Source organism: Halomicrobium sp. HM KBTZ05, assembly GCF_041530035.1.
In the GTDB taxonomy this organism is placed as follows: domain Archaea; phylum Halobacteriota; class Halobacteria; order Halobacteriales; family Haloarculaceae; genus Halomicrobium.
This window is the reverse complement of record NZ_CP168057.1, coordinates 2545629-2601558: the sequence shown is the minus strand read 5'-3', so window position 1 is coordinate 2601558 and position 55930 is coordinate 2545629. Positions and strand designations below refer to the sequence as shown.

Genomic DNA, 55930 nt, shown 5'->3' with positions numbered 1-55930 from the left:
ACCGAAGAGTGATCAGATCGATCACGATGGCCCTATTGTGTTGTTCGTCGGGCGACTGGTTGACGGTAAGCGACCCGGGGATGCGGTTCAGGCGGTGTCCCGATTGTCGGACGACCGAAACGCGAAACTCTACGTAATCGGGGACGGACCGCTTCGAGAGGAACTGGGGAAGAATGCCGAGGATGTTGAGTTTCTCGGACACGTGCCTTACAGCGAGATGCCGAAGATCTATCGGTCAGGTGACGTGCTGTTGTTACCGAGTCGGGCTGAAGGATTACCTCGGACCGTGCTCGAGGCGTATTCGTCAGGATTGCCCGTTGTGTCGAGTCACTTAGAGCAGACTGCCTCGGTTGTTCGAGAGGGGGGAGAGACAGTCCCTGTCGGGGATATCGAAAGATACACTGCCGCACTAGAACGGGTTCTCGAAAACAAGGACGCGCTTGGCCATCAAGGTCGCCGTACCGTTGTCGACCGTTTTCGGTGGCAGAGAACTGTCGAGCAGACAACGGAGCATCTGTCGAATATCATATAATATTTCTTCTTCGCAGTCGATTGTGCCACCGGGCGAAGACGTAGACGGACCAGAGAAACTTCCCGTGTTCCTGTCGTTCCGTTTTGTGCTCTTCGAACCGGTCCATAACGGCGTCGGTGTCGACGAGATCTGTGTTGAGGTCTGACATGGCTTGAACGAACTCGTCTGCGAGTTCGTGCTTGAACCACTTGCCGATCGGCATATCGAAGCCTTGCTTGCCCCGCTCCAAGATCGGATCCGGGAGTACATCGTCGAAGGCTCGCTTGAGGATACGCTTTTGCTCACGTGGTGTTATCTTGTAATCTGTCGGGAGCGACATCGCGTACTCGACGACACCGGTATCGAGGAACGGTACCCTGACTTCGAGCGAGTTGTACATACTGGCACGGTCGGTTTTGTGGAGAATTTGGTTTGGCAGTCCGAAGTGTGTATCGACAGCTTGCATTCTGGACATACTGTCCTGTCTCTCTTTCGGAAGATATGAAGTCGCGATTTCGTGTTGCTGCCTGAAGAGTTCACGGCCGGAATCGGAGGGATTCAACTCCCCCAAGCTACTGAGTGCGTTCTCCTCGGCGATCCGTGCCCACTCGAAGTGGCGAGCAGGAGTTTCCGGGATACTCCCCCGAGTAAACTTCTGAACTTTGCGAACAAACTCTCCTCGTACACTGCCTCGGGAGGCGTTGAGTCTTCCAATCACGGGTTCGAGGACTGACCGACGGACGATCGGTGGGAGCTGTCGGTAATAGCGGGAGTAGTATTCGCCCCGGTAGCGGCTGTACCCGGCAAAGAGTTCATCAGCGCCGTCTCCCGAGAGCGCGACAGTAACATCCTTGTTCGTTTCTCGCGAAACAATATATGTGGGGATAATCGATTGATCGGCGAAGGGTTCACCAAGACGGTCGAGGACGTTGGGGATTGCGTCGCGAACCTCGTTCGGCGTCACCGTACACTCGGTGTGGTCGGTGTCGTGGTACTCTGCAACTTCACGTGCAGCCCATGATTCGTCGAACAGTGACTCTTCGAAGCCCACAGTGAATGTTTTTACCGGATCGTCGGTGAGCTCTGCCATCGTCCCGACGACGATACTCGAATCGATGCCTCCACTCAAGAACGCACCCAAAGAGACATCGCTCATGAGTCGTTTCTCGATTGCGTCCTCGACACGCCCCCTGAGTTCTGTCGCTGCCTCTTCCAGAGTGGGTGTTCGCGGTTCGACCGAGGGGGTGTGGAACTGTCTATCGTCGATTTTGTCTTCCGATATAAGAATTAATTCGCCGGGTCTGAGCTTGCGAATGTTCTCGAAGGCCGTCGAAGGTGCGGGAATGTAGCCAACTGAGAAGTAGTTGGCAATGCTCCGTTCATCTATACCGCCGTGATCCACGCCAGATTCGAAGAGTGTTGGAAGCTCCGAGGCGAAGGCAATACGCTCGCCGTCGTTGGCGAGGAGCAGAGGCTTGATACCCATCGGATCCCGAGCGAGGAGGAGACGCTCTCTATTCGAATCCCAAAGGGCAAAGGCGAACATCCCTTCGAGTCGGTCAACGAATGATGGTCCATGTTCCTCGTAGAGGTGAACGAGGACTTCGGTGTCACTATCACTGGTAAATGAGTGACCGCTTTTGATCAACGAGTCACGGAGTGCGGTGTAGTTGTAGAGTTCGCCGTTGAACACAGTGACGATCGACTCGTCTTCGTTGAACATCGGTTGTTGTCCGCTCTCCGGGTCGATAATGCTCAGACGACGGTGTACGAGCGAGATTACACTATCTGTATAAACACCTCCCTCGTCCGGACCCCGATGGACGAGCAGATCCTGCATAGATGTGAGTCGTGATTTCGAGGGGGACCTCCCCGTGGAAAAAATACCAGCAATGCCACACATACCATGTGGACTATCGACGTATATTTGAATCATACGAATTAACCATATCTACTGGAAACGATCTGAACGAATGGGACGCATCCTCGTCATTTGTGCGCAGTCTCCCTACCCGGTCGTCGACGGGGCTAGGTTACGGACGTACAATACCGCTAAAATTCTCCAGCAAGAACACGACATTCACCTGTTGATCGTGAATCAGGAGCCTGATGACGATCTCGAGACGTTGGCGACAGAATTCACAGGGGTGACGTCTTTCAGCCACGAATCGCTCGGTCACGAGTTCACCAAGTACGGACGTGCAGGCGCGGCATTTGCACGAGGCAATCCGATTCGGCCGGCGTACTACCACTTCTCGGACGTTCAGAAGTGGGTGAACGAACACGTTGGCGAATACGATCTGTGTTACGCGAACTACGTCAACACCGTCCCATACGTTCAGGAAGATCGCTTTGTCGTTGACTTTGTCGATTCGATGTCACACAACCGTGCACAGCTCGCCGAGATCCACTCACCGCCCCGGTCGTGGCTGTCTACGGTCGAGTCTCGACGATTAAACTCGTACGAACGAACGGTGGCACAAGCGGCTGAACACTCGTTCGTGACGACGGTCCACGATATGACCGCTATGGGGATACGGAACGACGTGACCGTCGTTCCCAACGGTGTTCGAGAGACGTACCTCGAGAGGCCCAACACAGTCAACACCGATCCTGGGCGAATCGTCTTTCTCGGGCGGATGGACTACTACCCAAACGTAGATGCAGTTCGATACTTCGCCGACGAGGTGTTTCCGCAAGTACGAGCCGAGGTCGACACTGCGTCGTTCGTCGTCGTCGGATCGAATCCATCGGAAGAAGTGCGTACACTCGACACGAGAGAGGGAATCACGGTAACCGGGTTCGTCGACGAACCGGCGGAGCACCTCGAGTTGGCCACGGCGGTCGTGGCACCGATGCGATACGGAACCGGTATCCAGAACAAAGTGCTAGAGGCGATGGCACTCGGAAAACCAGTCGTAACCACATCACTCGGTGCAGCCGGAATCAGCGCTGAGAACGGAACACATCTTTTGGTCGCTGACGACGCGACAGCAATGTCCGAGCGAACTATAGCAGTCCTGACCGACCCGCAGTTGGCAGCCAGTGTCGGCGGCGCTGCCCGAGAGCGAATCTCAGATCAACACACGTGGGACGCCGTCGCACCACAGCTACTGGACGGGATCAGCGAAGCCATGGATTGAACCGGCCACACATACCTACTCTCCGTTGACCTGCTGAGCAAACAACAAACCTGCGAGAATGAAGATCGGTGCGCGAATCTCGAAGCTTGCTGCCGCTGTTCCTGCAATTACCAGACTGTATAAGTAACCGAGGACGAGTACAAAACTATATACTGATTGTCGAGATATGCGGACGACACCTCTGAGGGGTTCGGAAAGGAAGTAGAAAAATGCGAGAAATCCGGGAATGCCAACCTCACTCATCAATCGGAAAAAAATGCTGTGCGGAATGAGCGCATCGACGGAATACCTCGTCTCCCACTGTCGTAGCTCCGGTGTCGAGTACGCGTCTTTGGTCGCGAGCCAATTGTCCGGACCAACACCGAACACAGGATTGTCTAACGACATTCGTATCGAGGTTTCCCAAATATACAATCGTGGATTGTTCAACAGTCCACGCAGTGTTTTGAGTCTGTTTGCCACCTCTGGCATTAACAGTGCGATAGCGAAAGCGGCGACACCGATCATCGCTGCTATTGACAGTGTTCGGAGTAGGATCTCACGCTGGTTCGACCGCTGTCGGAGGTACAGTAACACGACGCCAACACTGAGAGCGCCGACAACCGCTAACCAGACTTTCCGTTCCTGGAAGTAGAGCACTTCGATGCTCAAGAGGCCGGCAATGATAGCGAACCGCCTTGAGAAGCGATGTGAGATCAATATTCCAAGGACCAAGACCAGTGACAATCCCTCAAGTTCGGTGAACAGGCGACCGGAAAACGTACCAATCGAGAGGGTGTAGAACAACGAATAGAACGCTTTGACGGTCCCGATCAAGATGAGTGTCCATATAGCGTATTTCACATCGTCTTCTGTTCGGGCAAGGTTCACGATAACCAGAGACAAGACAATCATCTCGAACCACTGAATGAGTTCAACAATCCCATCTGCCGTGGGACCAGTGACAAATAGACTGCCTGTGACGAAAACGAGGAACACAGCGTATGCTTCGAGTCCTCTCAGCCGCGGAATTCGCAAGATTCCACCCAAGAAGAGCAACGCGGCTGTCACCGCGACCAGGAGGTCTGTGATCGTTACAACCACCGGTCCGATCGAGAGATAGAGTGCCGCAGCAGCACGACCGTCGAGCGGATAGTTGAATGCGAGGGCTATCGACCCGACGAGAACGATCAGAATAGTCCGACGGAGTTGCTCACGTGGCAGGGAGTTGGGGCTATCGCCCTGTATCGCGAACGACATTAGATAGTATCTCTCCGTACTGTTAGTGGATATATCCCCCGTTTCGGATCCGCGAAGTGAAGACACAACTGGGATTTATATCCTTCCAGATTAGAAACCGGTTGATGGCAGACACGATTGTTCTCGTCGTCCTTGACTCCGTACGCTACGACATATTTGAGGACTATCTAAATGAGGCCAGCGGAACGTTTCTATCGACTCTCGCTACGGATAGTGTCTCATTCGACCGGGCGGTCACCCCTGCTCCGTGGAGTCTTCCGGCCCACGCTAGCATGTTTACAGGAAAGTATCCGCGTGAACACGGAGCGACGAATGCCGACACGGCGATCCATCCACAGATTCCGACTCTCTTGACACGTCTCGGCGACGCTGGATACCGCACAGGCTGCTTTACCAGTAATCCGTTCGTCCACCCCGACTATGGATTTGAGGGCTGGGACCATCACCGAAACAATTACAGCGAAAAAATCTATGAAAAAGGGGGTGCGCCCGAGTCAGACGAGGCTGGCATAGGCGAACTGGTCGACGGGGCTCGTCAAGTAATCTCACATCAACATACGTTCCGTACCTTCGTCAACGCAACTTACCGGAAACTACGGACGGGACCCTCCCTCGTGGACGACGGCGGCCGTCGAATGGTTACGGACGCGGTAAACTGGCTCTCTGAAGACGACAGCGATAGCTTCGTGTTTCTCAACTTTATGGAGACACACGACTATCACCGCCGGTTATCTCGGTGGGGTCGGATTAAAAATATCGCAGAGAATGGGCGACTCTCGGAACTGAACAGTCGTGTCGGTGGTGCGGGGATTCAGTACTACGCCGGCAATAGCACAATCGATGAGACAGATCGAGAGTTTTATCGAAAGGTCATGAGAGACGAAATCGGATATGTTGACAAACTGTTGCAGCAATTTTGGAGGGCACTCGAGCGTCAGGAGCGAGCGGAGGACTGTCTGTTCGTCCTCTGTGCAGACCACGGAGAAGGGCTGGGGGAAGGGGACATCGTCTATCATCTCGCTGGTGTGACCGAGCCTCTCGTTCGTGTTCCACTGTTCGTTCGTTCCCCAGACCAGCAGGACGGCCGTATCGAACGGTGGTCGTCTCTCGTGTGGATTTACGATACGATCTGTCGTGAGATCGGAATCGATACCGGCCTAACTCTTCTTGAGGAGTCGACGTACCCCGATCTCGTGGGATCGGAAAACACGAACCGACTGCAGGATTTGCTCGGAGAGATCGACGGCGACGTTTCGGATCAGTACCTACAGAAACGCGTCGCGGTATACCAGGCAGCCGACAGAGACCACAAGTCGGTCCGTCTGGAAGACACCTACGAACGCCGAAAACTGGGCTCCGGGTTGACTGAGTGGACAGTCGATGGCGACGCGAGGGCACTCGTCGATCAGTTTGAGGATTCACTTGAGGTGACAGATGAGACACATATGGATGTTGACGATGCAACTCGTTCTCGACTCGAGGATTTCGGTTACCTCTGACCGTCGTTCAGCGTCACCGAGACGAGGTCAGTGATGTACTTTCGGAAGTTCGAACGACTGAACCGATCGGTCGACTCGTGCAGTCGGTGGGAGAGTGTGTGGCATCGTTCTGGATCGTTCGCCAAACTTGCGAGGCGATCGACAGCCGTCGTTTTGTCCGTGTAGAGACAGTCGTCGACTTTACGCACGATTTCACGCTGTCCACCACTATCGTGGACGACCGGGATCAGTCCGGCTGCCAGCATTTCGGCGAGAGAAATACCGAACGTTTCGTATTGCGTTGCGTTGAGATAGTATCGCTGCATACAGAGCGTCTCAAGTAAGTCGGTATCGCCATGCCGAAGTTCGCCGTGATAGGTGACATATGGTCGATTGGTGGCCATCTCCAGGACATCTTGAGCGTAGGTACTTCCAGTCTCTGGCCCTGCGATGTGATAGTGCATCTCGTGACCACGTTCCTGCAGTTCATCCACAATTTCGATGCCATCTTTGATGCCTTTGATCGGTTCGATCCGGCCGATAGAAACGATACCGTTCTGTCTCTCATTCCACGGACGGAAGAACGTTTTAAAGTTCTCGACATCTACTGGCGGATGTAGAACAGATGGCCGCGTTTCGTAGACCCGTTCAAAGATATCAGCCGTGAATTCTGAATTGCAACAGAAGACCCCGCCGTCGATTACTGACGTTCGGTCGTAGCTGACGATTCGTCTACAGACAGCGTCGTACACGTCCTGAATAGCCGACTGTGCCCCGTAATGGCCGGGAAGTGTAGTCCGATCGAATTGTGGAAGGTGAACGTACTGTATCGAAGGTGAGGGGAGCGGCATTTCGTTGACCGTGCTCATCCAGAGGTCATACGATTTGCTACGGAAGGAACGGGCATATTTACACAACGCTGCCGCCAGAAACAGGTCCAGAGAACGACCCGAGAGTTGAGTCACGGTATCCATGCACAGCACAGAGAGTGGTGGGCGACGGATGCGCACTTCAGGGATCGGCATCTGAAAATAGGCTGCCAATTCGTCAAAATCCGGATCTCGAAACGTGAACAGAGTTATGTCATGCGTGTCTCCAAGAGCTCGCATGATTTCGAGACAGACCGCTTCACCACCGCCTTTTCGCATAAGGTCGTGATGGAGTACGGCAATATCAGCCACTGATACTGAAATATAGTCACCTCATCAAAAAGGCTCGTGATCTATTCGTATCGACTCTTGTTTGACTCTCATTCATCTCCCAAGAACGACACTGATAAATCGTCACCGAACTCAGTATCGGTTGACAAATGCCAGTGCAGGTATCGTCATCTAAATCTCGAGGAGAGAGTCCCTGAAATGCATCCATACGCTCCTATCACTCCTGATCCGGACGAACTGGATGCCAAAGCTGATGTCGTTATGGTCAATTATAATGGGAAGCAAAACCTCGGGCCGGCCCTCGACCGGTGGCTCTCGTTCAAACGAGAGGGATACCTTCGGGACATCATCGTTGTCGACAATAATTCTACAGACGGTTCTACACAGTTCCTGAACGAAGAGTATCCGTCGGTCAAATGTATCGAGAACGACACGAATGTCGGTTGGGGAACCGCGGTGAATATCGGAATTAACCACGCAGCGGCACCGTACGTGTTCGTCTCGAATCCGGATATGCTCGTCGAGGAATCTTGGTGCTACGGACTGTTGCGTTCGATTTCCACGCGCAAAGATGTCGGCGCAGCCACTGGGATAATCCTCCGTCCCTCCGGCGAGATTGATGGTCGAGGTGCCGACTTCGACTGGAAGTTTCGCTTCCGATACGGACCCCCTTCCGATAGCATAAGGGGTGTAGACAGCGTTAGGGGATCGGGAATGTTGATCGATAGAGCAATCTATGAAAGCGTCGACGGTATCGCCGATGATCTCTTCATTCAGTGGGAAGAGGCAGATCTGACACTAAAGATGGAGCGTGCTGGATACGAGACGATTTTTGTTCCCGGTTGTCTCGCCTGGCACTGTGAATCAGTGTCTCAAGAAGCGCCCCTGCAATATTATTACGCTCGAAATCTCTACATTGTGGCCGGACGCCATCTTCCGTTACGTGAGTACGTCCGGGTTCTCGTGGTCAATCTGTTGTTGCAAACGGTCGTTACGTGGGGACTGGTTCTCCTCGGAAGTCGAACCCCGTCCACGGCGTACGAAACGACCCGGGGTAGTCTCTGTGGTGCACTTCGATCACTGTTTGAGCGGGCGTGTCGATAAAGCGGTTGGCAGATGAGTATAAGACACTCGGTGGCTTGACCCACAATCGATCACTTTCGAGCATTCCTCATCGACGAGGGTAGTATCGGGGAAAACATACGAGGCGAGAGCGAAAGTCAGGTCAAGACCGTCGTGTAGATGCGTGGACCCTCCGCAAAGGGTCAGTACGACAACAATATTCGATCATCGATCGACGGACGAGTCCAGGTAGGAATATGATTGACTCAAGCAAGCTACTCTCTGACTTAGGCCTCGTCACCGTGGCGAACGCGCTTAAAAAGGTTCGTGGATTCATTTTTTTGCCAGCACTCACGAAGTTTCTCGGTCCCGAAGGATACGGTGTCTGGGTCCTCGCCTTGCTCTTGATACAACTCGTGCTCCCTGTCGCGTCTTTCTCTCTTATGGATGGCATTCTACGGTACTTGCCGGGGGAGTCAGACAGAGAAACTCGAGTTCGTGTGGGTAACCTGTCTGTATTTGTACTTATCACCTCTACTGCAGTCTGTCTCCTAATCGTCCTCGTGAGCGATGTACTGGCGGTGACTGTTTTCAAAGGGTACGAGCTAGCGGTCGTTGTTGCTGCGATAGCTGTAGTTCCATCAGTGCTTTTTCAGTTCAATACCCGTGTCGTTCGCGCTCAACAGCACCTGAAGATCTGGTCAGTCCTCGACACCGGCCAACGATTGCTTGAGTTGGTCACAGTCGTCACCATTGCCTTTACCGGGTCTGGTATTGTCCATGTTTTGACTGGACTTCTCGCGGCACGCGCTGTTGGAGCGATAGTGTCGTTTGGTGCGGTAGTCTCGATTATCGGGACTCCACTATTGAAATGGCCGAACCAAGAGTATAGATACGTTCAATTCAGTATGAAAATAATACCTTGGAGTCTTTCCCGCTGGTTTATCGATTCGTCTGACCGATTTCTCATCAGCTTCTATATCGGTGCGTCGGCTGTCGGGTATTATTCAGCTGCATATACTGTTGCGATGGGGTTAAGATTACTCGTCCAGCCGCTGATGACTGTCGTTTCGACATCTTTACCACAATTATTTGAAAACGACAGTAAGCAAGCGTGTCAAGCGTACCTGACCCAGTCCAGCCGAGTTTTGACGGTACTTCTCCCACCTGCAATGGTCGGGCTCTCTATGATTCGAACACCAGTTCTCAGTATCATCTCGACACCTCCAATCGCCGAAGCCGGTGCAGTTGTGCTACCTATCATCGTCCTAAGTATTGCAGCGTTCAGTGTGAGCGAGATCTCGACGCAACCACTCTTACTCACAGAGCGTACTGGCTTCATCAGTGGTGTTTGGATCATCGCCGGTTTCTTGAACCTCGGTGGGAACATGCTGCTGCTACCACGGATTGGAATCGTCGGTGCAGCGGTGTCCACAGTCATTGCTTACGTTGTCGTCGCACTAACGCTCTACTTGGCTACTTCGAGAGAAATCAGACCCAAATTCGACTGGAGTCTTTTAGCGAAGACGACGGCTGCAACGGTAATTATGGTACCTGTCGTCGACACATTACTTGGAAGTGGTTTGTTCAATCTGTCTGTATCGATAATTTCTGGATTTTTTGTATTTGTAACATCAATCTACATTATGGGTGGTATAAAAAAGAAAGAGATTGAATTTATCACTGGTTTCTTTCGATAGATATATGTTGGTTAAATGGGGAGATCGTAACAAGATCGCCTCCGCAACGCCCAGTCTGCTCAGAGAACACCAGAAACGCCACTGTCTAGTTGAGGAATTGAGGAATGAGCAGGCCGTGGCGAGTACTGTCTATGGAACGCGCAGATCTGCTCAGAGAAACGTTAGGAACAGACGATCAAGATGTTTAGAACAAGCGCACCTCGACATCCACCCGATGGTATGAGGTGCGTCACCACGCCGCGGGGCTGTCGATCAGGGAACGGTGACGATAGTAGAGTTGTTGGGTGTCGATTGCTCTCACGGTAGAACATCTCTACCGAAGGATCATCTTGCAGAGTCGCTGAGGCCATACCATCTCAGCGTTCACCTTGCTCTTTGGTGTGATAATTGTTCTATGACTCGCGCTCCCACATATCTTATATCCTTGAACGGCCTACTGTAGATATGACTTCGAAAGTGTCCTCTGCTATCGACGAACTCGAGAATGGGGGCCCGATGCCTTTAGCTAAAAAATCTGCACTATATTTACTTCGACAAACTTCCTTCGGCAAAAGTCTCCTATATGATCGAACACTCGAAGAACTCCGCAAGCGTATGGGAGACGAAGACGGTCTCGATGACATTCTAGATACCGTACTGGGGGTTAAACCTGGATATCCTCCGTATCAAATAGCTATGATGCAGTTGAGAGACGAAATCGAAGAGCTCGCATCTATAATAAAAGAGGAGCAACCAAAGAGCGTCCTAGAGATCGGTACCGCCAATGGAGGCACTCTTTATGTTTGGAGTAGATACCTCGATAGCACACAACAATTAATAAGCCTAGACTTACCCGATGGACAATTTGGCGGTGGTTACGGCGAACGAAAAGCCGAAATATTCCGGGAATTCTCTCCCTCGAAGGAATTCCACTTCGTTCGAGACAACTCACATCGGTCAGGCGTATACGAACAAGTGGATAACATTGCGGACGATGGGCTGGACTTTCTATTTTTAGATGGCGACCACAGCTATCAGGGGGTTAAGCAGGATTTCGAGATGTATAGCCAGTTGGTGAACGACGGCGGTATCGTTGCACTCCACGACATTGTCAACCACCCAGACAGGGAGGCTGTAATCGAACAACGCAGAAGAACTGTCGACGATATCGAAGAAAGGCACCTTTCTTGGGGAGTGTCACACCCGGATTGCAACGTTGACGAGTTCTGGGCTGAACTCTCTCGCAATTACGATACTGAAGAGATCATATCACATCCAAAACAGACCTGGGGCGGCATCGGTATCGTTCGGATGTAACGTCCCAACTGTTGGACACACCATCTTATTTCTCATTGCATCGGCAGTATAGAACAAATGCTCGATCACTGTGCGGTATCGTACGAAAATGCGTATAAGGGTGTACATCGACATCAGACTGAATGGACGGCAGCGATCGGAGTTCGTCTCGAGTTCTCGGATACTCCCGTACGCTCAAGCGGAGGTTGACCACCACATACCGCGGCTCTGATCTGCGGTGTGCTTGTCGGTGGCTTGATTCGGTAGCTCGAAACGCATCACTAGTCAGTTGGTTCACTGGAGAGCCGCAACCGGAAGTGATCGTCGTTGACCTCCGGGAGACGTATATCGCCGGCCCGGTGATTCGGGCTCTCGATGGGATCGTACCACATATCGAACGAGCGTGGGATGAGTCTGTGTTTCAACAGTTTACCAGTCGCCTGAATGACGCCATTCGCCAGACACCGGTCAAACTCGCGAGCACCCTCGTACTCGCCGTGTTGCTCGTCCAGACGCTTAGATTCGTTCTCACTCCACCGGAAACGTCGTCCTCCACGTTGGCAGCACTCCTCGTCGCGTGGGTCGTTTCCTTACTCGGCCTCCGTGTCGACTGGACGCTCGCGGAACTCGCCGACAGTCGATCCGGCCGGGTCACAAAAGCACTCTTCGAACCACCGGACCTCTCCGGCAAAAACGAGTCGAAGTGACGACGAGTCGGTGACTTTATTCTGGCCAGCGGACATCACCGTGTATGAGCGACGAGGGCGACGTGAACGCAGTTCTCGACGAGCGCCCGGATCTCCGTGACGCCCTCGATACTGTTCTCGAGGTCGACGAACGGCACGAGACGTGGTCCTTCGAGGACGTTCCGATCGACTCCGGTCCGTTCGGAGAGTTGGTCGCCAGTGGCGTCGTCGAGTCTGTCGGTGACGAGTATCGGCTCGCGGATCCAGACGCCACTGTAGCGGCACTCTCGGGGGAGTCTTCGGAGGAAATGACGGCATCCGATCTCGGCGACTCGCTGTCTACGTTCGGGTGGCCGACGTTCGACCGAACGGCGGCCAGCGCGCTCACCATCGCACTCGCGTTCGTCGCACTCGTTCGCGTTCATCCGCTCTCGTCGATCTACCGTGACGGCAACGTCGTCCTCTCGGGAAACGATCCGTACTACTACCGCTACTGGGTAGAGGTCGTTTTGCGGGAGGGTGGTTCCGCCCTCAGCTTCGACGCACTCTCGGCACTGCCGGCGAATGTCACGAACGGTGAGCCACTGTTCGTCGCCACGTTGTGGTGGTTCGCGGCACTCCTCGGTGACGGTGCGGCCGCCGTCGGCGACGTGATGGCGTGGTATCCCGTTGTCTCGACGGTCGTTACGGCACTTTTCGTCTATCTGCTTGCCGTCACCGTCACCAGCGACCGACGGGTCGGTCTCGCGGCCGTCCTCCTCTTTGCCGTCGTTCCCGGCCACGCACTCCGCACCAGTGTGGGGTATGCAGACCACCACGCATTCGATTATCTGTGGCTGACGGCCACGGCGTTCGCACTCGCCGTCCTTGCGGAGACCGATCGGGAGACGCTCTCGTCGCCACGGACGTGGCTCGCGACGCTCGGTCTCGGTGTCGCAGTCGCCGGGCAGACGATCGCGTGGGACGCGTCACCGCTCGTGACCGTAGCTGTCGCACTGGTCGTCGTCGGGATAACGATCGCGGCCGTCGACGAAGTGCGGAGCCCGATCGTCGCCGGGCTCCCTATGGTCGTGGGACTCACTGTCGCGACTGTACTCAGTGTCGTCGTTCACGTCGTCGTCGACTGGCACACACCTCGTGTCGCTTTCGCTCCGCTCGTCGTACTCGGTGTCTCTCTCGGCGCAGTCGGAACTGCGACACTCGTAAACAGAACGACCGGTAACGTCCGACACCTGCTTGCAGTCGACGGGATCCTGTTTCCGCTCGGCGTCCTCGCCTTCAGATACACACGTCCGGACGACTGGAACGCACTCACCAGCGGTGCGATGCGACTCACCGCCGAGCGTAACATCGCCGAGACGGTCGGACTGTTCACACTTGACTCGCTGGCTGGGTTCCTGTTGCTCGGTTTCACGCTGGTGATCGCGTTCCCGGCGATGGTGTGGGGGGTGCAGCGAGCACGCACTCGCTCCGTCTGGGTCGTTCCGGTGGTCTACGTCTGGTACTTTCTCGGACTTGCGACTCTCTCGGTCCGCTTCGTCGGCGAACTCTCCCAGTTCCTCGCGGTGTTTGCTGGCATCGGCTTCGTCCGGCTGGCTGCCTGGGTCGACGCGATCGAACCGCTCGACGGTCGCACCGTTCCCGAGACGCTCCCGACACTGTCCGTCCCCGATCGCCGGACACTCGGGACACTCGCCGTTCTCTTCCTCCTGGTCGGTAGTCTCGGGATCGTTCAGGTCCCCGTAAAGACCGCTCAGGTTACGATCGAGGACAGCACGTACCAGAGCGCTGTCCACATCGCGAACCACTCGGCGGACCTCGACGAGTCATATCCGGACAACTACGTCCTGAGCCGGTGGGGCCGTAACCGCGTGTACAACTACTTCGTCAACGGCGAATCCGAGAGCTACAGCTACGCACGGCAGACGTACGGTGAGTTCGCCCGTAGTCGAGATGCCGATCAGTGGTACGAGGAGTTCGACGGCCGGGTCGGTTACGTCGTCCTCTCTACGGACCGCAACGCGAGCGCCGAAACGACGTACTCCCATCTCACCGACGACTACGGTAGCCGGAGTCCTGACCACGGCGGTCTCGCTCACTTCAGAGCCCTCCACGTCTCGTCTGAGGGCCAAAAGATCACGTACCAGGTCGTTCCGGGCGCGAACGTGACTGGCCAGACGGCACCCAACGAGACGGTCACAGTACGATCGAACGTGACGGTTCCGGGCGCATCGTTCACGTACGAACGCCAGACCACGGCCGACGCGGACGGGAACTACAGCGTCCGTGTCGCCAATCCCGGGACGTACACGATCACGGCAGGCGGCGACGCTCACACAGCCGTCGTCTCGGAAGAGGCAGTCGTGAACGGGACGCGTCTCGGCGTCGGTCAACAGTGAGCGTAACAGAAACCGACTGACGACGTTACGGTAGCGAAAGAGCTTTTGAAACGGCCTGATACTCCGAAGCGAATGCAACTCATCGACGACGAGGGGAACCTCTTCGGGCGCGTCAACGTGATCGATGCGTTCGTCGTGGCGCTGATCCTCGCTGTTGTGATCGCAGGCGGTGTGGTCGTCTTCGGGGAGCAAGAAGAGCCGGAGCTCGACCGTGCGACGACGAACGTCACGCTGGATCTCGGGTCACAGCCGGGGTACATCGTGGCACAGTTGCGGGAGAACGACAGCTACGCGCCGACGGGGACGACGCGGCTCACAATCACGGATCTCTCCTTTGGGCCTGCCGACTCGGGCACGCGGGTCCTCGTTCGCGCCGAGCTTCGGGGGATCGCGCGCGACGGAGGGATCGACTACGACGGTGAGCCCCCGCGGCTGGGTCGAACGATCGACATCAGCACCGAAACCTACCGGGTGAGTGGCGTCATTCGCGACCTCGGTGGTGAGAACACGTTCACCACGGCCCAGCGGTCACAGGTCCTCGTTCGCGACACGGTGAGTGCAGATACGGCCGCCGAGATCGCCGAGGGCGACACCTATCGGATCGCCGGTCGAGACGTGGCGACCGTCGAGTCAGTGTCGGTCTACGGCACGAACCGATCCGAGCGAAAGCGGGTCTACGTCGGCCTCACGCTGACGACGACACGGCATGATGGGGGGCCGAACTTCGGGACGATCCCGGTCCGAGAGGGCGCTTCGATTCCCTTCGAGACGGCCGCGTACGAGCTGGACGGGACCGTCGAGCGCGTCGGTGCGACCGAGCAACGCGGCGAAGCGACGACCCGAACGGTGACAGTCGAGTTGGAGAACGTCTCCCAGAGCCTCGCGTCGGCCGTCGACGCGGGTGGGACCGAGACAGCTGGTGGCACGACGATCGCTCGCGTCGAGAGCGTCGATCGGGTGAACGCGACCGTCGTCACGACCAGCGACGACGGTGAGGTCTACGCGCGTGACCACCCCACGAAACGGGATCTCACGATCGAAGCGACCCTCTCGGTCCGTGAGACGGCGGCCGGTCTCACGTTCAAAGGCGAGCCCCTCCAATATGACAGCGAGATCGTCCTCGATCTCGGCGACGTAACGGTCCGTGCGACGGTCGTGTCGCTGTAACCGCTGCTCGTCCTCTTGTCGACGATCCGCAGCACTCCTCGTCGGCGGTCGTTCGTGTGCTAGCACCATTTCACACGGATCCCGCCCAGTTATCCCCTTCGCGTTCTCAGACGTGCCTGTATGCACTACCGACGACTCGGCACGACGGGACTGCAGGTATCGCCGATCTGTCTGGGGACGTGGCGCTTCGGCAAGGAACACGAGGACAGCGGCGTCGTCGAGACGGACCGCGAGGACGCCCACGAGCTGCTCGACGCCTTCGCCGAGCGCGGCGGCAACTTCATCGACACCGCAAACGGCTACGGCGGCGGCGACTCCGAGCGCTGGATCGGCGAGTGGCTCGAAGACCGCGACCGCGAGGACTACGTCATCGCCTCGAAGTGCTTCTGGTCGACGGTCTCGCGCTTCCAGGAGAACCTCTCGAAGAAGAACGTCCGCGCGGAGGTCGAGGGATCGCTCGATCGGCTCGGCACGGATTACCTCGACGTTCTCTACCTGCACCGGTTCGACGACGACACGCCGATCGAACAGACGCTGCGCGCCGTCGACGACCTCGTTAGCGAGGGCAAGGTCCACAACGTCGGCCTGTCGACGGCCGACGCATGGAAGCTCACCAAGGGCCTGTGGAAGGCCGACGTGAACAACTACGAGGCGTTCACCGTCACCCAGCCCCTCTTTCACGCCGCCTACTACGAGGACGTCGCGGAGTACCTCGACGTGTGTGCCGACCAGAACCTCGCGGTCTGTCCGTACTCACCGCTGGCCGGTGGCTTCCTCACCGGCAAGTACGAGCGTGCGGGCGACGGGACCTACGAGCTGGACGCCCCCGAAGACACGCGTGCCCAGTTCGACGATCGCTTCCTCGATTTCTACGTCTCGGAACGGGGCTGGCACGTCCTCGACGAGGTCCGGGCCGTCGCCGAGGAGGTCGACGCCTCGCCGGCACAGGTCGCTCTGCGCTGGCTGATGGACCAGCCCGACTTCGACTGCGTCCCGATCGTCGGCGCGCGGACCGTCGACCAGCTCGACGAGAACCTCGGGGCGATCGACGTGACGATCTCCGACGACCAGTTCGATCGGATCTTCGAGGCCCGCTACGACGACGACGGCAACCTGTACAAGACGAACGCCTGATACGGACGACTCGTCGCCACGAGCGCGTCGCCCGCGACCACATCGCTTTTACCCCTCTCTGTCGGCAACGAAGCCAATGAGTGCTTTTCGCGTCCCGCTGTTGCCGTCGTGGCTCCGGTGGCTCGCCGTCGCCGTGGTGGGTGGTGTGATCTTCACGCTCTCGGTGGTCGTCGCGCCGCCGGGAGAGCCGGTCGTCAAGCCCTTCGATCTCCTCCCGCTGGACAAGTGGCGTCACTTCCTCGCGTACGCCGCCTTCGGTGGGACACTGGCGTACGCCACGAGCACCTGGCGATGGTCGACCGGCCGACTCGCGGTGTTCGTGCTCGGGATCACCGTGGCCTACGGCGTCGGCATCGAGATCTGGCAGTGGTTCCTGCCCAACCGCTACTTCGGGCTGGGAGACGCCTACGCCAACGCGCTCGGGGCGGCGCTGGCGAGTCCGTGGTTCCTCCTCCGCGATCGTCTCTCGTTCGTGTCACCGTCGGAGTGGGCGTCCGCGATCGTCGACTGATACGGACCGCTGTAGCGATGTACCGGTGCGCGTCTCCCTCGTCGCACACCGGTACGCAACGACAACGTTCCGTATGAAGGCCGGCCGTCACGACCGTCCGAACGATGCACGAAAGTCGGCGGTGGCGTCGCGCCACGCCGCGATCAGTTCGTCGTCGTTCTCGCTGTCCCAGGGCTCGATCCGGCCGTCGGCGTCGAGTCGCTCGACGGTCCGACGAACCCCGTCCTCGAAGCTGACGGTGTACTCGAAGTCCAGGTCTCGTCTCGCCTTGCTGTTGTCGAAGACCGTCGAGAACTGGAAGTGATCGCGCAGCATCGCCGTGCGGTCCGGGATGGCGTCGGCGAGGACGGTCGTCGGAACGTGGACGAGGTCGGGCTCGGGAGCGTCCAGCGCGTCGGCGACGGTCCGGTGGTACTGGTTCCAGGTGATCACCTCCTCGCTGGTGACGTGGTAGCACTCGCCGTACGCGTTGCCGTTGCCGACGGCGGCGACGAACGCCGCGGCCACGTCGTCGCGGTGGCACGGGCCCCACAGCGACTGGCCGTCGCCGTGGACGACGATGGGCTTGCCCTTCCGGATCCGGTCGACGTAGTAGGTGCCGACGCCGAGCGTGTGGAGCACCGGCCCGCCCTCACCGTAGGTGCTCCACGGGCGGAGCACGGTGGCGGCGAACGCGCCGTCGTCGTGGGCGGCCAGGAAGCGATCCTCGCAGGCGGCCTTGTCCGCGCCGTACTCGCTGACGGCCGGCTCGCGGGCGGCGTCTTCCGTGACGGGGTTGGTCGCCAGCGGGCGGTGGTACACGTCGACCGTCGAACAGAAGACGTACTGCTCGATCCCCCCGAAGATCTTGACGGCGGCTTCGGCCTGTGCGGGGGCGAAACAGACCATGTCGATCACGCAGTCGGGCTCGACCGCGTCGCGGGCGCGTTTCAGGGCGGCGTCGTCGTCGCGGTCGCCGTGGACGAACGACACCGTGTCCGGCAACTCGGCGTCGCTCTCCCCGCGAGTGAAACAGGTCACGTCGTGGCCGGCCGCGACGAGCTGGCGCGAGACGGCCGTGCTGATCAGTCCGGTGCCGCCGATGACGAGTACGTCCATGCCGGTGGGAGCGACCGCAGGGCGATAAAGCATCGTCACGCGGCCGCGGCGTCCGGGCGGGCGCTGGGTCGCGCTCGGGATCGACCGGCGGCGGTGGAGAGTAGTAGTCCCAGACCCAACGGTCGCGCATGGAGATCATCGCAGTCGCGGCGGTCGGCGAAAACGGCGTCATCGGCGACGGCGACCGACTCCCCTGGCACCTCCCCCACGAGTCCCGGCGCTACCGCGAGCGAGTCGCCGACGACACCGTCGTGCTCGGCCGCAAGACCTTCGAGATGTTCGAGGCACTGCCCGGCGCGCGACAGCTCGTCTTGAGTCGGAGCGAGCGTTCCTTCGAGGCCGAGACGGCGACTCACGCGGCGAGCGTCGACGCGGCGATCGATCTCGCCCGCGAGCGCGGCGATCCGGTGCTGTACGTGCTGGGCGGTGCCGGAGTCTACGAGGCGTTCCTGCCGCGGTACGACCGGATGTTGCTGAGCCGCGTCGACGGCGAGTACGAGGGCGACGCGACGTTCCCGGCGTTCGACCGCGAGGCGTGGACACTCGTCGACGAGACGCCGTACGACGGATACACGCTCGAAACGTGGGAACCCGCCGTGTGAGCGCCACCGACACCCGACAGTATCTTAGGGCGGCCCCGCCACCGACCCGATATGGAAGTCGGACTCGTCATTCTGGACGGCTGGGGACTGAACCCCGACACGGACACCCGGGACGCGGTCGCCGCGGCCGACACGCCAAACGTCGACCGATACCGCGAGATCGGTGCCGACAGCACGCTCGAAACCCACGGGCGTCGCGTCGGCCTCCCGGAGGGCCAGATGGGCAACTCCGAGGTCGGCCACCTCAACATCGGGGCCGGCCGCGTCGTCAAGCAGGACTCGGCTCGCGTCACCGACGGGATCGCAGACGGCACCTTCTTCGAGAACGACCGCCTGGAATCGGCCTTCGACTACGCCGAGGCCAACGACGGCGCGGTCCACTTCATGGGGCTGGTCTCTGATGGCGGCGTCCACTCCTATCAGAAGCACCTCCACGCGCTGATCGACTTCGCCGCCGACCGCGGCGTCGAGGCGGTCACCCACGCCTTCACCGACGGCCGGGACACCTCGCCGACCGGCGGCGAGGAGTACCTCGCCGAACTCCAGGCCCACGCCGCGGAGCGTGGAACGGGCCACGTCGCCACCGTCGCCGGGCGCTACTACGCGATGGACCGAGACCAGAACTGGGAGCGCACCCGCCGGGCCTACGACGCGATCGTCTCGCGCGAGGCCGCCCACAGCGCCGACACGGCGGTCGAAGCGGTCACCGACTCCTACGATCGGGGCGACACCGACGAGTTCGTCGAGCCGACGCTGGTCGAGGGCGAGCCTCGACAGACTCCCGGCGGCGAACGCCAGAGCAGTGGGCAGGGCCGGCCGGCGCTCGACGACGGCGACGCCGTGATCTTCTTCAACTTCCGCTCGGACCGCGCGCGTCAGCTCACGCGCATGCTGGGCGACGTTCGCCCAGAGGACTGGGGCGGCGACACGGAACCGCCGGAGGTCCGGCTGGTCACCATGACCCAGTACGACGCGACCTTCGACCTCCCGGTGGCCTACCCGCCCAACCAGCCCGAGGACGTGCTCGGCGAGGTGCTGGCCGAGACCGGCCACACGCAGCTTCGCCTGGCCGAGACCGAGAAGTACGCCCACGTCACCTACTTCCTCAACGGCGGCCGCGAGGTCGAGTTCGACGGCGAGATCCGCCGGATCGTCGAGAGCCCGGACGTGCCGACCTACGACCAGCAACCGGAGATGAGCGCACCCGCAGCCACCGACACCGCCATCGAGGTCATCGAGGACGACGACCCGGACGCGATGGTCTGTAACTACGCCAACGCCGACATGGTGGGCCACACCGGCGACTTCGAGGCCGCCACCGCGGCCGTCGAGGCCGTCGACGAGCAGCTCGGACGCATGGTCGAGGCGATCACCGAGGCCGGCGGTCACGTCCTCGTCTGTGCCGACCACGGCAACGCCGACGACATGGGGACCGCCGAGGACCCACACACGGCCCACACGCTCAATCCGGTCCCGTTCGTCTACCTCGGCCCCGACGGGACGGCGGCGGGCCGGGAGGCCCGCGACGGCGGGACGCTCGCGGATCTCGCGCCGACGATGCTGTCGCTGCTGGGGATCGACCAGCCCGACGCGATGACCGGCGAGCCGCTGGTCGAGTGAGGGCAACGGCCAGCCGTCCGTGGCCGTCGCCGATCGGCCCGGCGTTTCGTATCGACGCACGACCGGCGGTCGTCGCCGCGCGTTTCCGCGCTGTTCGACAGAAATGCACACTATAAATGATTAATTTTTAGCCGACGAAACACCATAGTACTGTCGCGGTCGGGCGTCCGCTACGGTCGCGGCCATCGGGGTGTCCGGATGTTGGGGGCACTGGCAGCTGCCCGATCGGTGTCGCCGTCGTACTGCCGTCCCGGCCGTCGAGGGATCACACATGCGACGACGGACGTACGTACGATCACTGTCGGCGCTCGTGGGGCTCACGGGCGTCGGCGCGGCATCGGCACAGCAAGAGTACCCGACGTGGGACGCGAGCGCGACCTACTCGGAGGGTGACCGGGTCGTCTACGAGGGGACGATCTACGAGGCCCAGTGGTGGACACAGGGCGACGAACCCGGTAGCACCCAGTGGGGGCCGTGGAACGTCGTCGACTCTTCGGACGGTGGCTCCGACGGGGGGAGCGACGGGGGGAGCGACGGCGGCAGCGACGACGGCACGGACGGTGGCAACGAGACCGACTATCCGGCCTGGGACGCCGGCACCACGTACACCGGCGGCGATCGGGTCGTCTACGAGGGGACGATCTACGAGGCCCAGTGGTGGACTCGGGGAGACGAGCCCGACGCCGGTGGACCGTGGGACGAAGTCGGTCCCGTAGACGGTGGCGGTGGGGACGACGGCAGCGGTGACGACGGCAGCGACGATTCCGACGGAGACACGGGCACACCGGGCGCGATCCCGGAGAACGTCTTCGCCCCGTTCGTCGACGTAGCCCTGGACGACCAGCAGGCGCTCACCGACGCGGTCTCGAACGCCGGGACCAAGTACTTCACGCTCGCGTTCGTCAACTCCGCCGGGGGCGAGCCGGCGTGGGCCGGCGACTCGAACCTGATCGTCGGCGAGAGCGGCGAACGCCTCGACATGCAGGGCCAGATCGCCGACCTCCGGGCCGACCACGACGGTGAGGTCATCGTCTCCTTCGGCGGTCTCAGTGGCACGTACCTCGCGGAGGCGGTGACGAGCGCGAGCACGCTCAAAGAGAAGTACGCGACGGTCGTCGATCGGCTCGACGCGCAGTTCATCGACTTCGACGAGGAGCAACACATCCGGGACAACCCCGAAGTCATCGAGCGCCGGAACGAGGCACTCGCTTTGCTCCAGGCAGAGTACCCGGAGCTGTCGATCTCGTACACGCTGCCGGTGATGCCCAGCGGGCTCCCCGAGCAGTCGAGCAACGACGTGCTGTTCGTGCTCGAAGACGCGGCCCAGCGCGGCGTCGAACTCGACGCCGTGAACCTCATGACGATGAACTACGGCTCGGCGTTCGAACTGAACGGCGAGACCGTCGTCGACGCCGCCGAGAGCGTCCACGGACAGCTGGCCGACATCTATCCGGATCGGTCGGCCACAGAGCGCTGGAACACGATCGGCCTGACGCCGATGATCGGCCAGAACGACGTCGACTCGAACGTGTTCTACCCCGCGGACGCACAGACGGTGCTCGATTTCGCACAGGAGAAGAACCTCCGGTGGCTGTCGTTCTGGGAGCTCGTCCGCGACAACGGCGAGGGGAGCGCGCTCTACGAGAGCAGCCAGATCGACCAGGAACCCTACGAGTTCTCGTCGATCTTCGACGCGTTCACGAGCGACAGCTGATACTGCCGGCTGTCACTTCGTGACGATCTTCGCCACCCCGGGGTGGCGAAATCGGTCACAGATGTACAGCCGGTAGTATGAACATCGGTGCGTCCGTCCGTTCGAGCTCCGTGGCCGACACACTGTGGCGGTTCGCTCAGGCGTTCGCGACGGCGAATCGCACCTTCAGCGGCTCCAGGCTCTCGACGACGGCCGCGCGTTCGCGTTCGATCGCGTCGGGATCGCCTGGCGGGTACGCCCGTGCGAGTTCGAGTGCCCGGTCGTAGGCCTCGCGTGCGTCGACGAGCAGTTCGTAGGCCGATTCGTCGTTGTCGGCCGCCAGTTCCCAGTCGGCGGCGTCTGCACACGCCGCCGCGTGCTCTCGGTGGGCGGCGACGAGTCGCGCGAGCACGGTCTCGGCGTCCTCGCGGGCCGCCCGTTCGGCGTCGCTGACCGGCTCGTCCTCGTCGCCCAGCAGCGTGGCCGCGCGGCGGTACGCGTCGAGCGCCGCTTCCAGCTCTGTGGCGCTGTCGGCGGGCTCTGTGGCCTCGCGCGCGGACTCGTGGTGGGCGCTGGCCCGATCGAGGACGTGCTCGGCGAGCGTCGACTCCAGCACGTCGACGGCCGCGTCGACCGCGCGGGGCTTGCGAGCGGTGAACTCGAAGCGGTCGGTCCCCGTCTCGACGACGAGTGACTGTGTCAGGGTCTCCGTCCGTTTCTCGACGGTCTCGACGTCGTCGTAGGCGACTTCCGCGCGGAAGTCCGTCTCCTGGTCGGGCGGCACGCCGACGAGAAACAGGAGCCGACGGTCCGTGATCGCGGCGACGGCACCGTAGGCCGTGCCGGGTTCGATCACCGTCGTCTCGTCGCCGCCTCTCGTGAGTCCGACGCGCCTGTTGGTCAGGACGTGGTGGACCGTCTCCGCCGTGTCGCAGACGGCAGAGAGCGGTCGCTGGAGGAGATCGTCGGCGAGCGCGGCTATCTCGTTGTTTTCCGACGCCATGTGTCCCTACTCGTCGTTGTCCTCAGCGTCCACTGCCTCGATCGAACTATCAGCGATACGTCGCATAAACGTAACGGTCCCCCCAACGTGCGCGGGTGATCGATGCCTGCCCGTGGCGTCGTCGGCCCACGCGGCTCCCGCTGTGGCGTCGATCTCACCCGGTCCGAAAGGACAGATCCAGCGTCGGCGCGGAGTGAGTCAGCGATCCCATCGAGATCACGTCGACGCCGGTCGCGGCGTAGTCGGGCACCGTCTCGACGGTGATCCCGCCCGAGGCCTCCGCCAGCGCCGCGGCGTCGCTCTCGCGGAGCAACGCGACGGCCTCGCGCGTTTCGCCGGGGGGCATGTTGTCCAGCAGGACGACATCTGCGCCGGCCGCGGCCGCTCGGGGCGCGTCCTCGGGCGTCTCGACTTCTACGTCGAGCCGCGTCGCGAAGGAGGCCCGCTCGCGGAACTGCTCGATCGCTCCGTCCAGCCCCAGCTCGGCGACGTGGTTGTCCTTGACCATCACCATGTGCGAGAGGTCGAGCCGGTGGGTGTCACCGCCGGCAGCCGCGACGGCGCGCTTCTCGACGCCGCGCAGTCCGGGCGTGGTCTTGCGTGTCGCCGCGACGCGAACCTCGTCGTCGACCGCGCGGGCGGCGGCGACCGCGGCGTCGGTCTTCGTCGCGATTCCCGACGCGTGGCCGGCGACGTTGACGGCGACGCGCTCGCCTCGCAGGATCGCCCGCGCCGGTCCCTCGACGGCGAGCAGTACGTCGCCGCTCTCGACGGCGGTCCCGTCCTCGATTCGCTCTCGCACGGTCACGTCGAGGTAGTCAAAGACGGCCGTCGCGACGTCGAGACCGGCGGCGACGCCGGACTCCGTGGCGAGGAGTCGGCCGGTGGTCTCGCCGGGCACGTCGTTGGTCACGTCGTGGTGGCCCACGTCCTCCCGGAGCCACCGCTCGATGTCGCTGTCGGTCAGCATCAGTCGTCGGCCCGGGGTCCGGGCTCTTCGGTCGGGTCGGCCTCGACGACGTGGTGGGTCCCGACGCTCTCGTCGTTCTCGATGGCGTGGCGAGTCACCAGCAGCGCCGTCACGCTGGCGTTGCGCAGTTCGTACAGCGACCGGGCGGTGCGCGTGCGGACGTAGGCGTCGACCTCGCCCTTGAGCCGCCGGAGGACACCCAGTGCGCGGTTCAGGTCCGCGGGGTCGCGTTCGATGCCGACGTACTCGTCCATCACGCGCCGCAGGCGCAGGAACTTCTGGCGGGCGAAGTCCTCGGGCAGGTCGGGATCTCGCTCCAGCAGCTCCGGCGCTTCGATCACCGTCGGCGCGTGCCCGGCCGCATCCGACCCGGCACGCAGGCCCCAGACCAGTCCCTCCAGCAGGCTCGTCGACGCCAGCCGGTTCGCGCCGTGGACGCCGGTCCGGGCGCACTCGCCGACGGCGTACAGCCGGTCGAGACTGGTCCGGCCGCGGTCGTCGACGGCGACGCCGCCACAGAGGAAGTGTTCGGCGGGCGCGACCGGGATCCCCTCGGTGTAGTCGACCCCGCGGTCGTCGCACTTCTCGGCGAGACCGGGGAACTCCGCGGCGAACGCTAGTGGGATCACGTCCAGCACGACGCTGCCAGTCGCCTCGCGCTCGGCGGCGACCGCGCGGGCGACCACGTCGCGGGGCGCGAGTTCGGCGTCGTCGTGGTAGTCGGGCATGAACCGCTCGCCCGCACCGTTGCGCAACAGCGCGCCTTCGCCGCGAACGGCCTCGCTGACGAGGAACGGGTCGCCGCCATCGCCCGTCGCGCTCGCGTCGCTGGCCGCGTCGGCTCCCTGCTCGCCCCCCACGTAGACGGTCGGGTGGAACTGGACGTACTCCATGTCCGCCACGTCTGCGCCGGCCAGTGCGGCCATGGCGATCCCGTCGCCCGTCGACCCGGTCGGGTTCGTCGAGTGGGTGAACAGATCGCCGATCCCGCCGGTCGCCAGCACCGTCGCACCGGCGTACAGCGGCGCGGCGTCGCCGTCGGATTCGAGCATCGCTCCGTGGACGCGCCCCTCGTGGCGGATCAGCTCCAGCGCCGCCGTGTCGTCTCGAATCTCGACGTTGTCGTGGTCGTCGAGGTAGTGCAGGAAGGGGACGTGGATGTGCTTGCCCGTGGCGGCGTCGACGTGGAGGATGCGGTCCTCGCTGTGGGCGGCCTCGCGGGTGAAGTCGTAGTTCTCGTCGCCGCTCGCCCGTTCCGAGGACTCCCGCTGGTCGTCCTCGCGGCTGTCGAAGTTCACGTCCAACGTCTCGACGAGCACGTCCCGGACGGCCTCGTTGGCGTTCTCGACGAGTACGTCGACGGCGTCGGGGTCGGCCGTGCCGTCGGAGGCCGCGAGGATGTCCTGCTTGAACTGCTCGGGGTGGTCTCGGGAGACGGCGATCCCGCCCTGAGCCCACCAGGAGGAGGCACCTTCGGGACGGGTCGCTTTCGTGGCGACGACGACCTCCTCGCCCTCGCGTGCGCTGGCGAGGGCGGCAGCGAGGCCCGCGATCCCCGACCCGACGACGAGTACGTCGACCGTCTCGTGGTCCGTCGTTGCGCTCATGGTTCAGATCTCCAGCATTCGGTCGAGCGCGACCTGTGCAAGCTCTTTCTCCTGCGGTGCGACTTCGATGACGTTGCGCTCCCGGCCCGCCACCAGCTCTTCGAGCACCCACGCGAGGTAGTTCGGGTCGATCTGTCGCATGGCGTTGCAGTCCATGCAGGCCTCGCCACACAGCGGGACGACGTTCACCTCGGGGTGCCACCGCTGGAGGTGGTGGGTCAGGTGGATCTCGGTGCCGATCGCCCAGGTGTCGCCGGGATCGGCCTCCTCGACGACCTCACAGATCTGGGCCGTGGAGCCGGCCACGTCGGCCGCCTCGACGACCTCGCGTCGACACTCGGGGTGGACGATGACGTTGGCGTCGTCGTACTCCTCGCGCACCTGTTCGATGTGAGACTCGCGGAACCGCTCGTGGACCTGGCAGTAGCCGTCCCAGAGGATGATGTCGTTTGCGACGGCCTTGCTGGCGTCCTTGGAGTCGGGGTCCCACGGGTCCCACTCGACGATCTCGTCTTCGAGCCCCAGCCGGTGGGCCGTGTTCTCGCCCAGGTGCTTGTCGGGCAGGAAGAGGACCTTGTCGCCCTGTTCGAAGGCGTACTCGAAGGCCTTGTGCGCGTTCGAGGACGTACAGACCAGCCCGCCCTGCTCTGCACAGAAGGCCTTCAGGTCGGCGTAGCTGTTCATGTACGTGATCGGAACGACGTTGGCGTCGGTCTCGGCGGTCAACTCGGCCCACGCCGCGTCGACCTGGAGGGCCTCTGCCATGCCGGCCATCGGACAGGACGCCTCCATGCTCGGCAGGATCACGCTCTGGTCGTCGTCCGTGATGATGTCTGCGGACTCGGCCATGAACGTCACGCCGCCGAAGATCACGTAGTCGGCGTCGGCGTTGGCCGCCTCCTTGCTCAGCTGGTAGGAGTCGCCGATGAAGTCGGCGTGTTCGACGATCTCGCGGCGCTGGTAGTTGTGTCCGAGGATCACCACGTCGTCCCCGAGTGTGTCGAGCGCGCTCTCGATTCGCTCGGTCCGTTCGTCCTCCCCGAGATCCCGGTACTCCGGCGGGAGCTGTTCGAGGTTGTCGTACTTGAAGAGACTGAGGTCAGTCTCGAACTCCGCGGATTCCATTGCTGGCATAGCTGGCTACCCCTGTTGTCTCTTCCTACGGAGCTCCGTATTGAAAAGATTTTGCCTTCAATACACGAGAACGGTGGCGTTCTGGGAGTCGATGGCCGTCGTTGTAGCATCGTGGTGTTTGTTAGCACACAATCGGCTCGCGACCGCCGAGCGACGGGCCACGCGGAGGCCCGGAAGCCTCGGTACGATGGGCTTACCGATCGCCGGCCGGCGGTTGGCTCCAAATAACAAACCGCCCCACGGAGAGAGACGAGGGGTATGGGAAACAATTCGGGCGGTAACCCCGAATCGAACGGCGAGTCTGACGGGTGCACACGGCGGGCATTTCTGGGGGTGACACTCGGGGGCGCGCTCGTGGGACCCGCTGGCGTCGCCGGCACCGCGACGGCACAAGTAAGCGACAGCCAGTTCACGATCGGCTGTGACTACGTCGAGGTTACCGACTCGACCGGCATCGACGCCGTCCGGGTCGCCTTCGAAGACGGCAGTTTCGTCCAGTCGAGCAACGGAGTGTCTCTCGACGACGGCGAGCCGGTCCGCTACGGCTCGCCGGGGCGAATCCTCGACTCGGTCACGATCAACGGCACGCAGACGGTCGACAACCCGGACCCGTGCCAGCGTCGGCACAGAGCCACGACGTTTACGGCCACCAGCGTCCACGTCCCCGTCGGCGAGTTCGTCCTCTCTGGGGGCGTGCCGTCGGTGCTGACCTCGCGAGTCCGCTTGCACTTCGTCGACGGTACGACCGAGACGAAGCAGAGCTACAGCGAGGACGGCGTGGGCGACACCGACGACTTCCCGGAACTGTCCGGCATCCGCGACACCGACGGCATGGACGCCGTCCCGAACGTCTACCGGGGGAGCGGCCAGCACGCGGGCAAGACGATCGAAGCCATCGAGATCGAAACCGACCAGGACTACCGCCGACACTACCTCCGGAGCGACGTGGCCGAGGCCGCCACGCTCGGCACGGAGACGCCCCAGGAACGCTGCGTCGAGGTCGTCGGAGCGAGCCAGGGCGACGTGAGCTACGAGCTGACCGCGACCGGACCGATCCGGCCGACGACGATCAACGACCGGATCGGTGCCGGCGACAACGACACTATCACCCGGAACGACGACGGTACGTGGACGGTCAGTGGCTTCACCGGGAACACCGGCTACGGCGACTCGTTCGTGGTCAACGGCGCGATCACGGAGATCAGACAGACCGGCGGCGACGGCGACTACGTCGTCCGCGAGATGGAACGGCGCGTCGTCAGCCAAAGCACGGACGCTGTCGACAGCTCCCCGGACGGTGCCAGCGACGACGGTGGGGCGGACGGCAGCGGCGACGAACCCACCACCCACGAGGTCGCCGTCGTCGCCACCGAACAGGGCGAGGTGCGCTACGAGTTCACCGTCGACGGATCGGTCGAGCGAGCGGTCGACGTGGCCGACGACCTCGTCGCCGAAGACAACGACACGATCACCGACAGCGGCGACGGGACGGTCACCGTCTCGGGGTACACGGGCAACCCCGGCTACGGCGACACCTTCCTCGTGACCGGGGACCTGACCGCCTTCGAGCGCACCGGCGGTGACGCTGCCTTCCGGATCGAACTCGACGGCGAGACCGTGACGGCCGACGAACTGGTCGAACGCCTGTCCTGACCGGATCAGAACTGTTAGGGGAGTCGCCCGCGAGCATTCGGCCATGACCGACGCCGAGGAGCTCGCAGCGCGCGTCCGCGAGGGGGAGCTTCGCCTCTACGAACTCGAAGAGCACGCCGACGCCGAGACCGCCGCGAGGGCACGCCGACGGCTGCTGGCCGAGGAGACCGGCGTCGACCTCGAATCGGTCGGCGACTACACCTTCGAAGCCGCCGACGCCGAACCCAACGTCGAGAACATGATCGGCGCGGCCCAGGTGCCGATGGGCGTCGTCGGCCCCCTCCCCGTCGACGGGAGCGCCGCTGACGGGGAGCACTACCTCCCGCTGGCGACGACCGAGGGTGCGCTCGTGGCCAGTGTCAACCGCGGCGTCAGTACGATCAGGCGCGCTGGCGGTGCGACCGCTCGCGTGCTCAAGTCGGGGATGACGCGCGCGCCGGTCTTCAAAGTCGAGGACGTGGCCGCGGCCGGCGAGGTGTCGGCCTGGGTGCGCGAACACGTCGCGGACCTCGCGGAGGCCGCCGAGGCGACCACCGGACACGGCGAACTCCAGGACGTGACCCCCTACGTCGTCGGCGACAACGTCTTCCTGCGGTTCTCCTACGACACCAAAGACGCCATGGGGATGAACATGGCGACGATCGCGACCGAGGCCGCCTGCGAGATCGTCGAGCGCGAGACGCCCGCCGAACTGGTCGCGCTCTCTGGAAACCTCTGTTCGGACAAGAAGCCCGCCGCGATCAACGCCGTCGAGGGACGGGGCCGCACCGTCGCCGCGGACGTGTTGATCCCCCACGAACAGGTCGAGGAGCGACTCGGAACCACGACCGAGGCCATCGCCGAGGCAAACACGCGCAAGAACCTCGTGGGCTCGGCCAAGGCCGGGGCGCTCGGCTTCAACGCACACGCGGCCAACGTCGTCGCCGCGGCCTTCCTCGCGACCGGCCAGGACGCCGCACAGGTCGTCGAAGGCGCGAACGCGATCACCACCGTCGACGCCCGCGAGGACGGGCTGTACGCCTCGGTGACGCTGGCGTCGCTGGAGGTCGGCACCGTCGGCGGCGGCACGAGCCTCCCGACCCAGGCCGAGGGGCTGGACGTGCTGGGCTACGCCGGTGGCGGCGACCCCGCGGGCAGCAACGCCGACGCCCTCGCGGAAGTGATCGCCGCCGGGGCGCTGGCCGGCGAACTCTCACTACTGGCGGCCCTCTCCTCGCGACACCTCTCCAGTGCTCACGAGGATCTCGGTCGGTAGCAGACTCGCCTGGTCGATTTCGATCGATAGCGTCCCAACAACGCCGCTATTCCGGCTGCTGTCTTGCTCGTCGTCGTCTCTTCGACCCAATCACGTGGTTGATCTTACTGAACGAATCCAGTACACTTATACTGGCGATATTTGACAGGAATAGCCGTGGCCGCCGAACGGTCACCGAGTCAACACCACCGTCATGTCTCAGTACAACCGTCGGTCACTGCTCCGTGCGGGTGTCGCCGCCGGAACGGTCGCTACTGCCGGCTGCCGCGCTCCGCAGCGTCCGGAGCGAACGATACGATCCGATCGGCGACCCCCGGCGGGGACGTGGCCGTCACAGCACCGCGGCGTTCGAAACAGTCGCCACAGTCCGACTGCTACGCCACCGAGACAGACACCCCAACGCGAGTGGCGCGTCGATCTCCGGGGAACGGTGTTCCGGATGGTCGCAGCCGACGGGACGGTGTACTGTCTGACGCTGCGATCCGGCGCGTCGGGTGACGTGTACGCCGTCCGGGCGGACGGCGTGACACGGTGGCACGAGGCGGATCTCGACGGCGTCGGGTCGCTCGATTACGTCGCTGGGCGGTTGTACCTCGGCGGACGGACGTTCCGGGCGCTGGACGCGGCCTCCGGCACGGCGCTGTTCGAAACGAAGCTCCCGGAGGGACAAGCGTACTCGGCCGTCGAGCACCGCGGCACGATCTACGTCGCGACGAACACCGACGCGCTCTACGGGCTCGACGCGGACACCGGGGCGATCCAGTGGCACGCATCGACCGGTGGTGACCACGACATCAGCATCTACCAGGGGCGGCCACTCGTCTCCTCGCCCTCCCGAGTCCGCTGCTACCGGTCCGACCGTTCGGCGCTGAGGGCCCTCCTCGGCGAGCCACCGGCGATTCACACGTCCTGGCAGCCATCCCATCAGAGCGTCGCCGTCCTGTGGCCTGCCGTCGTCGACGGGACGCTGTACCGGGGAGCCGTCGGCACCGGTGGCCGATCGACCGTCCCGCTGATAGCGTACGATCTCGACGCGGGACAGCGGCGGTGGCACCGAGAACTGGCCAGTTACGTCTACACGCCGGCAGTCGACCCCGACGCCGGGCGCGTGTACACGTTCGCCCGTCCAGCGGGCGCTCGAACGTCCCACGGCACCGTGTACGCACTCGACAGCACCAGCGGCGCGACGGTGTGGTCACAGCCACTCGGCTTTCGCGCGGGCTGTCCCGTGATCGCCAACGAGACGGTGTACCTCTCCGGGCCAGACGCGGCCGGCGGGCGCGTCGTCGCCCTCGACGGCTCGACCGGCGCGGTGCGGTGGGAAGCCGGCGTCGGAGACAGACAGGTGAGCCACGCGCTCCTCTCGGTCGGCGACCGACTCTACGTCGGCGGCGCTGGGGAGCTGACTGCGCTGGCGTAGCTCGCTTGGAGTCATACTGCCGGCTGTACCTTCGTGAAGAGCTTCGCCACCCCGGGGTGGCGAAATCGTTCACAGATGTACAGCCGGTCGTATCAGGACGCCCGCCGCTGGATCGTCACCAGCCACCCCGCGCCGCCGACGAGCGCCGCCACGCCGACCACGAGCAGGCGGTCGCTCCCGAGAGCGATCCCGCCGACGAAGCCGACCAGCGAGACGGCGAAGACCGCGTGTGCCGCCGCAAACAGCGTATAGCCCTGCCGGTAGAAAACGACCGTCCCGAGCGCGAGTCCCGCAGCGAGCACGACCGGAGAGGCCAGCGCCGGCTGGATCGGGACGCCGCCCACGTCGATCGGTCCCGTGATCGGCTGGGCGAGAAAGAGCAGTCCGGCGGCCCCGACCAGGACACCGACGGCGGTCCGGCCGGGCTCGACGGCATAGCCGGCGACGTTCATAGTCGCCGGTAGGTCCCGCCGCTCTCGGTCACCTCGCCGCGGCGACGGAGCTTCGACAGTGCGTCGCGGACGTAGTCGGCGGGGACGCCGCGCTCGGTCGCGTAGTCGATCACGTCCGCCTCGGTGGGCGCTTCGCACTCGCGGAGTGCCGACAGGACGATCTCCTTTCGGCTCTGTCCCCCGCCAGCGCCGCCTTCGGACCGTTCGGCGGCGGCCGCGACCTCCTCTGTATCTACGCCGGCAGCCTCTAGCACCGCCTCGTCGCTCGGACCGGCGTCGTCGAGTCGCCCCTCCATCTCGGCGAACGAATCCAGTTGTGCGAACGCGTCGCCCTGGTCCTGGCGGTTCGCGAGCATCGACGACCGGACCTCGCGAGCGTGGTCCTCGTCGTCGGTCTCGACGAACTTGCGGCGCTTCTCGTGCTTTCTGGTCGTGCCACAGCGGGGACACTGGGTCGTCGCCGGCCGCCCCTCGACGATCCACAGCGCCGAACAGTCGCTACACCCCACGACGGCGTACATACTCACCGTTGGGACGGTCGCCGATTGAATCTGGCGGTCACACCGGCAGCGCGGCCAGCAGCGTCTGGGGTGCCGCCGCCATCTCGTCGCCGTAGACGATACCGATGTACAGGAACAGGACGATCGTCGAGTTGTAGATGCCGTGGATCACCGCCGGGACGACGATGTTGTCCGTGTACTCGTAGCTCGTTCCAAACACCAGCGCCGGCCACAGCAACACGACCAGCACGAGCGCGTTCCCGACGGTCGAACCACCGACCAGTGCGACCCCGTGCATCCCAGCGAAGGCGATACTGGCGATGAGGATCGCGGACACCGGACTGAGGACCTCACGGAGGCGACCCTGGACGACGCCACGGAAGAGCAACTCCTCGCTGGGCCCGACGACGAACAGCATCACCGGGATCAGGTAGAGGACGATTCCGGGGTTCGCCATCGCGACCTCACCGAGCTGGTTCTGTCCGGTCTCGACCTGTAGCTGTGAGATGACGAGGAGGCCGACGATCACGCCCGCGAAGGCGGTACAGTACCCCCCGAAGATCACACCGAGGTCGCGCAGATCGGGCACGCCGTAACCGATGTCGAAGGGCGTCGATCCGGGTTCGAAACCCAGTCGCTCTCTGATCTTCGGCCCCAGCGACGGTCTGGCGTTGACGTACGCCATCGACACGCCGAAACAGCCGACGCCCTGGACGAAAATCAGCGAGAGGATCAGGAACTCGACGCTCGTCGGGTCGAGGTCGAATCCGGCCAGAACCAGCCCGATTCCCGCGACGTTCGCCAGGACGATCCCCAGGATCAAGCCGCCAGCGCCGAGCCCGAGCGCGGAGACCAGTGCGACGGCCGTTCGCTTCGATTGCTCGTTCATCTTGATGGTACTCGATCTTTGGAGTCGACGGCATGAAAACTGTTCTCCAGTCCGCCGACGCGTCCCGGCTCGACCCTCCACCGCCCCGGTAAGCTTACCTGCCGCCCTCCACTCACCTCTGCCATGCAGGTCTGTGACACCGCCGACAGCGAGTTCACCGAGGTCGTCGACGGCGTCCACATCGCGCCGCTGGCGGTCGGCGAGCGGATGAACGTCCAGCACTTCCACATCGAACCGGGCGCGGTCGTCCCGGAACACAGCCACCCCAACGAGCAGGTCGGTTTCGTCGCTCGCGGGACGTTCACGTTCCTTATCGACGGCGAGGAACAGGTCGTCGGTGCCGGCGACTCCTACGTCGTCCCGGCCGAGGAGCCACACGAGGCGGCCAATCGAACGGACGAGCCCGTGCGCGGGATCGACGTGTTCAGCCCGCCACGCGACGAGCCAGCCTGGAAGTGACAGTGTGACGCGGGACACTGCCCGCGCCGCTTGCCGACTTACGGCCAGTCGACCAGATCAGACTGGTAGTAGTTCACGTTCGCCTGCGCCCAGCGTGGGCCCTGTAGGGCCAGACGCTGGCTGAACGCGTCGAAGTCGCCGATATCGGACGACGACCAGCCCAGTTCCGCGATGGCCGCTAGTCGCGGGAACACCATGTACTCGATGTCGTCCTGGGTCTCGACGAACTCCGTCCACAGCGGTGCCTCGACGCCGGTGACGGACGACTCGTCGACGCCGTCGATGTAGCTGCCCGGATCCCAGGTGTAGGCGTCCTCGACCGAGACCGGTCCCGCCCAGTCCTGGCCCACACCGTCCTGTCCGTTGTAGTCCTGATCGAGGTAAGAGAGGTGGGCAGGCGAGGCGATGACGTCGTTGCCCTCGCTGGCCCGGGCCGCGACCTCCGGGGCCTGTGCGTCGGTGCCCCAGTACTGGAGGAGTGCAGACTCAACGGGCTCCGTGCTGGCGATCTGGTGCCAGCCGATGGGGGTCTTTCCGGCGTCCTCGACCATCGGGAGAACCGCGTCCATGAACTCCTCGTACCGGGCTTCCGAGAGGACATCGGCTTCGTCGCCACCGATGTGGAAGTACGGCCCGTCCGTCATCTCGGCGACCGCGCTGATGACGTCGGCCGCGAACTGGAGGCTCGTCTCCTTGTGCTCGTCGTCCATGCACAGCGTGGTGTCGCCGACGTTGATGCCGGTGTCTTCCTCGCGTTTCGTGTCGTCACAGTTCAGTTCCGCGTACGACTCCAGGGCCGCCCCGGTGTGGCCGGGCATGTCGATCTCCGGGACGACCGTCATGTGGCGATCCTGCGCGTACTGGATGATCTCCTGGTAGTCCGCCTTCGTGAAGTGGCCGCCGGGCCCGCCGTCGACCTCCGAGTCTGCGCCTTCGTCCGTGAGGTTCGGCCAGTCGTCGATCTCGATACGCCAGCCCTGGTCGTCGGTCAGGTGCAGGTGCAGGTGGTTGATCTTGTAGGCAGCCACCTGGTCGATGAACTCCTTGACGACCGATTTATCGAAGAAGTGTCGTGCCACGTCCAGCATCGCGCCGCGGTACTCGAAGCGCGGTGCGTCGGTGACCGAGCCGCCGGGGACGACCCAGTCGACGGACTGCTGGCTGTCGGCCTCGACCGCCGCCGGGAGTACCTGCCGGATCGACTGGACACCGTAGAACAGGCCCGAGACCGCGTTGGCACGGACCGTGACGCCGTCGCTGTCGACGGTCATCTCGTAGCCTTCGTCACCGACCGACGAGGGTGCGCCGTTGAGCAACAGCGCGATACTGTCCGCGGACGCGGACGAGCCACTCTCGACGGACAGATCGAAACCGGTCGCCGGCCCCAGCAGGTCGGCGAGGTACTGCCCGATCTCGGTACCGCTTCCCTCGGCGACGATCGTCGTCGAGGACGTGATCTCGAAGCCGTCGTCGGCAGTCGTGACGCTGTCGGGCTTTGGCACGAGATCGGCCAGCGTCTTCGTGACTGGCTCGGGCGGCCCACAGGAGGTGATCTCCTTCCAGGGAGCCCCATCGCTGGGCTCGTCACCTCGGCTCCACCACCTGGCCTCCCAGAGCGTGCCGTCGTAGACGACCCGGTCGCCGCCGGTGTAGGTCGCTTCGGAGTCCCACTTCGAGACGCCGCTACACTCGCCGTCGTCGCCGCCGACGGTGACGGTCGTCGAGTTGGTGTCGGTCGCGCTGTCGTCGTCGGTCACGGTGAGTGTGATCGTGTACTCGCCCGACGAGTCGTACGTGTGGGTCGCGGTCTGACCGCTGGCGGTCGCGTCGTCGCCGAACTCCCAGGCGTACGACGAAATCGACCCGTCTGCGTCCGAGGAGTCGGCAGCGTCGACGGTCACCGACTCGCCCGTCGTCGGCGAGGACGGCGAGACGGTGAACGACGCGTTCGGGGCCTCGTTGTCGCTTTCCGAGACCGACACCGTCGTCGATGCCGTCCCACTCGCGCCGTCGTCGTCGGTCACGGTGAGTGTGACCGTGTAATCGCCCGCCGACTCGTACGTGTGGCTCCCCGTCTGTCCGGTGGCTGTGTCGCCGTCACCAAACTCCCAGGCGTACGAACTGATTGAGCCGTCCGGATCGGAGGATTCCGACGCGTCGAACGTGACGGACTCGCCCGGTGCGGGTGTACTGACGCTCGCCGTGAACGACGCGACCGGAGCTTCGTTCTCGGTGTCGCCACCACAGTCGCCGATCTTCGTCCAGACCGAGTCGCTCGCTTCGGGTTCGTTGGCCTGGGTCCACCACTCGGCTTCCCAGAGCACGTCGTCGTGAACCACGCGGTCGCCGCCGTTGTAGGCGGTGCCAGATTGCCACTGCTGGACGTCGCTGCAATCTGCTGCCGATGCAGTCCCGCTGACGCCGATCGCCAGCGCAGACAGTGCCGATGCCTTCCGTAGGATGTTTCGTCGTGTTTCTCTCATACGTTCGAATGTCGCCTTCGGCAGTCGCTCGCTGGCCGGGTCGGGCCAACCGTCGATCCGCGCGACCTCTCGGTGTCCACATCCCCCAACCGGGCCGGTTGCGATCCGAAGCGTCCGTCGTCGATCGTCTCACTGTGCTCGAACTGACGGATCGCACGCCAGTCAACCCTAGCCACGAACCCTTCTGTATTAGTACATTTTCATTATATATTTATATAAGTGGTTGTAGATGTGTACTGAACCGGGGCGGCGTCTGGTGAGACCGTGCCAGTCGGGTGAGGAAGTGAACGGACGATGGATGTGTCCAGTCATACTGCCGGCTGTCACTGTTTCAAGATATTCGCGACCCCGTGGTCGCAAAATTCTTCACAGACGTACAGCCGGCAGTATCAGCAGGGACTGACGGAGACGATTCTCACCGATCCGAGACGATAGAACAGTCGAACGGCGACGGCGTCGTTGGCGCGAGTGTCTCGTTGTTCGCGCGGTGACGCCGGGCGAGTCCAGAAACTCGCTTACGCGAGCTTCTCGATATTCTCGACGATGGCGTCCGAGTACTCCTCGGTGCCGAGCTTCTCGGCGTCTTCGAGCTGGCGTTCGAGGTCGTAGGTGACCTTGCCCGAGGAGATCGTCTCCTCGACGGCGTCGCGAACGAGGTCGGCGGCGTCCTTCCAGCCCATGTAGTCGAACATCAGACGGCCAGAGAGGATCATCGCGGTCGGGTTGGCCATGTTCTGGCCGGCGCGCTTCGGGGCCGAGCCGTGGACGGGCTCTGCGAGCACGCGGGCGTCACCGAAGTTCGCACCCGGTGCGATGCCGAGGCCGCCGATCTGTGCGCCAGCGGCGTCCGAGAGGTAGTCGCCGTTGAGGTTGGGCATCGCGAGCACGTCGAACTCGTCGGTGCGCAGCTGCATCCACTGGAGCATCGCGTCGGCGAGGCGCTCCTCGACCATGACGGCGTCCTCGGGGATGTCGATCTCGTCCTGGGTCTCCCACAGGGAGTCGGGTGCGGCGAAGACCTCGTCGTCGGGGTACTCCTCGTCGGCGACCTCCATACCCCACTCGGTGAACTGGCCTTCGGTGAACTTCATGATGTTGCCCTTGCCGACGAGCGTGACCTTGTCGCGGTCGTGCTCGATGGCGTAGTCGATGGCCTTGCGGACCAGCCGCTTGGAACCGAACTCGGTGATCGGCTTGATGCCGATGCCGATCGGACCGTCGTGCATCACGTCGTCGAAGCCCATCTCCTCCTCGACGAAGTCCCGGACCTGCTCGACCTCTTCGGTGCCGGCCTCCCACTCGATGCCGGCGTAGACGTCTTCCGTGTTCTCACGGAAGGTGACCATGTCCATCTCCTCGGGCGCTTTCATCGGCGACGGGACGCCGTCGAGGTAGTAGGTCGGTCGGACGTTCGAGTAGAAATCGAGCGTCTGGCGCAGCGCGACGTTGAGCGAGCGGAAGCCAGCGCCGACCGGGGTCGTCAGCGGCCCCTTGATGGCGACGCGGTGCTCGTCGATCGCGTTGACGGTGTCGTCGGGGAGGTTCTCGTCGTACTTCTCTCGGGCGGACTCGCCCGCGAAGACGCGCATCCACGAGATCTCGCGGCCTGTCGCGTTCGCGGCGGCCTCAAGCACCTTCTGGGCGGCCGGGCCCACGTCCTTCCCGATACCGTCGCCGTGGATGATGGGGACGATCGGGTTCTCCGGGATGTCGAGTTCGTCGTTGTCCTCGTCGACGACCTCGATCTTCTCGCCTTCGGCGGGCACCTCGACCTTGTCGTAATCGTAGCTCATACCCGGCCAATCGAAAGTCGCGCCTAAAGGAGTGCCGCTTTCCGCGAGGGCATGGTAACAGGGGACAGGGACCGTCTGCTGCGGGAATCGAGTCCGATGTCTCGGCTAGCGAACTGCGTCGAGCACGGCACGGATCTCGGTCGGTGCGTTCACGAGTGCCCGCGGGAAGCGAGCGCGAGCGTTCGTCACCGTGTCGGTCAGCGCGGCGCTGGCGTCGTCGAAGACCCCCTCGCCGTGGCCGAGCAGGATTCGGTCGGGATCGCAGTCGGCGAACAGTCGCCGTGGCGGCGAGAGGCGACTCAGGAACGGCATCCCGAGGCGTTCCGAACCGACGGCGAACTTCTCGCCGGCGAGGAAGTCCGGGACGTACAGCGTCCCGTCGGACTCCCGGTAGGCGAGGACTTCGCGCCACGCCCGTAGCGGTCTGATCGCCGTCAGCTCGAAGCCGGCGACCGATCCCGAGACCCGTTCGACCGGGGCGTCCACCCGCTGAGCGCTCCGGTCGAGGTGGTCCGGTACGTGGACGGAGACGCCGTGTCGGCGGGCGAACGTCCCGGCGTCGCGGGCGTGGTAGTCCGACAGCACGACGACGCCGGCCACCTCGCCGAGGTCGTGGACGCGTTCGTCGATTCCGGGGGCGTCGATCGGATCGAACAGCCAGACGCCGCCGTCGCCGCGGGTAGATCCGTCGTCGCTGGCACGAACGGCGTGGCTGGCCCGCTGGCCGCCTTCCTCGGGGTGAGCGAACCAGCCGAAGCCGTCGTCCCAGCGGTCGATCAGGGCGTACTCCGTCGCATCCTCGCGCTCGTACATCGCTCTCGACCAGTCAGCCCGTTCCATTCGGGTTTTCGGTTCGCCGGGTCGCTTTTGACCGTGGCGGCGCTCGACCTCCACATGGATCTGATCGTCCACGGCGGCGCTGGATCGGCCCCCGACGAACCCACGGCTCGGCAGGCGGTCCTCGACGACGCCGCTCGTGCGGGCAGCGACGCCGCGTCGCCACTCGACGCGGTCCGGGACGCGGTCGCCGTCCTGGAGTCGAATCCTCGCTTCAACGCTGGCGTCGGCAGCACCGTCCAGAGCGACGGCGTCGTCCGGACGGACGCGAGCGTGATGACCGACGACGGTCTCGCCGGGGCCGCCTGCGCGATGCCCGGTGTCGAACACGCCGTCGACGTGGCGCGAGCGGTCGCGACGGAGACGCCCCACGTCTTGCTGGCCGGCGACCGCGCCGTCGAGTTCGCGGCGACGGTCGGCGTCGAGACGGACGGGAATCTGTGGACGGAGCGCACGCGAGAGCGCTGGCAGGCGGCCGACCCGCCGGACGGAGACGCCGCCGAGCAACTGGCGTGGGTCCGCGAGCGGTTCGGTGCGAGCCACGACACGGTCGGTGCGGTCGCGACCGACGGCGATCGGGTGGCGGCCGCGACCTCGACTGGCGGGCGGTGGTTCGCACTGGCCGGCCGCGTCGGCGACGTGCCCCAGCTCGGGGCCGGTGTCTACGCCGACGAGCGAGGGGCCGCGAGCGCGACCGGCGAGGGAGAGGCGATCGCTCGGTACGGACTCGCGAAGGAGGCCGTTCGGGCGCTCGAACGACACGAGCCGAGCCAGGCCGCCCAGACGGCCGTGGACGATTTCGCGGACGCGACGGGCGGACGAGCGGGCGTGATCGTCCTCGACCACGCCGGCCGCGTCGGAGCGGCCGAGAACACCGACGCGATGCAGACGGCCACGCGGTAGGGCCGCTACTCGTCCCAGGGGTCGAGCTTGTTGTCGTACTGCGGTTCGCTGCCGAACCGCTCGACGACGGCGAGCAACGCGGTCACGACGGCCACGCCCGCGGCGGCGCTCGCGAAGACCACGACGCCCGACCAGAGACCGCGGGTCACGATGACGGCGGCCGTCGCCAGGAGCACGACCCCCCACAGGAGCGTGCTGGCGTAGATCGGTCCCTCACGGTTGGTAGCCATTACACCCCTTTTCACGTACAACGGCAAACCCTTTGCCCCACAGTTCCGAACCCACACTCATGACAGACGTGGACCTGGCCGCCGAGAAGTACGAGAAACATCGCGAGGCCGGAGAGATCCTGGCACAGGTGCGCAACGAGGCCGCCGACCGACTCGAAGTGGGGACCGGCTACCTCGAAATTTCCGAGTGGGCCGAAGACCGCATCCGGGAACTGGGCGGCGAGCCCGCCTTCCCGGTCAACGTCAGCGTCGACCACGAGGCCGCCCACGGGGCCGCCGGACCGGACGACGACCGCACCGTCGGCGAGCAGATGGTGAAACTGGACATCGGCGTCCACATCGACGGGTGGCTGGCCGACACGGCCGTCACGGTCGATCTCTCGGGCAACGACGAGCTGAAGACCGCCGCCGACGAGGCCCTCGACGCGGCACTGGAGACCGTCGAGGCCGGCGTCCAGACCGGCGAAATCGGAGCCGTCATCGAGGACGTCATCGAGAGGTACGGCTACAATCCGGTGGTCAACCTGACGGGCCACGGGCTGGGTCACTGGGAGCAACACACCGAGCCGAACGTCCCGAACCGGTCGATCCCCGGCGGTGCGACACTGGAGGCGGGACAGGTCGTCGCGATCGAACCGTTCGCCACGACCGGGACGGGGAAGGTAAACGAGGGTGCGACGGAGGAGATCTTCTCGCTGGAACGGGAGGGGTCGGTCCGCAACCGCGAGGCCAGACAGGCGCTGAACCAGATCACCGAGGAGTTCAAGACCCTGCCGTTCGCGGCCCGGTGGCTCGACGTGTCCCGTCCGGGAATGGCGCTCCGTCGCCTGAAACAGCAAGACATCGTTCACGGCTACCCGGTCCTCCAGGAAGCCGAGGGCGAACTCGTCAGCCAGAGAGAACACACCGTCATCGTGACAGATGACGGCTGTGAAGTGACGACGCGGCTCGACTGACGCGCTCTCGGTGACTCGCTGTCGGGTGCGCTGGCGCTCGGCGGTGAGCGCCCAAAAGGTGGCGTGGGTGGTGGGTGGTGCCGGGATGTCCGTATCAGGCGTTGTTCATTCGCGTCTCTGTCGTGGTACCACAGACTCGACACTCACTGACGCGATACGGTTCCCGCGAGAACGCGGCGTTCTTCGATTTGGTGCTTTCGGTCAGTATCTGGACGGAGACGTCGTGTGGCGTCGCTCGGTCACACGTCGAGCACGGCTCCGACATGTGGGTGTCGGTGTCTGTGACTGCCATCCCGGTTCGACCAACGGGAGATCAACGCATAAAAACCCTCCACAGTTCGGGGTCGTTTAGACCGTTTATCGCAAGACGGAAGTCGAATATGGCATCTTATGGTGCGAGAGGGCAGTAGACTGTTTAAGAATCTCTCTCGTACTGTCTAGATGGGGAGCAACCCGTGAACGGCAACAAGGTTTAAATATTTGATTCGCCGGCCTCGTGGCAAAGCGATTTAGCGTCTCGCGGCCGACCCACGGCCATGGAGCAGGTGTTCGCGCCGTGGCGGATCGAGTGGGTCGAACGCGAGGAGAAGAACCCGGACGTCGACTGCGTGTTCTGTGCGCTGCCCGAGCGCGACGACGACCGGGCGCACAGAGTCGTCGCCCGCAACGACCACGCCTACGTGTTGCTGAACAACGCGCCGTACAGTCCGGGCCACGTCATGGTCATCCCCTACCAGCACACGGGGGACTACCGGGCCCTCCCGGAGGAGGTGTTGCTCGCACACGCTCGCCTGAAACAGCAGACGTTCGACGCTCTGGAGGCGTCGCTCGACCCGGACGCCTTCAACGCCGGGCTGAACCTCGGTGGGGGACCCGCGGGCGGCTCGATCGAGGACCACCTCCACACCCACGTCGTCCCCCGCTGGGAGGGAGACACGAACTTCATGCCGGTGGTCAGCGACACGCAGGTGATCGTCGAGGGGCTGGAAGACACGTACGACCGCGTTCACGAGGGATTCGCGGCCCAGGACGACGCGACGGTCGTCGACGACGACACCGCCGTCTCGTTCGGGAGCGAACGTGGCTCGAACTGTCGGGAACGATAGTGTCATGACCGTTCGGCGGTGAACACTGCAACAGACGGAGTCTTCGAGTGATCATTCAGTTGTCTGGTGACCTCACCTACGCGGGCTATCTCCTGGTGTTCACTGTGGCAACACTGGCCTGCTTCGTGAGTATCGACCGCGTCCAGCACCTCGAAGAGCCGGGCACGCGACGTGGACTGACGGCACTACTCCTGACCAGTGGTGGCTGGGCGCTCTCGTACCTGGGCTACTTCCTCGTGCCAGATCCCCGGCTCAAAACCGCGTTCTACGTCGCGGGCCTCGTCGTCGGCCTCGCGACGGTCGGTGCCTGGCTCTACTTCTGCTCGGCGTTCACCGGTCGGACGCTGCATCGCAGCACCGGTCTGCGACGCGCGGCCGTCGCGATCTTCCTCGTCGTCGTCGCGCTGAAGGTCACGAACTCGTATCACGGACTGTACTTCGCGACCCGGACCGCGACGGCGCCGTTCCCCCACCTGGCCGTGACACACGGCCCCGCACACTGGATCGTCATCGGACTCTCCTACGCGCTGACGTTCGTCGGGTACTTCATGCTCTTCGAGCGGCTCCGGCAGGTCAGCTACGAGACGTGGCCGTTCGGCCTCCTCGTCGCGGTGACGGGGGCACCGTTCGTACTGAACTTCGTCGGGCACGCGACGCCCCTGCTCGTCGACGTGAGCCACGAACCGCTCGGTGTCGCGGTCTTCGCCGTCGGCGTCTCGTTCGTCTTCCACGAACGGTTTCAGGCGATCGGGCTCGCAGACGGAGACGACAAGCCCATCCTCATCGTGAACGAACGCGATCAGCTCCGGGAGTACAACGGAGCCGCAGCGAGCCTTTTTCCCTCGTTGAGCCAACCAGACGTGATCGGACGGCCGCTCTGGAGCGTCGTTCCGTCCGTCGCCGAGGCACTCGACTCCGAATCTGGGGTGTTGTCCGTTCACGACGGCAGCGAGGTCCGGTACTACCAGCTCACCGAGAGTCCCTTCGCGGCCGGACGGTCACCGGTCGGTCGGCTCGTGCTCTTTACCGACATCACGGAGCGCGAGCGCGACCGACGCGAACTCCAGCGCCAGAACGAGCGCCTCGAAGAGTTCGCCAGCGTCGTCTCTCACGACCTCCGGAACCCCTTGCAGGTGTTGCGTGGCGCGTTCGAGGGCGCTCGCGAGACGGGGGACCCCTCACACTTCGAGCGCGGAGAGCGGGCGCTCGACCGGATGGAGACGCTCATCGACGACGTGCTCTCGCTCGCCCGGCAGGGCCAGCCCATCGACGAGACCGAACCGATCTCGCTGGCGTCCCTGGCGGCGTCGTGTTGGGGAGTCATCGAGGCCGGCGACGCCGATCTGGTCGTCGAAACCGATCTCGACCTCGTCGCCGACCCCGACCGCTTCCGTCAACTGCTGGAGAACCTCTTTCGGAACGCGGTCGAACACGGCGGTGACGACGTGACCGTTCGAGTCGGGCGACTACCGGACGGCAACGGCTTCTACGTCGCAGACAGCGGTCCCGGCATCCCGGTCGACGACCGCGAGGCAGTGTTCGAATCCGGCTACTCGACGACCGACGGGGGGACCGGCTTCGGACTGGCGATCGTCAGCGAGATCGTCGACGCCCACGGCTGGGAGATCACGGTGTCGGGGCGGGCAGCCGACGACGCCCACGACGGACACACTGAATCGGGTGCTCGTTCGAGAGCAGCCACCGGTGCCACCTTCGAGATCACTGGGATCAGTTCTCCAGCCGGCGTCGACGCGAGCGAAGCGGCTTAGTCACCCCCGGCGCAACGACGACGTAATGTCACGCCGGGACGTGCTCCGCCGGGTCGGTCTCGTCATCTTGGGCGCGAATCTCGCGCTCGTGCTCCTGAAGGGCGTCGTCTGGACGGAGACCGGGAGCCTGGCTGTCGGTTCGGAGGCGGTCAACAGCCTCGCCGACACCGCCTACAGCCTCGTCATCGTCGCCGGACTCTACCTGACGACACAGCCGCCGGACTTCGAGCACCCCCACGGCCACGAGCGGATCGAGCCGTTCGTCTCGCTGTTCGTCGCCGTCGGGATCTTCGCTGCCGGTGGGATCATCCTCTGGCAGGCCGCCAGCTCGCTGTTGTCGGGCGATGTCGGCGTGAGCCGTGGCCCCGCGGCCGTCGCCGTCCTCGTCTTCTCCGGCGTGCTGAAGTACGCCCTCTATCGGTACTGTCTGTCTGCCGGCCGGGACCACAACTCTCCCGCACTGGTCGCGACGGCGCTTGACAACCGCAACGACATTCTCACGGCAGCCGCGGCGCTCGTCGGCGTCGTCGGCGCGACGCTTGGCTACCCGGTCCTGGACCCGATCGCCGCGATGGTCGTCTCCGCGGGCATCATCTACACCGGCGTCGAGGTCGTCCGGGACAACCTCGACTACCTCGTCGGGGCCGCGCCACCGGAGGAGTTGCGGGCGGAGATCGTCCGCCGCGCGCTCGAACAGGAGGACGTGGAGGGTGCCCACGACGTGATCGCCCACTACGTCGGCCCGGAGATCGACGTGAGCCTCCACGTCGAGGTCGAGGGCGACAAGACGCTGTTCGAGGCCCACGACATCGAGACCGCCGTCATCGAGGCCATTCAGGAACTGCCGGAAGTCGACGACGTGTTCGTCCACGTCGACCCCAAGGAACTGGGCGAGTGGAAGACCGACGCCGACGTGGACCGCCTCGTCGACTAAGCGCCGGTAAACGCGTACAGCACGGTCAGCAGGCCGGCGATCCGACACGTCTGGGCGATCAGCTCTGCCTCGGCGGTCGTCGCAAGCGAGAGGAGGACGAGGGGCTGTTTCAGCACGAACGGTATCGTCGTCAACAGCAGGATGCCGACGGCCAGCGACAGCATCGCACGGCTGGCGTTGCGCCGGTAGCCCCGATAGGCCTGGTAGGCGACGAAGCCGCCGACGACCGCCGTCAGGAGCGCGGTCACCGTCGTCACCGCCAGCGACGCCTGGAGGAGCTCACTCACGGCTACTCGCCCCCGCTGTCGGCAGTGGTGTCGTGTTTCGGGTCATCGCTGTGTGCGGTAGATGACGAACAGGATCAGACCGAGCCCGCTCAGCCTGGTCAGGTCCGTGACGATCCGGATCGTCTCCGTGCTGGCCCCCGTCGTGTTGCCCAGGATCAGGTTCACCACGAGCGGCACGCCGCTCAAGAGCAGGATGCCCGCAGCCATGCCCAGCAGCGCCGAGTCGTGGGTGCGCCGGTAGCTCTGAACGCCCTTGATCAGGATGATGATCGAGAGGACGACCGAGAGGACGAACCCCAGGAAGAACAGCAAGACGAGCAGCTGTCCCGGCGAGGCCGTCGACTGGAGTGGCGTCGACCCACTCGCGGCGTGTGTGGCCAGTGGTGCGGTCGTCATTTGAGCCCCTCGAACAGTTCGGTGAAGCGGTCGGCCGCGTCGGGTTCACGGCGTTCGATGTCGATGCTGTACTCGCCGTCCGCCAGGTCGACCGTGACGCGGGACAGCTGTGCCCGGAACACGTCGTAGTGGTGGCCCTGGGGATCGAGCTGTTGCTGGGCGACGACGAGGTCCTGCTCGCGCAACCGTTCGAGCCGGCGGTACACGGTCGGCGGCGAGGCGTCACAGGCGTCGGCCAGGTCCTCTGCCGACATCGGTTCCGTGCTCGTCGCGGCGAGGATCTCCCGTGCGTACTCGTCGTCGAGGAGTTCGGCGACAGTCTCGATCCCTGGCTCCTCGCTCATCAGTCACGTCGACGTAGCGAGTGACGGGGCGGTTCCAGACACGGTTCATATCCGTGATCGACGGGGGAGTATAAAAAACGGGCCGGCACAATTTCACGCCGGGAAGCTGTGGGCGGTGGTATTTTTATTCGGGGGCCAAAGGCGAAAACGGAATGACTACGCCATCGATGTCGCCGAACGTGCCCCGCAGGACGACCGATACGCCTTCCTCTCGACGCTCTCTGTCCGCCGCTGGAGGTGCCCGATGAAACGGCTCCGATCGCTCTCGCTCGTCGCGATACTCGTCGTCGGGACCGTCGCGCTCACCGTCGGTCCCGTGACGGGTGCCAGCGCCGGGGTCGTCTCGATCAGTACGACCACGACACCGGACCAGCCCGCGCCGGGCGACACCGTGACGATCAGTACGACCATCTCGAACCCGGAGGCGGCCAGCGACAACTACCAGCTTCGCTCGGTCGAAGTGCGCGAGACGACCGCCGACAACAGTACGCTGTACAACTCGACCGACGAGTCGAGCACGATCGAACCGGGCGAGTCGACGACGCGGGACCTCGAAGTCGACATCGAGGAACGGGGCGAACAGCAGTTCGTCCTCCACGTCCAGGTCCTCTCTGGTGGTGACGTGATCAACTTCGAGCGGAACGTGACCGTCACTGCCGGCGAGACCGACCCCGCGCTGTCGCTGTCCGGTGGCGCTGTCGGTGCCGACGGTGACGCGACCTTCGACCTCTCGGTTTCGAACGCGCGCACGGGACCGATCCGAGCGGTCACGGTCGATCTGTCCTCGACCGACCTACAGCTCGACGAGGACCGTCGCGTGGTCTCACAGCTGGACGCGGGGGCAGAGACGACGCTGCAGTTCTCGGCGAGCGACGTCGAACCGGGCGAGAAGACGGTCGAAGCAGCTGTCTCCTACACGACTGACGACGGCGAGTTCAAGAGTGTCACCCGCGAGCTGACGACGACGGCAGAGCGCGCCGAGAATCCCGGCGAGGTCTCGCTGAGCGGCGTCGAGGTGTCGGGTGCTGACGGCGAGTTGAAGGTCTCCGGACAGGCCAACAACGGCGGCGAGACGAACGTCTCGGGGGTCACCGTCACCGTCGAAGACGGTAAGTACAGCCTCGGTGAGGCCCAGTCGAGTGCGTTCGTCGGTTCCCTCGATGCCAGCAGCTCCAGTGGGTTCGAGCTCGATGCGACGGTCCCGGAAGGCGCGTCGACTGCCGCGATCCCGCTGACCGTCAACTACCGCCTCGACGGACGGGAGATCTCGCGCACGGTGACTGTACGGGAAGACTTCAGCGCGAGCGGCAACATCACGCTCACCGGCGTCCGGACCGAACAGGTCGGCAGTCAGCTCACCGTCCGTGGCAGCGCCAGCAACCTCGGGACCAGCAACGCCTCCGCTGTGACGGTCTCGGTCGGCCAGAACGAACTGATCCAGCCGGCCCAGTCCCAGTCGAGTTACTTCGTCGGCAACGTCCCACAGAGTGACTTCAAGTCCTTCCAGGTCGACGCCCGACTGACGGGCGACACCAACGAGACCGTCTCGGTGCCGGTCGAGGTCAGCTATCGGGTCAACGGCCAGCGAATCACCAAGACGACCACCGTCCCGTACACGCCGAGGGCTACCGGGGCCGCCGCGGAGCAACCGCAGCGCGACTCCTCGATGCCGATCGTGCTGATCGGCGGGATCGTGCTCGTCGTGGTGGCCGGCGGGCTCGCGTACCGACGATACCGATGAGCGTCATCAGCGCCACCGACGCGGTGAAGATCTACGAGTCCGGCGACAAGACGCTGCGGGCGCTCGACGGCGTCTCCGTCGACGTAAACGCCGGGGAGTTCGCGGCCGTCGTCGGCCCCAGCGGGAGCGGGAAGTCGACGCTGCTGAACCTGCTCGGCCTGCTCGACGAGCCCTCCGAGGGCAGCGTCACCGTCGACGGGACGGCACTGTCGACGCTCTCGAAGCGCGAACGGACGGACCTCAGACGCGAGACCGTCGGGTTCATCTTCCAGAGCTTCTACCTGGTGCCGACGCTGACCGCACGGCAGAACGTCGCCGTCCCCGGCCTCGTCCGCGACGATCGGTCGGACCTGCAGGCGCGGGCCGACGAACTGCTCGAACGCGTCGGGCTGGGTGACCGGCTCGACCACTACCCAAACGAGCTGTCCGGTGGGCAGAAACAGCGGGTGGCCGTCGCGCGGTCGCTGATCAACGACCCCGACATTCTGCTGGCCGACGAGCCGACGGGGAACCTCGACCAGGACACCGGCGCACAGGTACTGGACGTGTTCGGCGAGATCACCGACGAGGGCGTCGCGATCCTCACCGTCACCCACGACGAGCAGGTGACCGACTTCGCCGACCGGACGATCAGGCTCGTCGACGGGAGGTTAGACGATGATTGACAGCCCGCTCGCGCGGTTCTCGCCGTTCCTGGCCTTCGCTCGGAACAACCTCTCGCGGGCACGCGCTCGGACGATCCTCGCGATGGCGGGGATCACTATCGGCGTGGTCGCGATTGCCTCGCTGGGGATGTTCGGTGCCACGCTCGAACAGTCGTTCATGGGGACGGCCGACGACGCGATCCGAACCGTCGGCGTCGGCCCCGGCGAAGACTCGGAGTTCGGGTTGCTCCGTCGAGAACAGGTCGCCGAGATCGAACGCTACGCCGGCAACGGCGATGTCTACACGCTTTCCCGTGGACGGGCGAGAGTGACCGGGTTACAGCAGACGACGAGCGCGTCGCTGGTGTCGGTCTCCGATCCAGAGGTGTTCGTCACCGCGGAATCGGGCCAGATCCCGCGGAACTGGCGTTCGGGTGTCGCGATCGGGAACGAACTGGCAGAGACGCTCGGAGTCCAACCCGGAGACAGCGTGCAGGTCAACGGCGAGAGCCGTCGGGTCGTCGCCGTGCTGGCCGAGTCAAGTCGCGCCTCGTTCGTCTCGACGGGCGATGCCGTCGTCCTGCCACCGGGTGAACTCGGTGACGGCGCGTCACAGGTTCTCATTCGCGCGGAGACGCCCCAGCAAGCGTTCGCCATCAGCGATCGGATCGACGAGAATCTCAACAGTGAGCGGCGCTCGCGATACAGCGTCTTCGACGCCGAGTCGGCCCTCGAACGGTTCAACCAGCAGATCGGCCTCATCCGGACGTTCCTGCTCGCGGTCGGGGGGATCTCGCTGCTGGTCGCGTCCGTGAGCATTCTCAACGTGATGCTCATGAGCACGATCGAGCGCAAAGAGGAGATCGGCGTCCTCCGGGCGGTCGGCTATCACCGCCTCGACATCGTCAAGCTGATGCTGTACGAAGCGGCGTTGCTGGGCGTCGTCGGCTCCATCTTCGGCGTGTTCATCAGTATCGGCCTGGGCATGGTGATGAACGCACAGTTGCTCTCGGACCCCCTCGCCTTCTCTGGGCAAGCCCTGCAGTACACGATGCTTGGCTTCCTCTTCGGGACGGGTGCCAGCTTCCTCAGCGGCCTCTATCCGGCCTGGAAGGCGGCCAACGCCCGGCCGGTCGAGGCACTCCGGGACTGACCGGTCGCCGTTGTGGGATTCGTGATTCCGTCGCGGCGATTCGGGACGGCTCCGGGTCCCTCTCGGTAACTATTTCTGGTGCCGTGTCGGAACTGTTGGCGATGGACGTTTCCCTCGCCACGCTGCTCGTCCGGCCGAGAGCGGCGTTCGAGGCGGCCGACGAGCGGCTCTCGCTGGTCCAGCCGCTCGTCCTCGTGTTCCTGGTCGGCGCGGGCAGCATCGCGACCGCGTTCCCTGTCTACGTCGCCCTGCAACGGGGGCTCTCGTCCGACATCGCGACCGTCGAGTTCGTCATCGGTGCCCAGACCGCACGGCTGCCGCTGTGGTTCGCCATCGGCACCGTGGGCGGGATCCTCCTCGTCCTCGTCGGCTGGGTCGTGACGACGGCACTGCTGCACGGGGCCGCGCGTCTCGCGGGTGGCCGGGGACGGTTCAGGCAGTTGTTGGCCTTCGTCGGCTGGTCTCACGCCCCCTACGCCGTCGTCTACCCGCTCGTCGCGCTCGTCGCGGCCTGGCAGCTGGCGGCGACCCCCGGTGCGACGCTGAACGGCGTCCTCCACGGCACCAGCGGCGTCGACGGGACGATGGTGACGTTCAACGGCCGCGGACTGATCGACGTGAGCTCGATCTCCTCTGTGGCGGTGACGCTGTGGATCGGCTACATCTGGATCGGCGCGCTCGATGCGGCCTACGACCTCTCGCGGCGTCGTGCGACGGCGGTCGCCGCGGTCGCGACGGTCGTGATGCTGGTAGCGATCCAGCACCCGGTCTAGATCGGCTCGCCGAAGGCGTAGACGGTGTTGTGGCTGGTGATTTCACAGTCGACGAAGTCGCCGACCTTGAGGCCGCGGTCTCGGGCGTCGACGACGACGACCTGTCGGTACGCCTCGTCGTAGCCGACCAGCGACTCGTCGGTCCCGTCTTCGGTCAGGAGGACGCGTCGCTCCTCGCCGACCATCTCCTCGTAGGCGTCGCCGGTCACGTCCATCTTCAGCTCGGACATGGCCTTCGATCGATCCTTCTTCGTCTGGCCGCCGAGGCCCTTCATCTCGGCGGCGTCGGTGCCGGGACGCTTCGAGAAGCGGGTGACGTTGATCTTCTCCGGGCGGGTCTCGCGCAGCAGCGCCATCGACTGCTGGAAGTCCGACTCGGTCTCGCTGGGGAAGCCGACGATGAAGTCCGTCGACAGCGTCCAGTAGTCCAGGTGCTCGTCGAAGGTGTCGACGACCTCGACGTACTCGCCCACGGCGTGCTGGCGGCGCATGTCCGCGAGCACGTCGTCGCTCCCGCTCTGGACGGGCGCGTGCAAGAAGTTGTACAGCTCGTCGTGCTCGGCGAAGACGCGGGCCAGCTCCTCGCGGACGCCGTGGACGCCCTTCGGGTTGGCCATCCCCACGCGGACCCGGAAGTCGCCGTCGATCTCGGTGCAGATCCGCTCCAAAAGCTCGGGCAGCAGGCTCTCGCCCTGGTTCGTGTCCCAGCCGTAGACGCCGGTGTCCTGGCCCGTGATGCGGATCTCCTTCGCACCGGCATGCACCAGCGCTCGGGCCTTCTCGACGTTTTCCTCGACCGACGGGGACTCGATTCGGCCGGTCGCCTGCTTGGTGATACAGTACGAACAGTCTGACATACAGCCACGCGCGATCGGCAGGATGCCGACGACGCCGTCGAGGACGGTCTCCGTGTCGGGCGTGACCGTCGGGCACTCGCCGTTGAGGACGTGCTGGGGCACGTCGTCCCAGTGGAGAACCTCGGCGTCCACGTCGGCCGCGCGGAACTCCTCGCCCTGTGCCAGCGCCATACAGCCGGTGACGACCAGGTCGCCGGGGGTCTCGGCGTCGAGTTCCTCGGCCCGTCGAAGCATGTTCCGCTCGGTCTTTTCGAGGACGGTACAGGTGTTGAGGATCGCCACGTCGGCCTCCTCGGGTCCCTCGGCGGGGTAGTGGCCACCCTCTCGGAGGGCCTGCTCGATCTCCTGGGTCTCGCCGCGGTTCGACGTACACCCGTACGTCTCGATGTGATACTGGGCCATGCGCTGCGTTGTCTCTGTCTTGTCCCTCGTGGCCAAAAGCACGACGGAATCGTTCTAGGACGAGTGGGGATAGCACGACACGGCAAGACGAACGTCACCGGGCCCTCGAAAGCCCTCGCGACGCTGGCGGTCGCCCTTTCATCCGCCAGGCTCGTAGATTGCCCGACAGTCTGTGCCCTGGCGGATGAAAGGGCGAGGTGGGGTCCGGGGATCTGCGACGGCATTATCCGAACGAAGTGAGGATATCCGTCACAGATCCCCGGAGCGAGCCGAGGGCTTTCGAGGACCGCACTACGTGAGTGTTCGGTACAGTGGCTGTCGGCGTGGTAGCGACAGCAGTCGGCGGAGAATCATCTCGATTTGCTAGCGCATCTCGTCTAACGCACGCACGGTGTCTGACATCAGCCAGGCGTCGTCGCTCTGTTCGTCTTCGATCGAGAGGGCGAAAAACGAGTCGCGGCCGTCGTCGAGCGTGATGTGGTATCCGTGACTCGTCAGTTCGTCGTCGCGAGCGGGCGTCTGTTCGGCGTCGGTCACGGGCGGCCTAGCCGGTCACGAGGGAAAACACTCTCGGTCGTGAAAACGGCAGCTAGAGACTCTCAAACGCACGTATGGAAGTGGCCGCCGTCGGCCAGTTTCCGCCCGACCAGGCGGTGAACCTTGCTCACCGCACCGTGTACCCGCCGTCGATCAGCACCGACGAGCCGGTCACGTACCACGAGGCCTCGCTGGCGAGATAGACCACCAGCGGTGCGATGTCTTCGGGGCGGGCCATCTCGTCGAGGAGCATCTCCTCTTTCCACAGCGCTTCCAGATCGGGGTCCTCGCGCAGCGCCTCGTCGACGGGGTCGGTGCGGACGTAGCCCGGCGCGACGGCGTTGACGCGGATGCCGTCGTCGGCCCACTCCGAGGCCAGCTGTCGCGTGAACGAATCGATAGCACCCTTCGTCGCGTTGTACGCGACCTGGTGCTGGGGGTAGTTGGCGACGCGGGCCGACATCGACGAGAGGTTGACGATCGAGCCGACGCCGCCGCGGGCGCTCTCGTCGCTCTGATCGGCGGCGTCGAGCATCGCGCGGCCGGCGTGTTTCGCACAGCGGAAGGTCCCGGTGAGGTTCACGTCGACGACGCGCTGGAACTGCTCGACGGTCATCTCCTCGGCGGGCGCGTGGACGGTGATGCCGGCGTTGTTCACGAGCACGTCCAGCCCGCCGAACGCCTCGACCGTCGCCTCGACCAGCGCCTCGACCTGCGCTTCGTCGGTCACGTCGGCCTCGTAGGCTCGCACGGTCGCGTCGGTCGCGGCCTCGATCTCCTCGGCCGCCCGCCGGCCGCTCTCGGCGTCGCGGTTGCCGATCGCTACGTCGGCTCCGGCTTCTGCCAGCGCCTGCGCGATCGCTCGGCCGATCCCGCGGTTGCCGCCGGTGACGATCGCCGTCTGTCCGTCGAGGCGGAAGCGATCGAGGACGGTCACTGGTCGCTCGCACCGCCCTCGGCGGCCCGCCACTCTTCGGCGATCGTCACGCCACTCGACGCACCGATGCGCTCGGCTCCGGCGTCGAACATGGCCTTCGCTCGCTCCCACGAGCCGACGCCGCCACTGGCCTTGACCGGCCGGTACTGACTCAACAGCTCCACGTCGGCGACCGTCGCGCCACCGTCGGAGAAGCCCGTCGCCGTCTTGCAGAACTCGGCATCGGCCTCCGCGACGATCTCACCGGCGCGGTGCTTCTCGGCGTCGGTCAACAGCGGGGCCTCGACGATCACCTTCACCGGGACCGGCACGGTCGCGACCACTTCCGCGATCGTCTCGGCGACGGCCGCGTCGGCACCGGCCTTCAGCTGGCCGATATTACAGACCATATCGATCTCGTCGGCACCGTCGTCCCACGCCTGTTTGGCCGCCGCCGCGACGGCGTCGGTCGCGCCCTGGCCGTGGGGAAAGTTCACGACCGTGCTGAGCGCCACGTCCGCGTACTCGTCGGCCCGTGCGACGTAACACGGTGGGATGCAGGCTCGCAGTCCGTGTTCGGTCGCGTCGTCGAGCACTGTCTGTACGTCGGCCCACCGCGTCGTCGGTCCCAGCACCGTGTGTTCGATGCGTTCGGGGACGGAGTCCATGGTCACCCATTGGCGGGTCGATACGTAAGCCTCTCGGCGACGGCACGGTCGCGTGTTCGTCGGGCGAGTCGCTCGTCGTCGGTGGCGACCGATCACCAGAGGTCGGAACACTTTCGCCCCTCGGCGACGGTTGGCGGGATATGCAGATCCTACCGACGAGCTTCGCGCTGCCGCCGCTCCCGTATCTCGTCGTCCTGCTCGGTGGGGCCGGGCTGGTGACGGCACTGCTCTCGGCCGCTGAACCCGAGATCGACCAGCGGGCAGTGGTGTCCTTGCTGCCGTGGATGGCCATCGGCGGTGCCTTCCACGCCTTCGAGCAGCTGGGGCTGTACCCGCCCCTGTACGAACCGCTGTTCGGGACGCCCGCAGTGTACCTGACGACCTTCCTCCTGACCGGCGGCGTCTGGCTCGCTCTCCAGGCCGTCGGCATCGTCCGGGGCAACGAAGACACCGTCGTCCGCAATCTCGGACTGGTCGGGACGGCGATCTTCGTCGTGCTGGTCGTCGTCCGCATCTGGCAGTCGGTCGCACAGCCGACGTTCTCGCCGGTGTGGCCGGCCGTGTCGCTGATCGTCGCGCTGGTAGTGACGGCGCTGGTGGTACTGGCGATCAGCCTGTGGCGCACGCCCGTGTTCGTCCGGACGCGGTACGCGGGTCCGGTCGTCGTCTTCGCCCACGCGCTCGACGGCGTCTCGACCGCGGTCGGTGCCGACGTAGTCGGAGCCAGCGAACAGTCGCCGCTGCCGCGTCTGATCATGGAGTTCGCCGGCCAGCTCCCGACGGCCGACCTGCTCGGGGTCGGGTGGCTGTTCCTGCTGGTGAAGCTGGTGATCGCGGCGGCGATCGTCGTCTCGTTCAATCGCTATCTGGCTGACGAGCCCGCCGAGGGCGCGCTCGTGTTCTCGCTCATCGCCGCGGTCGGAATGGGGCCGGCCACCAACAATCTGTTCCTGTTCCTGGCACCGGCGTTCTGACGGCGTCGTCGGCCCGCGCGAGGATCGCTCAGTCCCCTGCCGCTCGGAAGCGAGGGGTCGCTCTGCGAGGAGACGCCAGCCCAGACTATCGGGCGTCCATCTGTGAGCATCTCGCCACGGGGTGGCGCGCTTCACGAAGTTACAGCCGACGGTCTCGTACGGACGGGTGTCGTTGCGTACCGGTGAGCGGTGGGACGGGTAGACGCTCATCGGCACCTCGCGACAACTGTCCGTGTCAGGCAGTCTCGGCCAGCTTCACCTCTTCGAGTTCGACCCCTTCGTGTCCGTCCTCTGTCGCCAGCTCTTTGGCGGCCTGAATCGCCTCGCCGGGGCGCTTCAGATCGCCGTCGACGTGGTAGACTGTCGGTTCGCTCTCCGCGTCGACGCTGAGGTGGACTTCGAGCTGTGGCATAGCCGTACCTTCATACTCACAGACATTATCTGTTTGGGTCGAGCCGAAGCACGGCTATTTTAGTCGCTGTCGTCCCTCCCGACAGACATGGCAAAGCAACCCCACCTGCTCGTCGAGGACGGCGATCTGAGCGACATCGCGCTCGTTCCCGGCGATCCGGGCCGCGTCGACCGGATCGCCGCCCAGTGTGACGAGGCGACGACGGTCGCCCGGAACCGCGAGTACAAGGTCGTCAACGCGACCTACGACGGTCGGGAACTGACGATCTGTTCGACCGGCATCGGCTCGCCGTCGGCGGCGATCGCGATCGAGGAACTCCACGCCGTCGGAGTCGAGACGGTCATCCGGGTCGGCACGACGGGCGCGCTCCAGTCCGGCATCGAGATCGGGGACATGGTCGTCGCCACGGGAGCAGCCAAAGACGAGGGGACGACCGAGCGATACGAGGCCGAGACGGTGCCGGCCGTGCCCGACTACGCGGTGCTGTCGGCGCTGGTCGAGGCCGCCGAGGCCAACGACGAGTCCGTCCACGTCGGTCCGATCGCGACGGACGACGCCTTCTACGCCGAGACCGACGAGTACGTCGCGGCGTGGGAAGCGGCGGGCCTGCTGGCCGTCGAGATGGAGGCCGCCGCGCTGTTCTCGCTGGCCCGGCGCAAGGGGATGGCCGCTGGCGCGATCTGTACGGTCGACGGCAACCTCGTCGAGGGGACCCAGAAAGGCGAGACCGACGACGAGGAACTGCCCGAGAAGGCGAAGAACAACGTCGAGCGAGCGATCACGCTGGCACTGGAGACGGCCGCGTCGCTGTAGCCGACACGCTCATGTCGGCGGCGCGGCAGTGACCGATATGCGCGACCGCCTCGGGCGGGCGATTCGGACGACCGTCGAGCGAGTCCGCGGGCTCCAGCGCCGCGAGCGCCACGAGTTTCGCGCCTGGCTGGAGCGGACGTCGACGATTGTCCACCTCTCCGTGCTGGTCTTCGTCCCGCTGT

General features: G+C 64.1%; 54 protein-coding genes (2 of these 54 only partly in view). 30 read left to right on the top strand and 24 right to left on the bottom strand.

Annotated elements, in window-relative coordinates:
• Positions 1-532, top strand: partial view of a glycosyltransferase family 4 protein gene (locus ACAH01_RS13475; RefSeq protein WP_372479543.1) — the 3' end only. It extends 551 nt beyond the left edge of the window; 532 of the gene's 1083 nt are visible here — the last part of the coding sequence; its start codon lies off the left edge, out of view; its stop codon occupies positions 530-532.
• Here ACAH01_RS13475 and asnB read toward each other — a convergent pair.
• Positions 525-2351 (bottom strand): asparagine synthase (glutamine-hydrolyzing), encoded by a 1827-nt coding sequence (gene asnB / locus ACAH01_RS13470; protein WP_372479542.1) that lies wholly within the window; start codon positions 2349-2351, stop codon positions 525-527. The two genes, ACAH01_RS13475 and asnB, sit on opposite strands and share 8 nt — an antisense overlap.
• A 133-nt stretch (positions 2352-2484) precedes the next feature.
• Between asnB and ACAH01_RS13465 the strand changes: the two genes are divergently transcribed.
• On the top strand, positions 2485-3654 hold the full coding sequence (locus ACAH01_RS13465) for a glycosyltransferase (RefSeq protein ID WP_372479541.1): 1170 nt from the start codon (positions 2485-2487) through the stop codon (positions 3652-3654).
• A 15-nt stretch (positions 3655-3669) separates the two neighbouring features.
• Here ACAH01_RS13465 and ACAH01_RS13460 read toward each other — a convergent pair whose 3' ends face one another.
• On the bottom strand, positions 3670-4893 hold the full coding sequence (locus tag ACAH01_RS13460; protein WP_372479540.1) for an O-antigen ligase family protein: 1224 nt from the start codon (positions 4891-4893) through the stop codon (positions 3670-3672).
• A gap of 104 nt (positions 4894-4997) precedes the next feature.
• Between ACAH01_RS13460 and ACAH01_RS13455 the strand changes: the two genes are divergently transcribed.
• Positions 4998-6392, top strand: a complete 1395-nt coding sequence (locus ACAH01_RS13455; RefSeq protein ID WP_372479539.1) for a sulfatase-like hydrolase/transferase — start codon at positions 4998-5000, stop codon at positions 6390-6392.
• On the opposite strand, the gene ACAH01_RS13450 is transcribed toward ACAH01_RS13455, so the two are convergent.
• Positions 6383-7552: a glycosyltransferase family 4 protein gene (locus ACAH01_RS13450; protein WP_372479538.1), complete on the bottom strand. Its 1170-nt coding sequence runs from the start codon at positions 7550-7552 to the stop codon at positions 6383-6385. The genes ACAH01_RS13455 and ACAH01_RS13450 overlap by 10 nt on opposite strands.
• Before the next feature lie 177 nt (positions 7553-7729).
• Between ACAH01_RS13450 and ACAH01_RS13445 the strand changes: the two genes are divergently transcribed.
• The 8 genes from ACAH01_RS13445 to ACAH01_RS13410 all read left to right on the top strand — a co-directional run bounded on the left by ACAH01_RS13445 (position 7730) and on the right by ACAH01_RS13410 (position 17465).
• On the top strand, positions 7730-8635 hold the full coding sequence (locus ACAH01_RS13445; RefSeq protein WP_372479537.1) for a glycosyltransferase family 2 protein: 906 nt from the start codon (positions 7730-7732) through the stop codon (positions 8633-8635).
• A gap of 215 nt (positions 8636-8850) precedes the next feature.
• Positions 8851-10293 carry a lipopolysaccharide biosynthesis protein gene (locus ACAH01_RS13440; protein ID WP_372479536.1) on the top strand — a complete coding sequence of 481 codons (1443 nt, stop codon included), beginning with the start codon at positions 8851-8853 and terminating at the stop codon, positions 10291-10293.
• Positions 10294-10737: 444 nt separating this feature from the next.
• Entirely contained in the window at positions 10738-11589 is an 852-nt protein-coding gene (locus tag ACAH01_RS13435; protein ID WP_372479535.1) for a class I SAM-dependent methyltransferase, read from the top strand.
• A gap of 296 nt (positions 11590-11885) precedes the next feature.
• Positions 11886-12275: a hypothetical protein gene (locus ACAH01_RS13430; RefSeq protein ID WP_372479534.1), complete on the top strand. Its 390-nt coding sequence runs from the start codon at positions 11886-11888 to the stop codon at positions 12273-12275.
• 44 nt (positions 12276-12319) lie between these two features.
• Positions 12320-14653, top strand: a complete 2334-nt coding sequence (locus tag ACAH01_RS13425; RefSeq protein ID WP_372479533.1) for an STT3 domain-containing protein — start codon at positions 12320-12322, stop codon at positions 14651-14653.
• Positions 14654-14725: 72 nt separating this feature from the next.
• Positions 14726-15820 (top strand): DUF4330 family protein, encoded by a 1095-nt coding sequence (locus ACAH01_RS13420; protein WP_372479532.1) that lies wholly within the window; start codon positions 14726-14728, stop codon positions 15818-15820.
• 120 nt (positions 15821-15940) lie between these two features.
• Complete coding sequence (locus tag ACAH01_RS13415) at positions 15941-16954, top strand: aldo/keto reductase (RefSeq protein ID WP_170093590.1); 1014 nt, start codon at positions 15941-15943, stop codon at positions 16952-16954.
• A 76-nt stretch (positions 16955-17030) separates the two neighbouring features.
• Positions 17031-17465: a VanZ family protein gene (locus tag ACAH01_RS13410; protein WP_372479531.1), complete on the top strand. Its 435-nt coding sequence runs from the start codon at positions 17031-17033 to the stop codon at positions 17463-17465.
• 87 nt (positions 17466-17552) lie between these two features.
• On the opposite strand, the gene ACAH01_RS13405 is transcribed toward ACAH01_RS13410, so the two are convergent.
• On the bottom strand, positions 17553-18563 hold the full coding sequence (locus tag ACAH01_RS13405) for an NAD-dependent epimerase/dehydratase family protein (protein WP_372479530.1): 1011 nt from the start codon (positions 18561-18563) through the stop codon (positions 17553-17555).
• A 128-nt stretch (positions 18564-18691) separates the two neighbouring features.
• Here ACAH01_RS13405 and ACAH01_RS13400 point away from each other — a divergent pair, with 128 nt between their 5' ends.
• From ACAH01_RS13400 to ACAH01_RS13390, 3 genes are all read left to right on the top strand, one after another.
• Positions 18692-19165 (top strand): dihydrofolate reductase, encoded by a 474-nt coding sequence (locus ACAH01_RS13400; protein ID WP_372479528.1) that lies wholly within the window; start codon positions 18692-18694, stop codon positions 19163-19165.
• 51 nt (positions 19166-19216) lie between these two features.
• Entirely contained in the window at positions 19217-20785 is a 1569-nt protein-coding gene (gene gpmI / locus ACAH01_RS13395) for a 2,3-bisphosphoglycerate-independent phosphoglycerate mutase (protein WP_372479526.1), read from the top strand.
• Positions 20786-21056: 271 nt separating this feature from the next.
• Entirely contained in the window at positions 21057-22499 is a 1443-nt protein-coding gene (locus ACAH01_RS13390) for a carbohydrate-binding protein (protein ID WP_372479525.1), read from the top strand.
• A gap of 136 nt (positions 22500-22635) precedes the next feature.
• Here ACAH01_RS13390 and ACAH01_RS13385 read toward each other — a convergent pair whose 3' ends face one another.
• The 4 genes from ACAH01_RS13385 to nadA form a co-directional block, all read right to left on the bottom strand.
• Positions 22636-23481, bottom strand: a complete 846-nt coding sequence (locus ACAH01_RS13385) for a hypothetical protein (RefSeq protein WP_372479524.1) — start codon at positions 23479-23481, stop codon at positions 22636-22638.
• 154 nt (positions 23482-23635) lie between these two features.
• Positions 23636-24451, bottom strand: a complete 816-nt coding sequence (nadC, locus tag ACAH01_RS13380) for a carboxylating nicotinate-nucleotide diphosphorylase (protein ID WP_372479523.1) — start codon at positions 24449-24451, stop codon at positions 23636-23638.
• Complete coding sequence (locus ACAH01_RS13375) at positions 24451-26058, bottom strand: L-aspartate oxidase (RefSeq protein WP_372479522.1); 1608 nt, start codon at positions 26056-26058, stop codon at positions 24451-24453. The genes nadC and ACAH01_RS13375 overlap by 1 nt, the downstream gene beginning before the upstream one ends.
• A 3-nt stretch (positions 26059-26061) precedes the next feature.
• Positions 26062-27192, bottom strand: coding sequence for a quinolinate synthase NadA (gene nadA, locus ACAH01_RS13370; RefSeq protein WP_170093599.1), 1131 nt, complete (start codon positions 27190-27192; stop codon positions 26062-26064).
• Positions 27193-27450: 258 nt separating this feature from the next.
• Here nadA and ACAH01_RS13365 point away from each other — a divergent pair, with 258 nt between their 5' ends.
• The 3 genes from ACAH01_RS13365 to ACAH01_RS13355 all read left to right on the top strand — a co-directional run bounded on the left by ACAH01_RS13365 (position 27451) and on the right by ACAH01_RS13355 (position 31520).
• Positions 27451-28845 (top strand): hypothetical protein, encoded by a 1395-nt coding sequence (locus ACAH01_RS13365; RefSeq protein WP_372479521.1) that lies wholly within the window; start codon positions 27451-27453, stop codon positions 28843-28845.
• Positions 28846-28888: 43 nt separating this feature from the next.
• The gene (gene hmgA, locus ACAH01_RS13360; protein WP_372479520.1) at positions 28889-30100 is read left to right on the top strand and encodes a hydroxymethylglutaryl-CoA reductase (NADPH); all 1212 of its coding nucleotides are present in this window, start codon (positions 28889-28891) and stop codon (positions 30098-30100) included.
• A gap of 439 nt (positions 30101-30539) precedes the next feature.
• Positions 30540-31520 (top strand): PQQ-binding-like beta-propeller repeat protein, encoded by a 981-nt coding sequence (locus tag ACAH01_RS13355; protein WP_372479518.1) that lies wholly within the window; start codon positions 30540-30542, stop codon positions 31518-31520.
• A 92-nt stretch (positions 31521-31612) separates the two neighbouring features.
• Here ACAH01_RS13355 and ACAH01_RS13350 read toward each other — a convergent pair whose 3' ends face one another.
• Genes ACAH01_RS13350 through ACAH01_RS13340 form a run of 3 tightly spaced genes read right to left on the bottom strand, consistent with a single transcriptional unit; the run spans position 31613 to position 33361 of the window.
• Complete coding sequence (locus tag ACAH01_RS13350; protein WP_372479517.1) at positions 31613-31972, bottom strand: hypothetical protein; 360 nt, start codon at positions 31970-31972, stop codon at positions 31613-31615.
• A complete protein-coding gene (locus ACAH01_RS13345) occupies positions 31969-32493 on the bottom strand; it encodes a DUF5817 domain-containing protein (protein WP_372479516.1) in 525 nt (174 codons plus the stop codon). Before ACAH01_RS13345 ends, ACAH01_RS13350 begins: the two co-directional genes overlap by 4 nt.
• A 37-nt stretch (positions 32494-32530) precedes the next feature.
• Positions 32531-33361 (bottom strand): lysostaphin resistance A-like protein, encoded by an 831-nt coding sequence (locus ACAH01_RS13340; protein WP_372479515.1) that lies wholly within the window; start codon positions 33359-33361, stop codon positions 32531-32533.
• A 123-nt stretch (positions 33362-33484) separates the two neighbouring features.
• Between ACAH01_RS13340 and ACAH01_RS13335 the strand changes: the two genes are divergently transcribed.
• The gene (locus ACAH01_RS13335) at positions 33485-33820 is read left to right on the top strand and encodes a cupin domain-containing protein (RefSeq protein ID WP_170093605.1); all 336 of its coding nucleotides are present in this window, start codon (positions 33485-33487) and stop codon (positions 33818-33820) included.
• 38 nt (positions 33821-33858) lie between these two features.
• Here the strand turns inward: ACAH01_RS13335 and ACAH01_RS13330 are convergent, their stop codons facing one another.
• From ACAH01_RS13330 to ACAH01_RS13320, 3 genes are all read right to left on the bottom strand, one after another.
• Positions 33859-36303, bottom strand: a complete 2445-nt coding sequence (locus ACAH01_RS13330; protein ID WP_372479514.1) for a family 20 glycosylhydrolase — start codon at positions 36301-36303, stop codon at positions 33859-33861.
• Between the two features lie 515 nt (positions 36304-36818).
• A complete protein-coding gene (icd, locus tag ACAH01_RS13325) occupies positions 36819-38096 on the bottom strand; it encodes an NADP-dependent isocitrate dehydrogenase (RefSeq protein WP_170093607.1) in 1278 nt (425 codons plus the stop codon).
• A gap of 105 nt (positions 38097-38201) precedes the next feature.
• Positions 38202-38936: a hypothetical protein gene (locus ACAH01_RS13320; protein WP_372479513.1), complete on the bottom strand. Its 735-nt coding sequence runs from the start codon at positions 38934-38936 to the stop codon at positions 38202-38204.
• A 54-nt stretch (positions 38937-38990) separates the two neighbouring features.
• Here ACAH01_RS13320 and ACAH01_RS13315 point away from each other — a divergent pair, with 54 nt between their 5' ends.
• On the top strand, positions 38991-39836 hold the full coding sequence (locus ACAH01_RS13315) for an isoaspartyl peptidase/L-asparaginase (RefSeq protein WP_170093608.1): 846 nt from the start codon (positions 38991-38993) through the stop codon (positions 39834-39836).
• 5 nt (positions 39837-39841) lie between these two features.
• Here the strand turns inward: ACAH01_RS13315 and ACAH01_RS13310 are convergent, their stop codons facing one another.
• Positions 39842-40066 carry a hypothetical protein gene (locus ACAH01_RS13310; RefSeq protein ID WP_153552694.1) on the bottom strand — a complete coding sequence of 75 codons (225 nt, stop codon included), beginning with the start codon at positions 40064-40066 and terminating at the stop codon, positions 39842-39844.
• Between the two features lie 59 nt (positions 40067-40125).
• Between ACAH01_RS13310 and map the strand changes: the two genes are divergently transcribed.
• Positions 40126-41022 (top strand): type II methionyl aminopeptidase, encoded by an 897-nt coding sequence (gene map, locus ACAH01_RS13305; RefSeq protein WP_372479511.1) that lies wholly within the window; start codon positions 40126-40128, stop codon positions 41020-41022.
• A 94-nt stretch (positions 41023-41116) separates the two neighbouring features.
• On the opposite strand, the gene ACAH01_RS13300 is transcribed toward map, so the two are convergent.
• Positions 41117-41314, bottom strand: coding sequence for a hypothetical protein (locus ACAH01_RS13300; RefSeq protein WP_153552692.1), 198 nt, complete (start codon positions 41312-41314; stop codon positions 41117-41119).
• A 244-nt stretch (positions 41315-41558) separates the two neighbouring features.
• Here ACAH01_RS13300 and ACAH01_RS13295 point away from each other — a divergent pair, with 244 nt between their 5' ends.
• The 3 genes from ACAH01_RS13295 to ACAH01_RS13285 are packed head-to-tail and all read left to right on the top strand — an operon-like array spanning position 41559 to position 44831.
• Positions 41559-42128 carry an HIT domain-containing protein gene (locus ACAH01_RS13295; protein ID WP_372479510.1) on the top strand — a complete coding sequence of 190 codons (570 nt, stop codon included), beginning with the start codon at positions 41559-41561 and terminating at the stop codon, positions 42126-42128.
• Positions 42129-42175: 47 nt separating this feature from the next.
• Positions 42176-43897, top strand: a complete 1722-nt coding sequence (locus ACAH01_RS13290) for an ATP-binding protein (RefSeq protein WP_372479509.1) — start codon at positions 42176-42178, stop codon at positions 43895-43897.
• A gap of 25 nt (positions 43898-43922) precedes the next feature.
• Positions 43923-44831, top strand: a complete 909-nt coding sequence (locus ACAH01_RS13285) for a cation diffusion facilitator family transporter (RefSeq protein ID WP_170093613.1) — start codon at positions 43923-43925, stop codon at positions 44829-44831.
• Here the strand turns inward: ACAH01_RS13285 and ACAH01_RS13280 are convergent.
• Genes ACAH01_RS13280 through ACAH01_RS13270 form a run of 3 tightly spaced genes read right to left on the bottom strand, consistent with a single transcriptional unit; the run spans position 44828 to position 45858 of the window.
• The gene (locus ACAH01_RS13280; protein ID WP_153552688.1) at positions 44828-45118 is read right to left on the bottom strand and encodes a hypothetical protein; all 291 of its coding nucleotides are present in this window, start codon (positions 45116-45118) and stop codon (positions 44828-44830) included. The genes ACAH01_RS13285 and ACAH01_RS13280 overlap by 4 nt on opposite strands.
• 42 nt (positions 45119-45160) lie before the next feature.
• Entirely contained in the window at positions 45161-45514 is a 354-nt protein-coding gene (locus tag ACAH01_RS13275) for a hypothetical protein (RefSeq protein ID WP_153552687.1), read from the bottom strand.
• Positions 45511-45858, bottom strand: a complete 348-nt coding sequence (locus ACAH01_RS13270) for a winged helix-turn-helix domain-containing protein (RefSeq protein ID WP_170093614.1) — start codon at positions 45856-45858, stop codon at positions 45511-45513. The genes ACAH01_RS13275 and ACAH01_RS13270 overlap by 4 nt, the downstream gene beginning before the upstream one ends.
• Positions 45859-46102: 244 nt before the next feature.
• Here ACAH01_RS13270 and ACAH01_RS13265 point away from each other — a divergent pair, with 244 nt between their 5' ends.
• From ACAH01_RS13265 to ACAH01_RS13250, 4 genes are all read left to right on the top strand, one after another.
• Complete coding sequence (locus tag ACAH01_RS13265) at positions 46103-47599, top strand: hypothetical protein (RefSeq protein ID WP_372479508.1); 1497 nt, start codon at positions 46103-46105, stop codon at positions 47597-47599.
• Positions 47596-48264 carry an ABC transporter ATP-binding protein gene (locus tag ACAH01_RS13260; RefSeq protein WP_153552684.1) on the top strand — a complete coding sequence of 223 codons (669 nt, stop codon included), beginning with the start codon at positions 47596-47598 and terminating at the stop codon, positions 48262-48264. Before ACAH01_RS13265 ends, ACAH01_RS13260 begins: the two co-directional genes overlap by 4 nt.
• Positions 48257-49396 (top strand): ABC transporter permease, encoded by a 1140-nt coding sequence (locus ACAH01_RS13255; RefSeq protein ID WP_372479507.1) that lies wholly within the window; start codon positions 48257-48259, stop codon positions 49394-49396. Before ACAH01_RS13260 ends, ACAH01_RS13255 begins: the two co-directional genes overlap by 8 nt.
• A gap of 101 nt (positions 49397-49497) precedes the next feature.
• Positions 49498-50169 (top strand): YIP1 family protein, encoded by a 672-nt coding sequence (locus ACAH01_RS13250; protein ID WP_372479506.1) that lies wholly within the window; start codon positions 49498-49500, stop codon positions 50167-50169.
• On the opposite strand, the gene ACAH01_RS13245 is transcribed toward ACAH01_RS13250, so the two are convergent.
• From ACAH01_RS13245 to deoC, 4 genes are all read right to left on the bottom strand, one after another.
• Positions 50166-51428: a tRNA (N(6)-L-threonylcarbamoyladenosine(37)-C(2))-methylthiotransferase gene (locus ACAH01_RS13245; protein WP_153552681.1), complete on the bottom strand. Its 1263-nt coding sequence runs from the start codon at positions 51426-51428 to the stop codon at positions 50166-50168. The two genes, ACAH01_RS13250 and ACAH01_RS13245, sit on opposite strands and share 4 nt — an antisense overlap.
• A 363-nt stretch (positions 51429-51791) precedes the next feature.
• A complete protein-coding gene (locus ACAH01_RS13240) occupies positions 51792-51965 on the bottom strand; it encodes a hypothetical protein (protein ID WP_015762482.1) in 174 nt (57 codons plus the stop codon).
• 127 nt (positions 51966-52092) lie between these two features.
• A complete protein-coding gene (locus ACAH01_RS13235; protein WP_170093617.1) occupies positions 52093-52902 on the bottom strand; it encodes a glucose 1-dehydrogenase in 810 nt (269 codons plus the stop codon).
• Positions 52899-53549: a deoxyribose-phosphate aldolase gene (gene deoC, locus ACAH01_RS13230; protein ID WP_372479505.1), complete on the bottom strand. Its 651-nt coding sequence runs from the start codon at positions 53547-53549 to the stop codon at positions 52899-52901. The genes ACAH01_RS13235 and deoC overlap by 4 nt, the downstream gene beginning before the upstream one ends.
• A gap of 140 nt (positions 53550-53689) precedes the next feature.
• Between deoC and ACAH01_RS13225 the strand changes: the two genes are divergently transcribed.
• Entirely contained in the window at positions 53690-54523 is an 834-nt protein-coding gene (locus ACAH01_RS13225; RefSeq protein ID WP_372479504.1) for a DUF63 family protein, read from the top strand.
• Positions 54524-54758: 235 nt separating this feature from the next.
• Here the strand turns inward: ACAH01_RS13225 and ACAH01_RS13220 are convergent, their stop codons facing one another.
• Positions 54759-54935 carry a hypothetical protein gene (locus ACAH01_RS13220; RefSeq protein WP_170093619.1) on the bottom strand — a complete coding sequence of 59 codons (177 nt, stop codon included), beginning with the start codon at positions 54933-54935 and terminating at the stop codon, positions 54759-54761.
• 87 nt (positions 54936-55022) lie between these two features.
• On the opposite strand from ACAH01_RS13220, the gene ACAH01_RS13215 reads away from it, so the two are divergent.
• Together ACAH01_RS13215 and ACAH01_RS13210 are read left to right on the top strand one after the other, a co-directional pair.
• Complete coding sequence (locus ACAH01_RS13215; protein WP_372479503.1) at positions 55023-55748, top strand: nucleoside phosphorylase; 726 nt, start codon at positions 55023-55025, stop codon at positions 55746-55748.
• Between the two features lie 37 nt (positions 55749-55785).
• Positions 55786-55930, top strand: the beginning of a protein-coding gene (locus ACAH01_RS13210; RefSeq protein ID WP_372479502.1) for an HPP family protein. It continues 1319 nt past the right edge of the window; only the first 145 of its 1464 coding nucleotides appear in the window; it begins with the start codon at positions 55786-55788; its stop codon lies beyond the right edge, outside the window.

Excerpts from the sequence above, each read along its gene's own strand:
- ACAH01_RS13345 (WP_372479516.1), bottom strand. The coding sequence starts at position 32,493 with ATGTACGCCGTCGTGGGGTGTAGCGACTGTTCGGCGCTGTGGATCGTC.
- ACAH01_RS13220 (WP_170093619.1), bottom strand. The coding sequence starts at position 54,935 with ATGCCACAGCTCGAAGTCCACCTCAGCGTCGACGCGGAGAGCGAACCG.
- ACAH01_RS13330 (WP_372479514.1), bottom strand. The coding sequence starts at position 36,303 with ATGAGAGAAACACGACGAAACATCCTACGGAAGGCATCGGCACTGTCT.
- ACAH01_RS13285 (WP_170093613.1), top strand. The coding sequence starts at position 43,923 with ATGTCACGCCGGGACGTGCTCCGCCGGGTCGGTCTCGTCATCTTGGGC.
- nadA (WP_170093599.1), bottom strand. The coding sequence starts at position 27,192 with ATGCCAGCAATGGAATCCGCGGAGTTCGAGACTGACCTCAGTCTCTTC.
- ACAH01_RS13465 (WP_372479541.1), top strand. The coding sequence starts at position 2,485 with ATGGGACGCATCCTCGTCATTTGTGCGCAGTCTCCCTACCCGGTCGTC.
- ACAH01_RS13225 (WP_372479504.1), top strand. The coding sequence starts at position 53,690 with ATGCAGATCCTACCGACGAGCTTCGCGCTGCCGCCGCTCCCGTATCTC.
- ACAH01_RS13340 (WP_372479515.1), bottom strand. The coding sequence starts at position 33,361 with ATGAACGAGCAATCGAAGCGAACGGCCGTCGCACTGGTCTCCGCGCTC.
- ACAH01_RS13460 (WP_372479540.1), bottom strand. The coding sequence starts at position 4,893 with ATGTCGTTCGCGATACAGGGCGATAGCCCCAACTCCCTGCCACGTGAG.
- ACAH01_RS13315 (WP_170093608.1), top strand. The coding sequence starts at position 38,991 with ATGGATCTGATCGTCCACGGCGGCGCTGGATCGGCCCCCGACGAACCC.
- ACAH01_RS13245 (WP_153552681.1), bottom strand. The coding sequence starts at position 51,428 with ATGGCCCAGTATCACATCGAGACGTACGGGTGTACGTCGAACCGCGGC.
- ACAH01_RS13390 (WP_372479525.1), top strand. The coding sequence starts at position 21,057 with ATGCGACGACGGACGTACGTACGATCACTGTCGGCGCTCGTGGGGCTC.
- ACAH01_RS13300 (WP_153552692.1), bottom strand. The coding sequence starts at position 41,314 with ATGGCAGTCACAGACACCGACACCCACATGTCGGAGCCGTGCTCGACG.
- ACAH01_RS13270 (WP_170093614.1), bottom strand. The coding sequence starts at position 45,858 with ATGAGCGAGGAGCCAGGGATCGAGACTGTCGCCGAACTCCTCGACGAC.
- ACAH01_RS13255 (WP_372479507.1), top strand. The coding sequence starts at position 48,257 with ATGATTGACAGCCCGCTCGCGCGGTTCTCGCCGTTCCTGGCCTTCGCT.
- ACAH01_RS13415 (WP_170093590.1), top strand. The coding sequence starts at position 15,941 with ATGCACTACCGACGACTCGGCACGACGGGACTGCAGGTATCGCCGATC.
- ACAH01_RS13455 (WP_372479539.1), top strand. The coding sequence starts at position 4,998 with ATGGCAGACACGATTGTTCTCGTCGTCCTTGACTCCGTACGCTACGAC.
- ACAH01_RS13385 (WP_372479524.1), bottom strand. The coding sequence starts at position 23,481 with ATGGCGTCGGAAAACAACGAGATAGCCGCGCTCGCCGACGATCTCCTC.
- ACAH01_RS13320 (WP_372479513.1), bottom strand. The coding sequence starts at position 38,936 with ATGGAACGGGCTGACTGGTCGAGAGCGATGTACGAGCGCGAGGATGCG.
- ACAH01_RS13215 (WP_372479503.1), top strand. The coding sequence starts at position 55,023 with ATGGCAAAGCAACCCCACCTGCTCGTCGAGGACGGCGATCTGAGCGAC.
- ACAH01_RS13435 (WP_372479535.1), top strand. The coding sequence starts at position 10,738 with ATGACTTCGAAAGTGTCCTCTGCTATCGACGAACTCGAGAATGGGGGC.
- ACAH01_RS13265 (WP_372479508.1), top strand. The coding sequence starts at position 46,103 with ATGAAACGGCTCCGATCGCTCTCGCTCGTCGCGATACTCGTCGTCGGG.
- icd (WP_170093607.1), bottom strand. The coding sequence starts at position 38,096 with ATGAGCTACGATTACGACAAGGTCGAGGTGCCCGCCGAAGGCGAGAAG.
- ACAH01_RS13350 (WP_372479517.1), bottom strand. The coding sequence starts at position 31,972 with ATGAACGTCGCCGGCTATGCCGTCGAGCCCGGCCGGACCGCCGTCGGT.
- ACAH01_RS13405 (WP_372479530.1), bottom strand. The coding sequence starts at position 18,563 with ATGGACGTACTCGTCATCGGCGGCACCGGACTGATCAGCACGGCCGTC.
- map (WP_372479511.1), top strand. The coding sequence starts at position 40,126 with ATGACAGACGTGGACCTGGCCGCCGAGAAGTACGAGAAACATCGCGAG.
- deoC (WP_372479505.1), bottom strand. The coding sequence starts at position 53,549 with ATGGACTCCGTCCCCGAACGCATCGAACACACGGTGCTGGGACCGACG.
- asnB (WP_372479542.1), bottom strand. The coding sequence starts at position 2,351 with ATGCAGGATCTGCTCGTCCATCGGGGTCCGGACGAGGGAGGTGTTTAT.
- ACAH01_RS13420 (WP_372479532.1), top strand. The coding sequence starts at position 14,726 with ATGCAACTCATCGACGACGAGGGGAACCTCTTCGGGCGCGTCAACGTG.
- ACAH01_RS13425 (WP_372479533.1), top strand. The coding sequence starts at position 12,320 with ATGAGCGACGAGGGCGACGTGAACGCAGTTCTCGACGAGCGCCCGGAT.
- ACAH01_RS13440 (WP_372479536.1), top strand. The coding sequence starts at position 8,851 with ATGATTGACTCAAGCAAGCTACTCTCTGACTTAGGCCTCGTCACCGTG.
- gpmI (WP_372479526.1), top strand. The coding sequence starts at position 19,217 with ATGGAAGTCGGACTCGTCATTCTGGACGGCTGGGGACTGAACCCCGAC.
- hmgA (WP_372479520.1), top strand. The coding sequence starts at position 28,889 with ATGACCGACGCCGAGGAGCTCGCAGCGCGCGTCCGCGAGGGGGAGCTT.
- ACAH01_RS13410 (WP_372479531.1), top strand. The coding sequence starts at position 17,031 with ATGAGTGCTTTTCGCGTCCCGCTGTTGCCGTCGTGGCTCCGGTGGCTC.
- ACAH01_RS13445 (WP_372479537.1), top strand. The coding sequence starts at position 7,730 with ATGCATCCATACGCTCCTATCACTCCTGATCCGGACGAACTGGATGCC.
- ACAH01_RS13295 (WP_372479510.1), top strand. The coding sequence starts at position 41,559 with ATGGAGCAGGTGTTCGCGCCGTGGCGGATCGAGTGGGTCGAACGCGAG.
- ACAH01_RS13400 (WP_372479528.1), top strand. The coding sequence starts at position 18,692 with ATGGAGATCATCGCAGTCGCGGCGGTCGGCGAAAACGGCGTCATCGGC.
- ACAH01_RS13365 (WP_372479521.1), top strand. The coding sequence starts at position 27,451 with ATGGGAAACAATTCGGGCGGTAACCCCGAATCGAACGGCGAGTCTGAC.
- nadC (WP_372479523.1), bottom strand. The coding sequence starts at position 24,451 with ATGCTGACCGACAGCGACATCGAGCGGTGGCTCCGGGAGGACGTGGGC.
- ACAH01_RS13355 (WP_372479518.1), top strand. The coding sequence starts at position 30,540 with ATGGTCGCAGCCGACGGGACGGTGTACTGTCTGACGCTGCGATCCGGC.
- ACAH01_RS13335 (WP_170093605.1), top strand. The coding sequence starts at position 33,485 with ATGCAGGTCTGTGACACCGCCGACAGCGAGTTCACCGAGGTCGTCGAC.
- ACAH01_RS13260 (WP_153552684.1), top strand. The coding sequence starts at position 47,596 with ATGAGCGTCATCAGCGCCACCGACGCGGTGAAGATCTACGAGTCCGGC.
- ACAH01_RS13250 (WP_372479506.1), top strand. The coding sequence starts at position 49,498 with ATGGACGTTTCCCTCGCCACGCTGCTCGTCCGGCCGAGAGCGGCGTTC.
- ACAH01_RS13275 (WP_153552687.1), bottom strand. The coding sequence starts at position 45,514 with ATGACGACCGCACCACTGGCCACACACGCCGCGAGTGGGTCGACGCCA.
- ACAH01_RS13310 (WP_153552694.1), bottom strand. The coding sequence starts at position 40,066 with ATGGCTACCAACCGTGAGGGACCGATCTACGCCAGCACGCTCCTGTGG.
- ACAH01_RS13375 (WP_372479522.1), bottom strand. The coding sequence starts at position 26,058 with ATGAGCGCAACGACGGACCACGAGACGGTCGACGTACTCGTCGTCGGG.